Annotated in this window: 53 protein-coding genes, 3 tRNA genes and 1 pseudogene (1 of these 57 running past the window's edge); 46 read left to right on the forward strand and 11 right to left on the reverse strand. The window is 66.9% G+C overall.

Annotated elements, in window-relative coordinates; all coding sequences use genetic code 11:
- Positions 1-314, forward strand: the 3' portion of a protein-coding gene (locus OCL97_RS00275) for a DUF2087 domain-containing protein (RefSeq protein WP_377366589.1). Its footprint begins 220 nt before the window's first position; the window shows 314 of its 534 coding nt (coding positions 221-534); its start codon lies beyond the left edge, outside the window; its stop codon occupies positions 312-314.
- A gap of 46 nt (positions 315-360) precedes the next feature.
- Here OCL97_RS00275 and OCL97_RS00280 read toward each other — a convergent pair whose 3' ends face one another.
- From OCL97_RS00280 to parE, 4 genes and pseudogenes are all read right to left on the reverse strand, one after another.
- Positions 361-1,164 carry an enoyl-CoA hydratase/isomerase gene (locus OCL97_RS00280; RefSeq protein ID WP_377366591.1) on the reverse strand — a complete coding sequence of 268 codons (804 nt, stop codon included), beginning with the start codon at positions 1,162-1,164 and terminating at the stop codon, positions 361-363.
- Positions 1,165-1,246: 82 nt separating this feature from the next.
- Positions 1,247-2,302, reverse strand: a complete 1,056-nt coding sequence (locus OCL97_RS00285) for a GGDEF domain-containing protein (protein ID WP_377366593.1) — start codon at positions 2,300-2,302, stop codon at positions 1,247-1,249.
- A gap of 554 nt (positions 2,303-2,856) precedes the next feature.
- Positions 2,857-4,242: pseudogene (locus OCL97_RS00290) on the reverse strand (DEAD/DEAH box helicase); the annotation flags it as partial.
- Between the two features lie 156 nt (positions 4,243-4,398).
- Positions 4,399-6,444 carry a DNA topoisomerase IV subunit B gene (gene parE, locus OCL97_RS00295; RefSeq protein ID WP_377366598.1) on the reverse strand — a complete coding sequence of 682 codons (2,046 nt, stop codon included), beginning with the start codon at positions 6,442-6,444 and terminating at the stop codon, positions 4,399-4,401.
- 103 nt (positions 6,445-6,547) lie between these two features.
- Here parE and OCL97_RS00300 point away from each other — a divergent pair, with 103 nt between their 5' ends.
- Positions 6,548-7,531, forward strand: a complete 984-nt coding sequence (locus OCL97_RS00300) for a Gfo/Idh/MocA family protein (RefSeq protein ID WP_377366600.1) — start codon at positions 6,548-6,550, stop codon at positions 7,529-7,531.
- Here the strand turns inward: OCL97_RS00300 and OCL97_RS00305 are convergent.
- The 4 genes from OCL97_RS00305 to OCL97_RS00320 form a co-directional block, all read right to left on the reverse strand.
- Entirely contained in the window at positions 7,509-8,723 is a 1,215-nt protein-coding gene (locus OCL97_RS00305; RefSeq protein WP_377366603.1) for a phosphotransferase family protein, read from the reverse strand. The two genes, OCL97_RS00300 and OCL97_RS00305, sit on opposite strands and share 23 nt — an antisense overlap.
- Complete coding sequence (locus tag OCL97_RS00310) at positions 8,720-8,968, reverse strand: DUF3297 family protein (protein ID WP_377366605.1); 249 nt, start codon at positions 8,966-8,968, stop codon at positions 8,720-8,722. Before OCL97_RS00310 ends, OCL97_RS00305 begins: the two co-directional genes overlap by 4 nt.
- Positions 8,969-9,093: 125 nt before the next feature.
- Entirely contained in the window at positions 9,094-10,503 is a 1,410-nt protein-coding gene (gene glnA / locus OCL97_RS00315) for a type I glutamate--ammonia ligase (protein ID WP_293493138.1), read from the reverse strand.
- A gap of 39 nt (positions 10,504-10,542) precedes the next feature.
- Positions 10,543-10,881, reverse strand: coding sequence for a P-II family nitrogen regulator (locus OCL97_RS00320; protein ID WP_304780044.1), 339 nt, complete (start codon positions 10,879-10,881; stop codon positions 10,543-10,545).
- A 233-nt stretch (positions 10,882-11,114) separates the two neighbouring features.
- Here OCL97_RS00320 and OCL97_RS00325 point away from each other — a divergent pair, with 233 nt between their 5' ends.
- The 4 genes from OCL97_RS00325 (at position 11,115) to OCL97_RS00340 (ending at position 15,558) form a co-directional block, all read left to right on the forward strand.
- A complete protein-coding gene (locus tag OCL97_RS00325) occupies positions 11,115-12,650 on the forward strand; it encodes an acetyl-CoA acetyltransferase (protein ID WP_377366608.1) in 1,536 nt (511 codons plus the stop codon).
- 8 nt (positions 12,651-12,658) lie between these two features.
- Positions 12,659-13,228: a histidine phosphatase family protein gene (locus tag OCL97_RS00330; protein WP_377366610.1), complete on the forward strand. Its 570-nt coding sequence runs from the start codon at positions 12,659-12,661 to the stop codon at positions 13,226-13,228.
- A gap of 52 nt (positions 13,229-13,280) precedes the next feature.
- Entirely contained in the window at positions 13,281-14,699 is a 1,419-nt protein-coding gene (locus OCL97_RS00335; RefSeq protein ID WP_377366926.1) for an NAD(P)H-hydrate dehydratase, read from the forward strand.
- 244 nt (positions 14,700-14,943) lie between these two features.
- Entirely contained in the window at positions 14,944-15,558 is a 615-nt protein-coding gene (locus OCL97_RS00340; protein ID WP_377366612.1) for a LysE family translocator, read from the forward strand.
- 97 nt (positions 15,559-15,655) lie between these two features.
- Here the strand turns inward: OCL97_RS00340 and OCL97_RS00345 are convergent.
- Positions 15,656-15,740 (reverse strand) — tRNA-Leu (locus OCL97_RS00345).
- A gap of 119 nt (positions 15,741-15,859) precedes the next feature.
- Here OCL97_RS00345 and OCL97_RS00350 point away from each other — a divergent pair.
- The 7 genes from OCL97_RS00350 (at position 15,860) to OCL97_RS00380 (ending at position 23,614) form a co-directional block, all read left to right on the forward strand.
- Positions 15,860-16,444 (forward strand): class I SAM-dependent methyltransferase, encoded by a 585-nt coding sequence (locus tag OCL97_RS00350; protein ID WP_377366614.1) that lies wholly within the window; start codon positions 15,860-15,862, stop codon positions 16,442-16,444.
- Between the two features lie 154 nt (positions 16,445-16,598).
- On the forward strand, positions 16,599-17,957 hold the full coding sequence (gene tig, locus OCL97_RS00355) for a trigger factor (protein ID WP_377366928.1): 1,359 nt from the start codon (positions 16,599-16,601) through the stop codon (positions 17,955-17,957).
- Positions 17,958-18,133: 176 nt separating this feature from the next.
- Positions 18,134-20,062, forward strand: a complete 1,929-nt coding sequence (locus OCL97_RS00360) for a TonB-dependent receptor plug domain-containing protein (protein ID WP_377366616.1) — start codon at positions 18,134-18,136, stop codon at positions 20,060-20,062.
- 1 nt (position 20,063) lies between these two features.
- Positions 20,064-20,600 carry a YfiR family protein gene (locus tag OCL97_RS00365; RefSeq protein ID WP_377366618.1) on the forward strand — a complete coding sequence of 179 codons (537 nt, stop codon included), beginning with the start codon at positions 20,064-20,066 and terminating at the stop codon, positions 20,598-20,600.
- Between the two features lie 2 nt (positions 20,601-20,602).
- Positions 20,603-22,333, forward strand: a complete 1,731-nt coding sequence (locus tag OCL97_RS00370; protein WP_377366620.1) for an ATP-binding protein — start codon at positions 20,603-20,605, stop codon at positions 22,331-22,333.
- A 142-nt stretch (positions 22,334-22,475) separates the two neighbouring features.
- Complete coding sequence (locus tag OCL97_RS00375; protein ID WP_377366622.1) at positions 22,476-23,090, forward strand: ATP-dependent Clp protease proteolytic subunit; 615 nt, start codon at positions 22,476-22,478, stop codon at positions 23,088-23,090.
- Between the two features lie 5 nt (positions 23,091-23,095).
- Positions 23,096-23,614 (forward strand): Rossmann-fold NAD(P)-binding domain-containing protein, encoded by a 519-nt coding sequence (locus OCL97_RS00380; RefSeq protein WP_377366624.1) that lies wholly within the window; start codon positions 23,096-23,098, stop codon positions 23,612-23,614.
- On the opposite strand, the gene OCL97_RS00385 is transcribed toward OCL97_RS00380, so the two are convergent.
- Together OCL97_RS00385 and OCL97_RS00390 are read right to left on the reverse strand one after the other, a co-directional pair.
- Entirely contained in the window at positions 23,604-23,858 is a 255-nt protein-coding gene (locus OCL97_RS00385) for a hypothetical protein (RefSeq protein ID WP_377366626.1), read from the reverse strand. The genes OCL97_RS00380 and OCL97_RS00385 overlap by 11 nt on opposite strands.
- A gap of 9 nt (positions 23,859-23,867) precedes the next feature.
- Entirely contained in the window at positions 23,868-24,533 is a 666-nt protein-coding gene (locus OCL97_RS00390) for an HAD-IB family hydrolase (protein ID WP_377366628.1), read from the reverse strand.
- A gap of 334 nt (positions 24,534-24,867) precedes the next feature.
- Here OCL97_RS00390 and clpX point away from each other — a divergent pair, with 334 nt between their 5' ends.
- The 33 genes from clpX (at position 24,868) to OCL97_RS00555 (ending at position 56,697) form a co-directional block, all read left to right on the forward strand.
- Positions 24,868-26,130: an ATP-dependent Clp protease ATP-binding subunit ClpX gene (gene clpX, locus OCL97_RS00395; protein ID WP_304780075.1), complete on the forward strand. Its 1,263-nt coding sequence runs from the start codon at positions 24,868-24,870 to the stop codon at positions 26,128-26,130.
- 325 nt (positions 26,131-26,455) lie between these two features.
- Entirely contained in the window at positions 26,456-28,855 is a 2,400-nt protein-coding gene (gene lon, locus OCL97_RS00400) for an endopeptidase La (protein ID WP_377366630.1), read from the forward strand.
- Positions 28,856-29,013: 158 nt separating this feature from the next.
- The gene (locus OCL97_RS00405) at positions 29,014-29,286 is read left to right on the forward strand and encodes an HU family DNA-binding protein (protein ID WP_293493154.1); all 273 of its coding nucleotides are present in this window, start codon (positions 29,014-29,016) and stop codon (positions 29,284-29,286) included.
- A 168-nt stretch (positions 29,287-29,454) separates the two neighbouring features.
- Positions 29,455-29,531: transfer RNA gene (locus OCL97_RS00410), tRNA-Val, on the forward strand.
- A gap of 183 nt (positions 29,532-29,714) precedes the next feature.
- Positions 29,715-30,632: an aldo/keto reductase gene (locus tag OCL97_RS00415; protein WP_377366633.1), complete on the forward strand. Its 918-nt coding sequence runs from the start codon at positions 29,715-29,717 to the stop codon at positions 30,630-30,632.
- A gap of 77 nt (positions 30,633-30,709) precedes the next feature.
- Positions 30,710-32,635, forward strand: a complete 1,926-nt coding sequence (locus tag OCL97_RS00420; protein WP_377366635.1) for an NAD(P)-binding domain-containing protein — start codon at positions 30,710-30,712, stop codon at positions 32,633-32,635.
- Between the two features lie 49 nt (positions 32,636-32,684).
- Positions 32,685-33,254 carry an NADPH-dependent FMN reductase gene (locus tag OCL97_RS00425; RefSeq protein WP_377366637.1) on the forward strand — a complete coding sequence of 190 codons (570 nt, stop codon included), beginning with the start codon at positions 32,685-32,687 and terminating at the stop codon, positions 33,252-33,254.
- A 58-nt stretch (positions 33,255-33,312) separates the two neighbouring features.
- Positions 33,313-34,419 carry an SH3 domain-containing protein gene (locus tag OCL97_RS00430; RefSeq protein ID WP_377366639.1) on the forward strand — a complete coding sequence of 369 codons (1,107 nt, stop codon included), beginning with the start codon at positions 33,313-33,315 and terminating at the stop codon, positions 34,417-34,419.
- A gap of 75 nt (positions 34,420-34,494) precedes the next feature.
- A complete protein-coding gene (locus tag OCL97_RS00435; protein WP_304780101.1) occupies positions 34,495-34,677 on the forward strand; it encodes a YegP family protein in 183 nt (60 codons plus the stop codon).
- Positions 34,678-34,806: 129 nt separating this feature from the next.
- Positions 34,807-34,883 (forward strand) — tRNA-Asp (locus OCL97_RS00440).
- A gap of 203 nt (positions 34,884-35,086) precedes the next feature.
- A complete protein-coding gene (locus tag OCL97_RS00445; RefSeq protein ID WP_304780104.1) occupies positions 35,087-35,464 on the forward strand; it encodes an NADH-quinone oxidoreductase subunit A in 378 nt (125 codons plus the stop codon).
- Entirely contained in the window at positions 35,434-36,030 is a 597-nt protein-coding gene (locus OCL97_RS00450) for a NuoB/complex I 20 kDa subunit family protein (RefSeq protein WP_304780107.1), read from the forward strand. The genes OCL97_RS00445 and OCL97_RS00450 overlap by 31 nt, the downstream gene beginning before the upstream one ends.
- Entirely contained in the window at positions 36,027-36,665 is a 639-nt protein-coding gene (locus tag OCL97_RS00455) for an NADH-quinone oxidoreductase subunit C (protein ID WP_377366642.1), read from the forward strand. The genes OCL97_RS00450 and OCL97_RS00455 overlap by 4 nt, the downstream gene beginning before the upstream one ends.
- On the forward strand, positions 36,666-37,883 hold the full coding sequence (locus OCL97_RS00460; protein WP_304780113.1) for an NADH-quinone oxidoreductase subunit D: 1,218 nt from the start codon (positions 36,666-36,668) through the stop codon (positions 37,881-37,883).
- On the forward strand, positions 37,880-38,230 hold the full coding sequence (locus OCL97_RS00465) for a nuclear transport factor 2 family protein (RefSeq protein WP_377366644.1): 351 nt from the start codon (positions 37,880-37,882) through the stop codon (positions 38,228-38,230). Before OCL97_RS00460 ends, OCL97_RS00465 begins: the two co-directional genes overlap by 4 nt.
- Before the next feature lie 10 nt (positions 38,231-38,240).
- Positions 38,241-38,921, forward strand: a complete 681-nt coding sequence (gene nuoE / locus OCL97_RS00470) for an NADH-quinone oxidoreductase subunit NuoE (protein WP_377366646.1) — start codon at positions 38,241-38,243, stop codon at positions 38,919-38,921.
- Positions 38,918-39,127: a hypothetical protein gene (locus tag OCL97_RS00475; RefSeq protein WP_305704854.1), complete on the forward strand. Its 210-nt coding sequence runs from the start codon at positions 38,918-38,920 to the stop codon at positions 39,125-39,127. The genes nuoE and OCL97_RS00475 overlap by 4 nt, the downstream gene beginning before the upstream one ends.
- Positions 39,128-39,133: 6 nt before the next feature.
- The gene (gene nuoF / locus OCL97_RS00480; RefSeq protein ID WP_304780122.1) at positions 39,134-40,450 is read left to right on the forward strand and encodes an NADH-quinone oxidoreductase subunit NuoF; all 1,317 of its coding nucleotides are present in this window, start codon (positions 39,134-39,136) and stop codon (positions 40,448-40,450) included.
- 4 nt (positions 40,451-40,454) lie between these two features.
- Entirely contained in the window at positions 40,455-42,497 is a 2,043-nt protein-coding gene (gene nuoG, locus OCL97_RS00485) for an NADH-quinone oxidoreductase subunit NuoG (protein ID WP_377366649.1), read from the forward strand.
- A 3-nt stretch (positions 42,498-42,500) separates the two neighbouring features.
- Entirely contained in the window at positions 42,501-43,580 is a 1,080-nt protein-coding gene (gene nuoH, locus OCL97_RS00490) for an NADH-quinone oxidoreductase subunit NuoH (RefSeq protein WP_377366651.1), read from the forward strand.
- Positions 43,577-43,774 carry a hypothetical protein gene (locus OCL97_RS00495; RefSeq protein WP_304780131.1) on the forward strand — a complete coding sequence of 66 codons (198 nt, stop codon included), beginning with the start codon at positions 43,577-43,579 and terminating at the stop codon, positions 43,772-43,774. The genes nuoH and OCL97_RS00495 overlap by 4 nt, the downstream gene beginning before the upstream one ends.
- Positions 43,775-43,781: 7 nt before the next feature.
- A complete protein-coding gene (gene nuoI / locus OCL97_RS00500; protein WP_304780134.1) occupies positions 43,782-44,273 on the forward strand; it encodes an NADH-quinone oxidoreductase subunit NuoI in 492 nt (163 codons plus the stop codon).
- An 83-nt stretch (positions 44,274-44,356) separates the two neighbouring features.
- On the forward strand, positions 44,357-44,974 hold the full coding sequence (locus OCL97_RS00505; protein WP_304780137.1) for an NADH-quinone oxidoreductase subunit J: 618 nt from the start codon (positions 44,357-44,359) through the stop codon (positions 44,972-44,974).
- Positions 44,971-45,279 carry an NADH-quinone oxidoreductase subunit NuoK gene (nuoK, locus tag OCL97_RS00510; RefSeq protein WP_304780140.1) on the forward strand — a complete coding sequence of 103 codons (309 nt, stop codon included), beginning with the start codon at positions 44,971-44,973 and terminating at the stop codon, positions 45,277-45,279. The genes OCL97_RS00505 and nuoK overlap by 4 nt, the downstream gene beginning before the upstream one ends.
- A gap of 10 nt (positions 45,280-45,289) precedes the next feature.
- Positions 45,290-47,380, forward strand: a complete 2,091-nt coding sequence (nuoL, locus tag OCL97_RS00515; RefSeq protein WP_377366653.1) for an NADH-quinone oxidoreductase subunit L — start codon at positions 45,290-45,292, stop codon at positions 47,378-47,380.
- Positions 47,377-48,882: an NADH-quinone oxidoreductase subunit M gene (locus OCL97_RS00520; RefSeq protein WP_304780169.1), complete on the forward strand. Its 1,506-nt coding sequence runs from the start codon at positions 47,377-47,379 to the stop codon at positions 48,880-48,882. Before nuoL ends, OCL97_RS00520 begins: the two co-directional genes overlap by 4 nt.
- A gap of 10 nt (positions 48,883-48,892) precedes the next feature.
- Positions 48,893-50,323: an NADH-quinone oxidoreductase subunit NuoN gene (nuoN, locus tag OCL97_RS00525; protein ID WP_377366655.1), complete on the forward strand. Its 1,431-nt coding sequence runs from the start codon at positions 48,893-48,895 to the stop codon at positions 50,321-50,323.
- Entirely contained in the window at positions 50,324-51,061 is a 738-nt protein-coding gene (locus tag OCL97_RS00530) for a biotin--[acetyl-CoA-carboxylase] ligase (protein ID WP_377366657.1), read from the forward strand.
- A 1-nt stretch (position 51,062) separates the two neighbouring features.
- Positions 51,063-51,845 carry a type III pantothenate kinase gene (locus OCL97_RS00535; RefSeq protein ID WP_377366659.1) on the forward strand — a complete coding sequence of 261 codons (783 nt, stop codon included), beginning with the start codon at positions 51,063-51,065 and terminating at the stop codon, positions 51,843-51,845.
- Positions 51,845-53,533: a ribonuclease J gene (locus OCL97_RS00540; protein WP_377366661.1), complete on the forward strand. Its 1,689-nt coding sequence runs from the start codon at positions 51,845-51,847 to the stop codon at positions 53,531-53,533. The genes OCL97_RS00535 and OCL97_RS00540 overlap by 1 nt, the downstream gene beginning before the upstream one ends.
- A 120-nt stretch (positions 53,534-53,653) precedes the next feature.
- Positions 53,654-55,942 (forward strand): CaiB/BaiF CoA transferase family protein, encoded by a 2,289-nt coding sequence (locus OCL97_RS00545; protein ID WP_377366663.1) that lies wholly within the window; start codon positions 53,654-53,656, stop codon positions 55,940-55,942.
- Between the two features lie 69 nt (positions 55,943-56,011).
- On the forward strand, positions 56,012-56,437 hold the full coding sequence (mce, locus tag OCL97_RS00550; protein WP_377366665.1) for a methylmalonyl-CoA epimerase: 426 nt from the start codon (positions 56,012-56,014) through the stop codon (positions 56,435-56,437).
- The gene (locus tag OCL97_RS00555) at positions 56,434-56,697 is read left to right on the forward strand and encodes a DUF1467 family protein (protein WP_377366667.1); all 264 of its coding nucleotides are present in this window, start codon (positions 56,434-56,436) and stop codon (positions 56,695-56,697) included. The genes mce and OCL97_RS00555 overlap by 4 nt, the downstream gene beginning before the upstream one ends.
- The last annotated feature ends 233 nt before the right edge of the window (positions 56,698-56,930 follow it).

Genomic DNA, 56,930 nt, shown 5'->3' on the forward strand with positions numbered 1-56,930 from the left:
CCGTCGTGGAGCGGGTCGCGCGCTGCTTCGGTCCCGAGGGGCGCCTGACCCGCTGGCCCGCAAAACGCGGCGACCAGATCCTGGCCCTGTGGGTGCTGTGGTCCAAGCTGCCCGCTCGCGAGGAAGCCACCGAAAAGCAGATCAGCGATCAGCTCAAGACCCTGCACGACTTCGGCGACCACGCCCTGCTGCGGCGCGAACTGATCGAACTGGGTCTCTTCTCCCGCACCCCCGACTGCCGCGCCTACCGCCGCATCGAACAGGCCCCACCGGTGACGGCCGCGGCGCTGATCAGTCGGGTCCGGACCGCCTAGAGCATTTTCCGATAAGTGTGAAACGGTTATCGGATCGAAAAATGCTCTAGCGGCCGGTGAAGGCCGCCGGGCGCTTCTGAAGGAAGGCCAGAACCCCCTCGCGGGAGTCCTCGGTCCGGCCTGCGTGCTTCTGGGCGACGCGTTCGGCGTGGAGCTGATCGGACCACTCGGCGTCGAGGCTTTCCCAGACCAGCTTGCGGATGGAGCCGAGCGCCCAAGGGCCTGTGGCCAGGGCCGTGGCGAGCTCCATGGCCGTGGCCAGCAGGGCGTCATCGGGGACGCAGCGGTTGATCAGGCCCCAGTCGAGGGCGGTCTTGGCCGGCAGGCGCTCGCCCAGCAGGGCCATCTCCATGGCGCGCGCCTTGCCGATCAGGCGCGGCAGCAGGTAGGTCGAGCCTCCGTCCGGCACCAGGCCGATGCGGCGGAAGGCTTGCAGGAAGTAGGCGCTCTCCGCGGCCACGATGATGTCGCCCATCAGGGCCAGCGAGCAGCCCACCCCGGCGGCCACGCCGTTCACCGCTGTGACGATGGGGACCGGATAGTCCCGCAGGCCCTTCATGAAGGGGTTGTAGACGCTCTCCAGGGCCGCCCCGGCGTCGGGGCCCTCAGGATCGGGGGCAGGCGCCTGCGGGCCGCCACGCCCCGAAAGGTTGGCGCCGGAACAGAACCCGCGGCCCTCGCCGGTGAGCACCACGCAGCGGACTCCCGAACCCTCCTTGGCGAAGGCGTCGAAGACCTGCTGCAACTCGTCCATCAGGTCGAGGCCTGCGGCGTTCAGGGTTGCGGGATCGGCCATGGTGATCAGGCCGATGCCGTCCTGCACGGACGTCTTGAGCTTCGTATAGGCCATGGGTTCCTCCCGAGCGGCGTTGCGCGCGATCTAAGGGAGGATACCCTGGCGTCAGCCTAGGGGAAAAGCGCCGTCGGTGGGCCTAGGCGGCGGCGGCGATGGTCTCGGCCCGGCTGACCCGATTGCGGCCACTGCGCTTGGAGGCGTAGAGGGCCCGGTCCGCGCGCTCCATGAAGTTGTGGGCGCTCTCGTGGGGCATACGTTCGGCGAGGCCCGCCGAGACGGTGATGGTGCCCAGGTCCTCGTTGGTCGACCGGCGCTTCAGCATGCGCGAGGACACCTCTTCGCGAATCTCCTCCAGGGTCGCGATGGCGATGTCGCCGCCTTCGCGCGGGAAGATCAGAGCGAACTCCTCGCCGCCGTAGCGGGCGGCGAAGCGGGGCGGCGCCCCACGGCCGCCGATGACGCTGGCCACATAGCGGATGACCTGGTCGCCGGTCTGGTGACCCCAGGTGTCGTTGAAGTTCTTGAAATGGTCGATGTCGATGACGGCGAGCGCCAGGGTCTCACCCTTGGCGTCGGCCTCGGCGCAGGCGCGCTCCAACTCTTCATCGAAGGCCTTGCGATTGGCCAGGTTGGTCAGGCCGTCGGTGGTGGCGTCGCGGCGCACCTGCTCCAGGTGTTCGCGCAGCCGGGCGACCTCGGCGGTGGAGTCGCTGAGGCGCTTCTCCAGCGACTTGTTTTCCTTCTGGACGCGCTTGGTGGCGACGGCGAGGGTGTCGATCATCGACTTGACCTCGGTGGCGTCGTCGCGTTCGCTCAGGCTCTTGGACGCGGTGGCCAGGGTCTGCCCGTAGGCGACGCTGGACTTCTGGGCGGTCTCGATGGCCTGGGAGACGCTGGCCAATTCCTTGGTCAGGGCGTCTCCGGCGTCACGGATCTGCTCGTTGAGGCGGGCCTTGGGCAGGTACACCGCCGCCAGCTCGTCGCTCAGAGTGTCGGTGAAGGCCTCGCCGGTGGAGATGATGCGGGTGATTTCCCTGGCCAGGTCGCCGTCAGGGTCACCGACGCAGTGGGTCCAGAGCTCGAAATTGACCGCGGTCGGCCAGATCTGGTGCTGTTCCATCGCCGACAGCGCCTTGCGCGCCAGGATATAGGCGTCCGGTCCACGCAGCTTGACTTCGATCCCAGCGCTCATGGCGGTCATCCCCGATCTTCGGCCCGCGCACGCCCCCCCGGCGCTGCGTTCCAATCTTAGGGATGGACCATATCCGACATAGCCAAACGAGCGGTTAAAACGCCGCCGTTATTCGAAACTTGTGTCGGCTATTCGTCACTCGGCGGGCGGGTGGGCGCGACCTTCAGGAAGGCCGGCATGTCGTTTCCGAAGCCCACAACCCGGTCGCCGTCGTCACGCTCCTCGCGGCGCGGACGATCGCGATCCCGCTCGCGGGACGGCCTGGCCTCGGAGGAGGCCGAGGCGCGCGGGCGGTCTTCACGCTCGCGGCGGGGTCGCTCGGTGCGTTCCGGCGCGACTTCCGCGCGCGGGGCGCGGTCGGGGCGATCCGAACGGGCGGGCCGCTCACTGCGCTCGCCACGCGGTTCACCTTGCGGCCGGGCTTCGCGCTCGGGACGCGCTTCACGCTCGGGGCGGGGTTCGCGCTCAGTCCGGGCTTCGGCGGGTTGGGCCGCAGCCTCGACGGGCGCGGCCTCGGCCTCGGGATTGGCCCGGCCACGATTGCGGCCACGGGCGCGGGGCGCGCGCTCAGCCTTGGCCTCCTCGGCCACGGCCACGGCCACGGGGGCGGGCTTGGGCGTGCGCACCGCGTCCGGGTCGGCGACGAAGGGTTCGAGGGAGGCCACCTCACCGTGCGGCGCCCGGGGACGCTCCCGGTCACGATCACGGTCGCCACGGCCCGACGAGCGTTCGCCGCCCCGGCCGCGGTCCCGGCCGCCACTGCGGCTGTCGCTGCGCTTCTCGTCCTTGATGGAGGCGAAATCGACGCCCTCAAGCACGATCTCTTCCGGCGCCTTGCCGATCAGCTTCAGCACCTTGTCGATGTTCTTCGCATCGGCCGGCGTGACGATCATATAGGTCTTGCCGAGCTTGCCGGCCCGGCCGGTGCGGCCGATGCGGTGCACATAGTCATCGGCATGGTGCGGCACGTCGTAGTTGAAGACGTGGCTGACGTCCGGCACGTCCAGGCCGCGCGCGGCGACGTCGGAGGCGCAGAGCAGCTTCAGCTCACCCTTGCGGAAAGCTTCCAGGGTGCGCATGCGGGTCGCCTGGTCCAGGTCGCCATGGATCGGCGCGGCGTCGAAGCCGTGCGTCTTCAAGGACTTGGCGACGATATCGACCTCGGACTTGCGGTTGCAGAAGACGATGCCGTTGCGCACGTCGTCGGCGCCGATCAGCATGCGCAGAGCGGTGCGCTTGGCCTTGGCGTCGGCGGTCGGCAGGCGGACCACGTACTGGGTGATGGTGTCGGCGGTCGTCGCCGGGCGGGTCGCCTCGATCCGCACGGGATCATTGAGGAACTGCTTGGTCAGCCGGGTGATCTCCGGCGGCATGGTGGCCGAGAAGAACAGCGTCTGCTTCTTGGCCGGGGTCAGTTTGAAGATGCGCTCGATGTCGGGGATGAAGCCCATGTCGAGCATGCGGTCGGCTTCGTCGACCACCAGGATCTGCACCCCGGTCATCAACAGCTTGCCGCGTTCGAAATGGTCCAGCAGGCGGCCCGGCGTGGCGATCAGGACGTCGACGCCCCGGTCCAGCTTGGCTTCCTGGTCGCCGAACGAGACGCCGCCGATCAGCAGGGCCCAGGAGAGCTTCTGCTTCTGGCCCTTGGCGTATTTCTCGAAGGACAGCGAAACCTGGTCGGCAAGTTCGCGGGTGGGGGCGATGACCAGGGCGCGCGGCATGCGCGCCTTGGACCGGCCGGCGGCCAGTCGATCGATCATCGGAAGGGTGAAGGCGGCGGTCTTGCCCGTGCCGGTCTGGGCGATCCCCAGGACGTCGCGGCCTTGGAGGGCGACGGGGATGGCCTCGGCCTGGATCGGCGTGGCGGTGGTGTAGCCGGTGTCGGCCACGGCCTGGAGCGTAGCGGGCGATAGGCCCAGTTCAGAAAATTCGGTCATCAGTTGCAATGTGGGCGGGAACGCGCCCGAAAAGGAGGCATGCGAAACCCGGGCGGCGCGGACGGCGATCGTTGCGCGCGGCGGAAGATAGGGGCTACCGCCTTCAAGTCAACGCGTTCCGCGCCTTGTGGTTCAGCTAGGGCCGTTTCGTCCGCCTCAGGTCCAGTCCAGATCCGCGGCCGCGAACTCGGCGTTCTCCTGGATGAAGCGGAAGCGCAGCTCCGGCTTGCGGCCCATCAACGCCTCCACCAGGTCCTCCACGGCCTCCTCGGAGCGGGGCAAGGTGACCCGGGCCAGGATCCGCTTCTTGGGATCCATGGTGGTTTCCTTCAGCTGGGCCGGCATCATTTCGCCCAGGCCCTTGAACCGGCCGATCTCGGGCTTCTTGCCCTTGAACTCGGTGGCCATCAGTTCCTCGCGGTGGGCGTCGTCGCGGGCATAGATGGTCTTGCCGCCATGGCTCATCCGGTAGAGCGGGGGGAGGGCGAGGTACAGCCGGCCCGAGCGGATCATGTCGGGCATGGTGCGATAGAAGAAGGTGATCAGCAGGCTTGCGATGTGGGCGCCGTCAACGTCGGCGTCGGTCATGATGACCACGCGCTCATAGCGCAGGTCCTCTTCCTTGAACCGCGAGCCGGCCTGGACGCCGAGCGCCAGCATCAGGTCCGACAACTCCTTGTTGGCGCCCATCTTGTCCAGGGTGGCCGAGGCGACATTCAGGATCTTGCCGCGCAGTGGCAGGATGGCCTGGGTGCGGCGGTCGCGGGCCTGCTTGGCCGAGCCGCCGGCGCTGTCGCCCTCGACCAGGAAGATCTCGGCGCCGTCGATGGCGTTGGCCGAGCAGTCCGCCAGCTTGCCCGGAAGCCGCAGCTTGCGGGTGGCCGAGGCCCGCGCCACGTCCTTGTCGCGTCGGCGCTTCAGTCGTTCCTCAGCCCGCTCGACCACGAACTCAAGCAAGGCGCTGGCGGCCTTCGGCTGGGCGGTCAGCCAGTGGTCGAAGGGATCGCGCAGGGCGTTTTCCACCAGGCGCTGGGCGTCGCTGGAGGACAGGCGCTCCTTCGTCTGGCCCTGGAATTCCGGGTTGGCGACAAACACGCTGACCATGGCGCCGGCCTGGGAGACCACGTCATCGGCGGTGATGATCCCGCCGCGCTTCTCCCCGGTCAGTTCGGCATAGGCCTTCAGGCCACGGGTCAGGGCCGCGCGCAGGCCCGCCTCGTGGGTGCCGCCCTCCGGGGTCGGCACGGTGTTGCAGTAGGACTGCATGAAGCTGTCGGCCTCGCCGAACCCGGCCGGGGTCCAGGTCACCGCCCACTCGACCTTGCCGGCCTCGCCCTTGCGCTCATAGCGTCCGGCGAAGGGCTCGGGGGTGACGGTCTCGACGCCCTTGACCCGCTCAGCCAGGAAATCGGCCAGCCCGTTGGGGAAGCGGAACGTCGCCTCGGCGGGGGTCTGGTCCTGGATGCGCGACGGATCGCATTTCCAGCGAATCTCGACCCCGGCGAACAGATAGGCCTTGGACCGGGCCATGCGGTAGAGGCGCGCGGGCTTGAACGCCACGCCGTCGCCGAAGATCACCGGGTCCGGCGCGAAGCTGATGGAGGTGCCGTGTTTCTTGGTGGCGCCCAGCTTCTCGATGCCGCCGATCGCCTTGCCGCGGGTGAAGGCCTGGCGCCACTCGAACCCGTCCTTGAAGGCCGTGACCTCGACGCGCTCGGACAGGGCGTTGACCACCGAGATGCCGACGCCGTGCAGGCCGCCTGAGGTCTCATAGGCCTTGCCGGAGAATTTCCCGCCCGAGTGCAGGACGGTCATGATCACTTCCAGGGCCGACTTGCCCGGATGCTTGGGGTGCGGGTCCACGGGAATGCCGCGGCCGTCGTCCTTCACCGTCAGTGTGCCGTCGGCGTCGAGGATCACCTCGATGATCTTGGCGTGGCCGGCGACGGCCTCGTCCATGGAGTTGTCCAGCACCTCGGCGAACAGGTGGTGCAGGGCGCGCTCGTCGGTGCCGCCGATATACATGCCAGGGCGCTTGCGGACGGGCTCCAGGCCCTCGAGCACCTCGATGTCCTTGGCCGAATAGCCGCCGGTGATCGCCGGATCGGGGCGCGGCTCATGGCTCTCGGCCAACGGCGCGGCCGGGGCGGGGTTGAGTGCGTCGTCGAAGAGGGAAGCCTGGGGAACGGGCTTAGTGGACATGGTTCGGAAACTGGATCGATTCGATGGGGCCTCGGTATGAATCGCCCCACCGGCTAAAGCAATGGACGCGCCGCGTTGACGCACCAAGCCTGGGGACAAGCTGATGACGAGCCAACAGGCGCCTTTGCGCATCGGCGTCCTCGGGGCGGCCAAGATCGCGCCCAGCGCCATGATCCTGCCGGCCAAGGCGACGGGGGTCGCCACCGTGGTGGCCGTCGCCGCCCGAGATCCGGCCCGGGCGCGCGCCTTCGCCGAGTTGTACGGCGTTCCCGAGGTGTCGGAGACCTATGAGGACCTGATCGCCCGACCCGACATCGATGCGGTCTACAACGCCCTGACGCCCTCGCGGCACGCCGACCTCTCCATCGCCGCGCTCCAGGCGGGCAAGCATGTACTGTGCGAGAAGCCCCTTGCGATGAACGCCGGCGAGGCTCGCGCTATGGTCGCGGCGGCCGAGGCGAGCGGCCGGGTGCTGATGGAGGCCTTCCACTATCGCTACCACCCACTGTTCGCCCGGGTGCTGGAGATCATCGGCTCCGGCGAGCTGGGAGAGGTGCGCGACCTGGCCGCCCTGTTCCAGACCAACCTCGTCGATGACGGAACCGAGATCCGCTACGAGCGCGACCTTGGCGGCGGCTCGCTGATGGATATCGGAACCTACCCCCTGCACTGGGTGCGAACGGCGGCCTGGGCCGAGCCGACAGTGGTGCGGGCGAGCGGCGTCTTTGGTCGCGGCGGTGTTGATCATTCGACGCAAGCCGAACTCCTGTTTCCGGGCGGCGCCACCGCCAGGATCAGCGGCTCGATGGTGGAAGAGACGCCGATGGCCAGCCTTGAGGTCACAGGAACCTTGGGCTCCCTGAAGGCGTTCAATCCGCTGGCGCCCCAGATGGGCCACCTGTTGGAGGTGAGCATCGCTGGGGCAGAACCGCGCCGCGAGACCTTCAGCCGTGAGCCGACCTATGACTTCCAGCTCCGCGCCTTTGTCGACGCCGTGCGCGGCGGTCCTGCGCCCCTGACGTCCGGCAGGGACTCCATTGCCCAGATGGTGCTGCTCGACGCCGTCAGCGCGGCGAGTCGCCTCTAGGTTCGGCCCGCACAAGGGCCGCCGTCCGGCTCAGCCAGTCCACCGGATCGGCGGCGTGATAGGGGTGCTCAGCGGGTTCGATGTTGTCGAGGAAACCGCGATAGATCACCGCCTGCCGGGCCGCCGCAATGGGGGCCAGCAGGGTCAGCGCCCTGGCCGGGTCAGAACCGGGGACGGCCTCCCGCCAGTGGGCGAGCCACACCGCCCGCACGGCTTCGAGAGCCTCGGCCGGCACGCGGTCCAGGAAGGCCGAGCTGTCCAGCAGGGGATGACCCACCCCGCTGTCGCCCCAGTCCATCAACGCCAGATGCTCACCATCGCCCCGCAGGTTGCCGGGATGGAAGTCGCCGTGCACCAGGGTGTCGGGCAGGCCGCAGGCCGCCAGGTCGGCAAACCGCCGAGGCAGGTCGGCGATGAAGGCGGTGAGCGCCCCGCGGTTCTTGGTGGAGAGCTCCGGCGCCGTGCGCTCAAAGACTTCGGTGATGGCGGCGGTCAGGGCCGGGCCGCGCCAGTCGGGCAGGCCGCAAGCGAACAGCTCCGCCTCGCGGCCGATCCACTTGGCCTGGATGCCCACCAGCAGGTCCACCATGGCGAAGAGCTGATCCGTCTCGGCCTCGAACAGGTCCGCGCCCGGCAGTTCGGCCATCAGGAAGCGGCCATCGCCATGGCCGAGCAAGGTCGGGACCGCCTCGCCCGCCAGGGCTTCGATCAGCGGCGCCTCGTGGGCGAAGAAGGGCGGGATGGCCTTCAGCCAGACCGTCTGTCCCTGCACCGGGATGGCCCACAGACTGGACAGGTTCCAGGTCCGCACCTGGCGCGGCGGACCGGCGGGCGTCAGCCCCTTCTCGGCGAGGATGGTGTTGGCCCAGGCGAGGTCGGCCGAGGGTCCGCCGAGCTTGGCGTAGCTGTTGCGCAGGGGTTGGTCGTCCAACTCACCATCCCACGGCTCGGCGGCGGCGACCGGCTCGGAGACTTCGGCGAGATAGGTGACCTTCACCGACTTCGGATTGGGTGCGATCTCCAGCACCCGCAGGACGATCACCTCGACCCCGTGGGCCTCGCGCACGGCCGCGATCACCGGGGCGACGTCCTGCCACCACGGCGTGGGGACGGGCAGAGCGGGGAGGGCGCCGACCGGGGCGCCGTCCGGGGTGACGAGGACGACACGCGCGAAGCGGGGCGGGGGGCTCACGTCTCCGTGGTGTCGCGGAAATAGGGCTCCACCGGACCCTGCAGCTTGACCGTCATGGCGTTCCCCTTGCGGTCGACCGTGGCGCCGACCGACAGTCGCACCCAGCCCTCGCTGACGCAGTACTCGTCGACATTGGTCTTCTCGACGCCCTTGAAGCGCACGCCGACGCCGCGCTCGAGACAGGCGGCGTCGTAATAGGGGCTGTTGGGGCTGATCGCGAGGCGGTCGGGGGGCGTGTCGGACATGTCTGGGCCTTGAGGAACGGTTGGGCCTTGCGGCCCTTGGCCGGGTGATAGCCGCATCGCGCCCAAAGCAAAAGGGCCGGAGATCGCTCTCCGGCCCTTCGCTCAAGTCCAGCGCGGAGCGCTGACTAGCACTTGTAGTACATCTCGAACTCGACCGGGTGCGGGTGGAGGGCGAGGCGCATGACCTCTTCCATCTTCAGCTCGATATAGGCGTCGATGAACTCGTCGGTCATCACGCCGCCGGCCTTCAGGAAGCCGCGGTCCTTGTCGAGGTTTTCCAGGGCTTCCTTCAGGGAGCCGCAGACTTCCGGGACCTTCTTCTGCTCACGCGGCGGCAGGTCGTAGAGGTTCTTGTCCTGCGGCGCGCCCGGGTCGATCTGGTTCACGATGCCGTCGATGCCGGCCATCAGTAGGGCGGTGAAGGTCAGGTAGGGGTTGCCCATGGGGTCGGGGAAGCGGGCTTCCAGACGCTTGCCCTTGGGGCTGTCCACGTGCGGGATACGGATGGAGGCCGAGCGGTTGCGGGCCGAATAGGCCAGCTTCACCGGGGCTTCGTAGCCGGGGACCAGACGCTTGTAGCTGTTGGTGGTGGAGTTGGAGAAGGCGTTGATGGCCTTGGCGTGCTTGATGATGCCGCCGATGTACCACAGGCACATCTGCGACAGGCCGGCGTACTTGTCGCCGGCGAACAGCGGCTTGCCGTCGCCCCAGATCGACTGGTGCACGTGCATGCCCGAACCGTTGTCACCGAACATCGGCTTGGCCATGAAGGTGGCCGTCTTGCCGTAGGCCGCGGCCACGTTGTGGATGACGTACTTGTAGAGCTGCAGACGGTCGGCCATGACGATCATGGTGTCGAACTTCAGGCCGAGTTCGTGCTGGGCCGGGGCCACCTCGTGGTGGTGCTTTTCCGGCTTCATGCCGAGCTCGCCCATCACCGCCAGCATTTCGCCGCGCAGGTCCTGGGCCGAGTCGATCGGGTTGACGGGGAAGTAGCCGCCCTTCGGACCCGGACGGTGACCCATGTTGCCTTCGGCGTATTCCTTGGCCGAGTTGCCGGGGAGTTCGATGGAGTCATAGGAATAGCCGGTGTTGTTCGGCTGCACCGACCACTTCACGTCGTCGAAGATGAAGAACTCGGCTTCCGGACCGAAGAACACGGTGTCGCCGATGCCCGAGGCCTTCACGAAGTTCAGCGCCGCCTTGGCGATGGAGCGCGGGTCGCGGTCATAGGGGGTGCCGGTGTCGGGGTTCACGACATCGCAGAACAGGCACAGCGTGGTCTGCTGGTAGAAGGGGTCGATATAGGCGCTGTCCAGGTCCGGACGCAGCTTCATGTCGCTTTCGTTGATGGCCTTCCAGCCGGCGATCGACGAGCCGTCGAACATCGTGCCGTCGTTGAGGAAGTCATCGTCGATCAGGTCGATGTCGAAGGTGACGTGTTGCATCTTCCCGCGGATGTCGGTGAAGCGCACGTCGACGTACTTCACGTCCTTCTCTTTGATTTCGTTCAGAATGTCCTTGGCGGTCGCCATAGTCGTATCCCCTTGCAGATGTCTCGATAGGCTAAAGTCTTAGACGGCGGCGGCGCCGGTTTCCCCGGTGCGGATCCGCAGCACGTCGATGATGTCCGAAACGAAAATCTTGCCGTCGCCGATGCGGCCGGTGCGCGCCGCGCCGATGATCGCTTCCAGCACGCGTTCGAGTTGGTCGTCGGCGATGACCACCTCGATCTTGATCTTGGGCAGGAAGTCCACGACGTACTCGGCGCCGCGATAGAGCTCGGTCTGGCCCTTCTGGCGGCCGTAGCCCTTGGCTTCCAGCACGGTCATGCCCTGGACGCCGAGTTCCTGAAGGGCTTCCTTCACCTCGTCGAGCTTGAACGGCTTGATGATCGCTTCGATTTTCTTCATGGCCCGACTTGGTACTCAAACAGCGCCGCCCCAGCGGTTGCCGGCTACGAGCACGCTCCGGCGCGGGGCGACAAGGGGGCGCCCGCCGAGGTTTGCGCGGTGGCGGATGGGAATCCGCGAATGTCTATTTTCTCAGCAGAGGCTGCGCAAGAAATAACCACCGCCGGAATCGCCTTTGTCCGCCGGCTTCCGGCGCCTAGGATCGCGCGCAAGTTCGGGCGGAGGCGTGTGACATGGACGACAGGACCCCAGTTCTCATTGGCGCGGGCCAATTCACCTATCGTGGTGAGGCGGGCGCTTCGCCGTCCCCGACGCAGTTGCTGAAGATTGCGGCGGAACGCGCCGCGGCCGACGCCGGCCTGGGCGCGCAAGCCCTGGCGGCCATCGACGGCCTGGCGGTGGTGGGGTTCACGATCGACGCCCCCGGGGGCGGCCGGCTGGTGCCGCACTCCACCAATCCGCCCGCGACCCTGGCCGGGCGCATCGGGGCCAAGCCCGGCTGGGCGGTCTATTCTCACATGGGGGGCAACAGCCCTCAGCAGCTGATCAATGTGGCCTGCGAGCGGATCGCCCGCGGCGACAACGACCTGACCCTGGTGGTGGGCTGCGAGTTCCTGGGGTCGGCCACCAAGCGCCTGACCAAGGGCCTGGGGTTCGACGACTGGGACGACGCCGAAGAGCTGCCGGCCCCGGAACGCATCGGCGATCCGCGTCCGGGCTCGACGCCGTACGAGAACAGGCACGGCCTGGGCCGGCCCATCAATGTCTACCCGCTGTTCGAGAACGCCCTGCGGGGCCGCGACGGCCGCTCGATCCCCGACCACCAGAAGCAGATGGGAGACCTGTTCGCCCCCTTCACCGAGGTGGCCGCCAAAAACCCCGAAGCCTGGTTCCCGGTGGCGCGCTCCTCGGCGGAGCTGATCACGGTGACCGAGCGCAACCGGATGGTGGGCTTCCCCTACACCAAGTACCTCAACGCCATCATGGAGGTCGACCAGTCGGCTGGCGTCCTCGTGTGCAGCCTGAAGAAGGCGCGCGAACTCGGTGTTTCAGAAGACAAAATTGTCTACCTGCACGGATGCGCCGACGCCTATGACCTGTGGTTTCCCATCGACCGGCAGAACTACCACTCCAGTCCCGCCATGCGCCTGACGGGCCAGCGGGCGCTGTCGATGGCCGGCGTCAGCCTCGACGACATCGGCCACATCGACCTCTATTCCTGCTTCCCGGTCGCCGTGGAGATCGGCGCGGAGGAGCTGGGCCTGAAGCTGGACGACCCGCGCGGCCTGACCGTGACCGGCGGGCTGCCCTATATGGGCGGCCCCGGGAACAACTACGCCATGCACTCCATCGCCGTGATGATGCAGCGGCTGCGGGACAACCCCGGCGACTGGGGCCTGGTGACCGCCAACGGCTGGTTCCTCACCAAGCAGTCCACCGGGGTCTATTCCACAAACCCGCCCACCAAGCGCTTCGAACGCCAGGACCCGAAGGTGATCCAGGATCAGATCGACGCCCTGGCCCATCCGACTGTCATCGAACAGCCGCAAGGCGCCGCCACTATTGAGACGTACACGGTGGTTCACGGCCGGGAGGGCTACATGATGGGCATCGTGGTCGGCCGCGATTCCGAGGGCCGCCGCTTCGTCGCGGTGACCCCCAGCGACGAGGCCACCCTGCGCGACCTCGAATCGCGCGAAGGGGTGGGGCGTACAGGAACGGTCAGTCAGACCGAAGACGGCCAGAAGAACATCTTCATTCCAGACTGAGATTTCCCATGTCGCGACTTTACCTGATCCGCCACGGCAAGCCCGCCGCCGTCTGGGGCGAGGCCGACGACGATCCGGGCCTGGACGACGCCGGCCGGGCCCAGGCGGAGGCCGCCCGCGACCTGCTGCTGGCCCTGCCTGAGGCTGAGCGTCCCACGAAAGTGGTCAGCTCGCCCCTGCGCCGCTGCCGGGAAACCGCCATGCCGACCGCGGAGGCCCTGGGCGTCGAGATCGAGATCGACCCCTTCGTGGGCGAGATCCCCACGCCGAAGGGCCTGACCGCCGAGCAGCGGCCGCCGTGGCTGCGCGAGGTCTTCCAGGGGCTCTGGAAGGACGTGAAGGGCGACCTGGATTACGATGCCTGGCGGCAGGACGTCGCCGGCTCGCTCAATGCGCGGGCAGGCACGGCCGTCTTCAGCCATTATGTGGCGATCAACGCGGTGATGTCACAGCTTGCGGGCGATGAGCGCGTTCTGGTCTTCCGGCCCGACCACGCCTCGATCAGCGTGCTTGAGACCGACGGCGAGACCCTGCGCCTGGTGGAGCAGGGGCGAGAAGCCACCACCGGCGTCCTTTAGAGTTAGAGTCCCAGGAGTGAGCGCCGTGCGGCCGATCCTCACCGTAGCTGAGATGGCGGCCGCCGACGCCGCGGCGATCGCGGCCGGGACCCCCGGCGAGGCGCTGATGGCCCGCGCCGGCCTGGCCGTGGCCGACGCCATCTGCCAGCGCCATGCGCCGCGACCCACCGTCGTCCTGTGCGGCCCGGGCAACAATGGCGGTGACGGATATGTCGTCGCCCGCATCCTGGCCGAGCGCGGCTGGGACGTCTGGGTCGAGCGCCTGGCCCCGCCGGCCAGCGCCGACGCCAAGGCCGCAGCGGCGCAATGGAGCGGCGATACCTGCGAAATCGGCGAGTCGACCCGCGAGGCGGACCTCTACGTCGACGCCCTGTTCGGCGCCGGCCTCAGCAAGCCGCTCGATGGGGAGGCGGCGCGCATGGCCCGACTGTGCGAGCGCATCCCCGATCGCGTCATCGCCATCGACCTGCCCAGCGGCCTAGCCGGGGATACGGGCCAAGTGGTTGGCGACGTCGCCTTCTGCGCGGCCCTGACCGTCACCTTCCACGCTAAGAAGCCGGCCCATGTACTGGAGCCGGGCAGCAGCCGCTGCGGTGACATCGTCGTGGCCGACATCGGGCTGGTGACCGAGGGCGCGATCCTGCTGGAGAACACCCCGGAACTCTGGCTGTCGCGCTTCCCCTGGCCAGACGCCGGCGCGCACAAGCATGCGCGCGGCCGGCTGGTGGTGGTGAGCGGCGAGGCCTGGAACACTGGCGCAGCCCGCCTCGCGGCGCGCGCGGGCCTGCGCATGGGGGCGGGGCTGGTGACCCTGCTGTCGCCCACCGAGGCGCTCTCGGTCAACGCCACCCACCTGGAAGCCGTCATGCTGCGTGGGTTCGACACCGAGGTGGAGCTGGAGCAGCTGGCCGCCGATGTGGACGCCGCCATCATCGGCCCCGCGGCAGGGGTGAACGAGACGACCCTGCTCAATGTCCTGGCGCTCGCGCGCACCGGAGCGGCCCTGGTGATCGACGCCGACGCCATCACCGTGTTTCGCGACGACCCCGAGGAGCTGTTCTCGGTGCTGGACGTCGATGACGTCCTGACCCCCCATCCCGGGGAGTTCGAGCGGCTGTTCCCGGGGTTCCTGAAGGAGGCGCCCGAACGTATCGCCGCGGCCCGCCGCGCGGCCAAGAAGGCCGACGCCATCGTGCTGCTCAAGGGCCCCGACACCGTCATCGCGGCCCCGGACGGTCGCACGGCGGTCAACACCAACGGGTCACCCTGGCTGGCCACCGCCGGCTCCGGCGATGTGCTGGCGGGCTTCATCGGCGCCCTGATCGCTCAGGGCATGGAAAGCTTCGAGGCGGCCTGCGCGGCGGCCTGGATCCACGCCGACGCCGCCGACCTGCACGGCCCGGGCCTGATCTCCGAGGACCTGCCGGGCCTGACGCCTGCCGTCCTGCGCCGTCTTTACGACCTGCGTTAGCCCCCCGTGGTCAAGCTTGTTGGCCCGTGCTACGAGGCCGGCGTTCTCTAGGAAACCCTGCACGTGACCCGCTCCTGCGCAGCCCTCGCTATTCACGCCCAGGCCTTCATGGCCTGCCGCGTAGCTGCGCCCGAGGGGAGTGCGATCTAGGTTCGACTGATCCAAACCCCTCCCGACGCGGCGAGGGGTTTTGCAGGTTTCGAGCGCCCCTCGTCCGTCTTCTGGCTCCTCCGAAGGAAAGCCGATGACGTCCCTGACACCCCACCTGTTGCTGGCGCTGGCCCTGTTCGCCTTCGTCAATTCGATCACCCCTGGCCCCAACAACACCATGCTGATGGCCTCAGGGGCCAATTTCGGCTTCCGGGCGACCCTGCCTCACCTCAGCGGCGTGGCGATCGGCTTTGGGGTGATGGTGCTGGCGGTGGGGCTGGGCCTCGGCGGCCTGTTCTTGGCCTTCCCCTGGCTGCACGACGTGCTGGCCGTGGCCGGCGGCCTCTATATGATCTGGCTGGCGTGGAAGATCGCCACCTCCAAGGGCATGGCGGGCGGCCAGGCCAGCGGCCGGCCCCAGACCTTCTGGCAGGCCGCCGCCTTCCAGTGGGTCAACCCCAAGGCCTGGGCCATGGCCATCGGCGCCATCACGGCCTACGCTCCGGCGGAGAACTACAATCTCAATGTCCTGCTGGTGGCCCTGGTGTTCATGGCGGTCAACGGACCCTGCGTCACCATCTGGACCAGCTTCGGCGTCGGCCTGCGCCGGTTCCTGGACCGTCCGGCGGTGCTCAAGGCCTTCAACGTGACCATGGCGTTGCTCCTGCTGGCGTCCCTGATCCCCCTGACCATGGAGGTTGCAGGCTAGAGTGCGGAGCCGCGCCTCAGGGCGCGATGGGCCGGGCGGTCGTCGCCGTCATCTTGTCGATGGCCTTCGGGCCAGTGGGGGAATCTCGCTGGAAGGTTGGTGCGGCTAGAGGGACTCGAACCCCCACGCCTTGCGGCGTCTGGACCTAAACCAGGTGCGTCTACCAATTCCGCCATAGCCGCCAACACGGCCCGTCTATAGCTGGGCGGACGAAATGGGCAAGCCGACGCGCGCCATGCCGAAGAGCTTGACCTGACCCCCGCCGCCGCAGAGCCTGGTGGCCACACGCGGGGAGAGGGCCTTGTCCACAGGCTACTACGACGACAATGCTGAGCGGTTCTTCGCCGACACCGCCTTCGTTGACCTCTCGGAGGGGCGAAGCCGCTTTGTCGCGGCCCTCCCGCCAGGCGGCCGGATTCTGGACGCCGGCTGCGGCTCGGGCCGGGACGCCCTGGCCTTCCATGAGCTGGGTTTCGAGGTCACCGCCTTCGACGGCTCCACCGCCATGGTGACGCGGGCCTCAGCCTTGACGGGCCTGGCCGTTCTACACCTCAGCTTCGCCGAGGTGGCGTGGCGTGAGGCCTTCGACGGCATCTGGGCGAACGCCTCGCTGTTGCATGTTCCCCGTCGTGATCTGCCGGACATCATGCGCAGGCTCCGGGCAGCCCTGGTTCCAGGCGGTGTCTGGGAGCTGTCCTTCAAGCTCGGCAGCGGGGAACGCCATACGCCCGGGCGGTTGTTCACCGACCTCGATGAACCAGCCGCCCGAGCCCTGATCCACGAGGTCGGGGGCCTGGAAACTCTCGCCATCACCGTAAGCTATGACGTGAGGCCCGGGCGCGAGACCGAGGGCTGGACCAACGTCCTGGTCCGCCGCGTGGGGTGAGGGCGCGCCGCCCTCTTTGGGCTTGGAGTGCGCGCCGTGAAATGACATAAGGTCGCCCGCTCGCCGCCAACCCTGGCGGCGCTTACCTATTCAGCCGAGGCGGACCTGAAAGGCGCATGACACCGCGCTGTGTCCGGAAAATCCAAGAATGTCGATGCAGATCGTTGAGAAGTCTGGTGAAGGCCTGAGCAAGGTCTTTAGCGTCACCGTCCCCATGTCGGACCTGGTCGAGCGCCTGGACGCCAAGATCGCCGAGATCACCCCCACCCTGAACATCAAGGGCTTCCGCCCCGGCAAGGTGCCGCAGGCTCACGTCCGCAAGCTCTATGGCAAGTCCATCATGAGCGAAGTCGTGGAGCAGACCCTCAACGAGACCACCCAGAAGGTGCTCGAAGAGAACAAGCTGCGCCCCGCCGGCGATCCTGACCTGACGCCGAACGGCGACATGGCCCAGGTCATCGATGGCAAGGCCGACCTCGCCTACGACATCGCCATCGAGGTGATGCCCGAGTTCGAGCCCACCGACCTCACCAAGATCTCGCTGAAGCGCCCGGTCTACGAGCCTACCGACGCCGAGGTGGACGAAGCCGTCGACGAACTGGCCAAGCAGAACCGCACCTATGAGACCCGCACCGGCAAGACCGTGAAGGCCAAGGACGGCGACATGGTCGTCATCGACTTCATCGGCCGCGCCGACGGCGTCGCCTTCGAAGGCGGCACGGGCGTGGACACCGAGCTGGTGCTGGGTTCGGGCAGCTTCATTCCCGGTTTCGAAGATCAGCTGGTCGGCGCCAAGCCGGACGACAAGGTCATGGTCAAGGTGACCTTCCCGGCCGAGTATCAGGCCCCGAACCTCGCCGGCAAGGACGCCGAATTCGAGACCACGGTGAAGGAAGTGAAGGCTCCGGTGGAGTCCAAGGCCGATGACGGCCTGGCCGAGCGCCTGGGCGTCGAGAGCCTGGAAAAGCTCCGGGAGCTGCTGAAGACCAACCTGGAAAGCCAATACTCGGGCGCTTCACGCTTCAAGCTGAAGCGCGCCCTGCTGGACGTGCTGGACGAGAAGCACGAGTTCCCCCTGCCGCCCAAGATGGTGGAGGCCGAGTTCGCCCAGATCTGGGGTCAGGTTCAGTCCGACAAGGAACGCGGCACGCTGCCGCCGGAAGACCTGGAAAAGACCGAAGACATCCTGCAGACCGAATACCGCAAGATCGCCGAGCGCCGCGTGCGCCTGGGTCTGGTCCTGGCCGAGATCGGCCGGGTCAACAACGTCCAGATCACCGATCAGGAACTGGCTGAGGCCATGCGCGCCGAAGCCATGCGCTACGGCCCGCAAGCCCAGCAGATCTTCGACTTCTTCCGCCAGAATCCCGCCGCCCAGGCCCAGCTCCGGGCCCCGATCTTCGAGGACAAGGTCGTCGACCTGATCATCGAACAGGCCAAGGTGAAGGATGAGAAGGTGTCCAAGGACGACCTGCTCAAGGAAGACGACATGCCGGCCGGCTACGGTGCCTAGAGGCGCCCGACAGACGAGATCAAGGGCGCCCACCGGGCGCCCTTTTTCGTTGCGGAACCATTTTCGCATCCTTCGCGTTTCGGGTGATTGCGGAGCTTTCTGACGTGGTCAGGAGGCTTGTCGGCCCGGGGCGCTGCCCGTGAGCCGCTTGGTTGAGAGTTGGGCGGGGGCTCCGAATGGCATTCTTTCTTCGGATCGCAGGCCGAGCCCTGGCGCCGTGCGCCACCGCAGTCTTGCTGGCCGCACAGCCCGCCTGGGCCGACGCCGACGCAGCGGGCTCCCTTGCCGACCTCTCCCGCCTGTCGCTGGAAGAGCTCGCCAATCTGGAGATTACTTCGGTCTCCAAACGCCCCGAGGCCCTGAGCGGCGCTCCGGCCGCCGTCTATGTGATCAGCAATGACGAAATCCGGCTCTCGGGCGCCGACAGTCTGCCCGAGGCCCTCCGCCTCGCACCCAATCTGCAGGTCGCGCGGATGAACGCCTCTGGCTACGGAATTTCGGCGCGCGGGTTCAATCACTCCACGGGCACCTCGAACAAGCTGCAGGTGCTGATCGACGGCCGCAGCATCTACACCCCGCTCTACTCCGGCGTATTCTGGGACGCCCAGGGGGTGATGCTTGACGATGTCGAGCGTATCGAGGTGATCAGCGGGCCGGGGGGAGCGCTTTGGGGCGCCAACGCCGTCAACGGCGTCATCAATGTCATCACCCGCAAGGCCGCCGACACCCAGGGCGGCCTTGCGCACCTGACGACGGGCTCCGACGATATCGCCGCCAACCTCCGCTACGGCGGGCGCTTCGGTGAGACCGGCGCCTTCCGCATCTACGGCATGGCTGCCAACTACGGCGAGAGCCGGACCACGTCCGGCGCCGGTGGCCGCGATTCCTGGGACCGGGCCCAGGCCGGATTCAAGATCGATTGGGGCGGGGAGGGCGACGCCTTCACCCTGCAGGGTGACCTCTATGATGGGTCCAGCGAACCCGTACCCGGTGCGCGGGCCGAGGGGGTCATCGGTGGCGGAAACCTGCTTGGCAGCTGGACTCACCGGCCGCAGGACGGCGGGGTTGTGGAGGCCACCGCCCACTATGCCCGTGACCACCGCACGATCACCTCCGGAATCAAGGACAGCCTGGAGGTCTACAATCTGGATCTGCAGTACGTCCTAGCCGCCCGGGGCCGCCATACCATGGTGGTGGGGGGCGGCTATCGGCAGAACCAGGACAATTTCCGCGGGGCGTTCCGCACCTCGTTCCTCGCCCCCGCCAGCCGCACCTCCCGGCTGGGCAACATCTTCGTCCAGGACGAGATCGCCCTGCGCGATGACTTGATCCTGACCCTTGGCCTGAAGCTGGAACACAACAGCTATACGGGCCTGGAATACCTGCCCAACGCCCGGCTGGCCTGGCGGCCGACCGATCACGCCCTGATCTGGGGCGCTGTTTCCCGGGGCGTGCGCACCCCCTCACGGTTCGACCGCGACCTGATCAATCCCGGCCTGATCGCCGGCGGCCCCGCCTTCGTGTCGGAGGAACTGATCGCCTACGAGGCTGGCTACCGAGGCCAACCCTCACCCAACCTCTCGGTGTCGGTGTCGGCCTACTACAATGTCTACGACGATCTGCGGACCGTGGAGTCGTTCACCCCGGCGGTGTTCCCGCTGGAGATCAGGAACGGAATGCGCGGCGAGACCTATGGCGTCGAGGCCTGGGCTTCCTGGCAGGTGCGCGCAGGCTGGCGGCTGACCGCCGGCGCCAACGCCCTGCGCAAGGACCTGTCGCTTGATCTTGGCGGTCGCGACATCTTCGGCGTCAATTTCGCCGGGAACGACCCGAGCTATCAGCTCTCCCTGCGGTCGCATATGAGCCTGACCCCAACCCTCGATCTCGATATCGATCTGCGCAGCATCGACGACCTGACGAGCCCGGCGGTCGCCGCCTACACCGAGCTGGGCGCCAGGCTGGCCTGGCGGGTCACCGACCAGGTGGAGCTGGCGGTGATCGGGGACAATCTGCTCAACGACCAGCACCTGGAGTTCGTCAACGGCTCGGTGCCGCGGCGGGAGATTCCGCGCAGCGTGCGCGCCAGCCTGCGCTGGGGTTTCTGACATGAAGGCCGCGGCTCGGCTGCTGATCGCGGCCGTGCTCTGTCTTGCGCCGATCGCCACCGCCCGCGCCGCCGACAGTCTCGAGGCGCCGGTCAAGGCGACCTATCTCTACAAGTTCGTGCCCTTCGTGGAGTGGCCCGCGGCGGCCTTCACCTCCCCCACGCAGTCGGTGGTGCTCTGCGTTCTCGTGGGGGATCCTTTCGGCGCGGTGCTGGACCAGGCCGTGCGCGGCCAGAAGGTTGGCGCGCGGCCCATCAGTGTCCGCCGCTTGGCCCGGACGGAAAAGGCCACCGGCTGTCACGTGCTCTATCTGTCGGCCCCGCGCGCGCCGGCGGCGGTTGACGCCCTGCAGAGCGCTCACGGCGCGCCAGTGCTCACCGTCACCGACCAGGCGAACGGCGCGGGCGGTATCGTCAACTTTGTTCTGCGCGAGAACCGAGTCCGGTTCACCATTGATCCCCGCGCCGCGGCCCACAACGGTCTGACCATCAGCTCCAAGCTGCTCAGCCTGGCGCTTAACGCTCGGGGCGGGGGCTAGGCATGGCTCTCCTGGACAAGCTGCCGATCCGCTGGAGCCTGATTCCCGCCATCGCGGCCATCGGCGCCATCCTCCTGGTGCTCAGCGGCCTGGGCATCGCGATCTATGACGAACAGAACTACCGCGCCCAGAAGATCCGGGAGGCCACGGCTCAGGGCGAAATCCTGGCGGCCACGGTCACCGCGGCCCTGGCCTTCGACGACCGTCCGGCGGCGCAGGAATATGTCGAGGCGCTGCGGGTCAATCCTCAGGTGGTCTCGGCCGGCGTCTACAACGACGCGGGCGTCCTGGTGGCCGGGTACGCCCGCGATTCCGGCGGCCAGGCCGACGCCAGCGTGAAGCTCCAGCCTCCCGCCTTCGTCGGTCGGCACCTGGTTGTCGTGACGCCGGTGTCAGAGGCCGGCCAGCACCTCGGCCTGGTGGCGCTGCGCATCGACACCGATCCGATCACCCGGCGGCTCTCGCGTTATGTCGGCCTGGGCCTGCTGCTGTTCATGGCCCTGCTCGTCGTCGGTGTCCTCGCCGCCGCCCACGCCGTGCTGACCCGCACCAACAGCGACCTGGCCGACGCCAACCGCAACCTGCAGGAAGAGATGCACGAGCGCGAGCGCGCCGAGACCGCCCTGCGCCAGAGCCAACGCATGGAGGCCATGGGGCAGCTCACCGGCGGCGTCGCCCACGACTTCAACAACATCCTCATGATCGCCTGCAGCGGCCTTGATCTGATGGAGCGCACCGACAAGCCGGAGCGCCGCAAGATGCTGATTGACGGCATGCGCCAGGCGGTGGACCGGGGCGCCAGCCTGACCCGCCAACTCCTGGCCTTCTCGCGCCGGACCTCGCTGCGACCCGAGGTTATCGACCTCAACGCCCAGCTTGAGGGGATGCGCCTGCTGCTGGACCGCTCCCTGGGGGAGGATATCTCCGTGGTGGTGGACCTGCCCGCCGATCTCTGGCGGGTGCAGGTCGATCCCTCCGAATTCGAGCTGGCCATCCTGAACCTGGCCGTGAACGCTCGAGACGCCATGCCGGGCGGAGGCACGATCACTATCAGCGGGCACAATCGCTCGGCGGGGGCCGATGAAGCGGTCCCGGTCGATCATGTCGTCCTGGGCATCACCGACACAGGGGCCGGCATGGCGCCGGAGACTCTTTCGCGCGTATTCGAACCCTTCTTCACCACCAAGGCGGTAGGCAAGGGGACGGGGCTGGGCCTCAGCCAGGTCTACGGTTTCAGCCGCGCGTCGGGCGGCGACGTGCGGATCGAGAGCACGGTCGGGCTCGGCTCGACGATCTTCCTGCTGCTGCCGCGGACGGAGGACCCATTGCCGGTCTCCGCGCCCGACCTGTCGCCGGTCTCCCGCGCGCCGGGCGGACAGGGCGATCTGCTGCTGGTGGAGGACGACGACGGGGTCGCCAATCTGGTCTGCGGCATGCTCGTGGAGCTCGGGTACAACGTCTCCCGCGTCGACTGCGCGGCGGCCGCCATCACGGCGCTGGAGGCCAATCCGGGCTTCGACATCGTATTCTCCGACCTCGTGATGCCCGGGGAAATGGACGGCATAGCGCTCGCCCGGGTGATCGGCCGGCGCTGGCCCAGTCTCCCGGTGTTGCTGACGACGGGCTTCAGCCCCGGCGTCGCCGCGGCGGCCGAGGAAGGGCTGACCCTGCTCACCAAGCCCTATGGGATCGGCGCCCTGGCCGCCGCCTTGGACTCCGCGAGACCCGGCTGAGGGCCCCCGAAAGCAATTTCGCCAACTCTTAAGAGCTATCGGGGCTATTGGTCACCTTGCGCCGGCCCCACCGGCACGCGATATCCACCGGGTACACGGCTCGCGTTCGAGAGTCGTTCACATCGAGAAGGGCTGCCTCCCAATGTTTGATCCGCCGACGACCGCCCTGAACCTTGTCCCGATGGTGGTCGAGCAGACCAGCCGCGGCGAGCGTGCTTTCGATATCTTCTCCCGCCTCCTGAAGGAGCGGGTCATCTTCCTGAACGGTCCCGTCGAGGACGGGATGTCGGCGCTGATCTGCGCCCAGCTGCTGTATCTTGAGGCCGAAAACCCCAAGAAAGAGATCCAGATGTACATCAACTCGCCCGGCGGCGTGGTGACGTCGGGTCTCGCGATCTACGACACCATGCAATACATCAAGAGCCCGGTGGTCACCCTCTGCATGGGCATGGCGGCCTCGATGGGCTCGTTCCTGCTGATGGCTGGTGAGGCCGGTCAGCGGATCTCGCTGCCCAACGCCCGCATCATGGTTCACCAGCCCTCGGGCGGTTATTCCGGCAAGGCCTCGGACATCGAGCGTCACGCCGAGGACATCATCAAAACCAAGCGCCGCTTGAACGAGATCTACGCCAAGCACACCGGACGCTCCTATGAAGAGGTCGAGGAAAAGCTCGACCGCGACACGTTCATGACCGCCGAAGAAGCCAAGGAGTGGGGTCTGATCGACCTCGTCCAGGCCAACCGCTCCGAGGACTAGCCGCCTTGGGTGCGCACACCCTGGTGGTGGGCGGGACCGGGATGCTTTCGGGACTATGCGAGGCGCTCGCCGGCGACGGCGGGCGCCTTTCGCTTTTGTCGCGACGGGCGTCTGGCCCGGACGGATTCGCCTGCGACTACCATGACCGGGTTTCGTTCGCCGCCGCGCTCGGAGCGGCGATCGCCCGCTCCGGCCCGATCGACCTGGCGGTGGCCTGGTTCCACACCCTGAAGATCGAGGCCCCGCGCCTGCTGGCCGAGCAGGTCCAGGGGCGTCTGTTCCAGGTTCTGGGCAGCGCCGCGGCCGACCCCGCCCATCCCTGGCGACTCGAGACGGCGCGGAAGGTCGTCGAAGACCTGCCGGGCTGCGAACTCCGGCAGGTGGTGCTGGGCTTCATGCTCGAGCCGGACGGCTCCCGCTGGCTTACCAATGATGAGATTTCAGGCGGCGTGCTCGAAGCGGTGCGCGCCGACCGCTCCCTGACCATCATCGGCCAGACGCAGCCCTGGTCGGCTAAGCCGTGAGCCGTGCCTCCGCCGCCACTATCAGGTCGTCGCCGCCCTGCGTCACGTCGAAGCGGTCGAAATCCTTATCGTCGGCGGCGCGAACGTCGCCGAACAGGCCCTTGGGGTCCTCGTGGAAATGCAAAAAGGCGCGGGACTTCCGGTAGAAGACGCCACGCTTCTTCTCCGTCAGGCCGGGCAGGGCGCGGACGCGGGCCAGCAGGGGCTCGAGCTGATCCAGCGCGATCTCACCGGCATGTTTCACAGTCGGGCCTCAGGGACGTTCCTTGAAGACACGATAGCCGCGGTGATCGGCGATCTTCAACATCTCGCGGTCGCCGCTGGTGTCGCCATAGGCGGCCTTCAGAGTGAAGTCGGGGCCAAACATCGCGCGCAGGCGGCGCACCTTCTCCGGCCCGCGGCAATTGGGGCCGAGGAACCCGCCGGTCACCCGGTCTTCGGCGTCGAAGGCCAGTTCCGTGGCGATCAGAGCGTCGGCCCCGAGGCCTCGGGCGAAGGGGGCCACGATGATGTCGGGGGAGGCGCTGACGATCACCAGCTTGGCGTGGCGCTGCCGCCAGCGCCGCCAGGTCTGCAGGGCGTCGGGGCGCAGCAGGCTGGGGGCCGCGACCTCGGCGAAGGCGCGGGCCTGGGCTTCCAGCTCGTCGCGAGTGACGTCCTTGAGAAATTCCCGCACCGCGGCCGCCTTGATGCGTCCACGATTGCGATGCGCCAGATACGAGATCGCGGCCGGGACCAGCCGGGTCATTCCCGCGATATAGCGGCCCTGATCGACGCGCCATTTGAGGAATTCGGTGAAACTGTCACGCACGGTGATCGTGCCGTCGAAGTCGAAGGCCACGACGCCCGCGTCTTCGATCTGGTCATCCAGCATCTCGTTCGACGGAGCGCCGCCGCCACGCAAGGATCGTTTCGCCATGGCTCCCCCTCGCGCCGTCTCCGTCGCGTGTCTACCGGGAACAATCGGCGGGCGCAGCACGCACCTTGGGGGGAGGCGTTTCGCGACGCCCGGAGCCGAAGGCTTGTCCCGAACTGGCGCACACCCATCTAGAGATTCGGACGAGCCCGCCATCGGGCGCCCCGTCCGCCAAATATCGCGATGTCCCCCAAAGGCTTGTGATCCTTGGTCGGATCGAGGAATGTCAAGGATTAGACAACCTGCGGCGCGTATCCTGCATCGATGGCGTCAGGAACGCCTCCGGGGACGGACGTCCCGGCCAGTCGGCCGCGCGTCGAGAGAGTGAGAAACGACCATGACCAAGGCCGCCAGCGGAGACTCAAAGAGCACGCTCTACTGCTCATTCTGCGGCAAGAGTCAGCATGAGGTCCGCAAGCTTATCGCGGGCCCTACCGTGTTCATCTGCGATGAGTGCGTAGAACTGTGCATGGATATCATTCGCGAGGAGCACAAGATCTCCTTCGTGAAGTCCAAGGACGGTGTGCCGACTCCGAAGGAGATCCGCGAAGTCCTCGACGATTACGTGATCGGCCAAGATCACGCCAAGAAGGTGCTCGCGGTCGCGGTCCACAATCACTACAAGCGCCTGAACCACGCTTCGAAGAATAACGACGTCGAACTGGGCAAGGCCAACATCCTGCTCATCGGTCCGACCGGCACCGGCAAGACCCTGCTGGCGCAGACGCTCGCCCGAATCATCGACGTGCCCTTCACCGTCGCCGACGCCACGACGCTCACCGAAGCGGGCTACGTCGGCGAGGACGTCGAGAATATCATCCTGAAGCTGCTCCAGGCCGCCGACTACAATGTCGAGCGGGCGCAGCGCGGCATCGTCTACATCGACGAAGTCGACAAGATCAGCCGCAAGTCGGACAACCCCTCCATCACCCGCGACGTTTCGGGTGAAGGCGTGCAGCAGGCCCTGCTGAAGATCATGGAAGGCACCGTCGCCTCCGTGCCGCCGCAGGGCGGGCGCAAGCATCCCCAGCAGGAGTTCCTGCAGGTCGACACCACCAACATCCTGTTCATCTGCGGCGGCGCCTTCGCCGGCCTGGAAAAGATCATCTCGGCCCGCGGCCAGGGCACCTCGATCGGCTTCGGCGCCAAGGTCTCCGATCCCGACGACCGCCGCACCGGCCAGATCTTCCGCCAGGTGGAGCCGGACGACCTGCTGCGCTTTGGCCTGATCCCGGAATTCGTCGGTCGTCTGCCGGTCATCGCGACCCTGGACGACCTGGACGAGCCGGCCCTGGTGAAGATCCTCACCGAGCCGAAGAACGCCTTCGTGAAGCAGTACCAGCGTCTGTTCGACATGGAGAATGTCGGCCTGACCTTCACCGACGACGCGCTGAACGCGGTGGCCCGCAAGGCTATCATCCGCAAGACCGGCGCGCGCGGCCTGCGCTCCATCCTGGAAGGCATCCTGCTCGAGACCATGTACGAGCTGCCGACCTATGACGGCGTCGAGGAAGTGGTGGTCAACGCTGAGGTCGTCGAAGGCCGGGCCCAGCCCCTGGTCATCTACGCCGAGCGTCGGGACAAGGGCGGCGCGGCCTAACCGCCGAGTTTCCAATGCGAACACCAGCGACCGCGGCGCCTCGCCGCGGTTGTTGTCGTTTGAGATCATCGCTCATGCCGAGGCTCTTGCACCTGTTGCGGGGGCGCACCATTTCCTGTGTCTCGCGCGTCACCAATTCCAGACGCATTGTCGCGGACGATCTGGCTCAGCTTGTAGAGGGGGCCAAAGCGTCCACATAAATGACCGACAATTCGCCCAGGCTGGGCGGACGGGCCGACCGACTCAGGCACATCGTCTGGGGGAAACCGGTCGGAATATGGGAAGGGCCCTGCTTTTGAAGGGGGCCTACCAGGAGTAGATGCATATGTCTGAGATCAAGACTCTGCCCATTCTTCCGCTGCGGGACATCGTTGTCTTCCCGCACCAGCCAGTGCCGCTGTTCGTCGGCCGCGAGAAGTCGGTCCGCGCGCTCGAAGAGGCCATGAAGGCCCCCGGCAAGCAGATCCTGCTGGCGACCCAGAAGGACAAGGACGACGATGATCCGTCGCCCGACGCGATCTACGACGTCGGCGTCGTGGCCTCCGTGCTCCAACTGCTGAAGCTGCCCGACGGCACCGTGAAGGTCCTGGTGGAGGGCAAGGCCCGCGCCGGCATCTCGAAATTCACCGACCAGGCCGAGTTCTACGAAGCCGAGGTCGCCTTCATCACCGAAGACGGCGCGGCCTCGACCGAAGCCGAGGCGCTGTCGCGCGCCGTGGTCGAGCAGTTCGAGAACTATGTGAAGCTCAACAAGAAGGTGCCGCCGGAGGCCCTGGCCTCCATGCCGCAGGTCGACTCGCCCGGCGAGCTGGCCGACCGCATCGCCAGCCACCTGTCGGTGAAGATCGCCGAGAAGCAGAACCTGCTGGAGATCTTCAATGTCGTGAAGCGCCTGGAGAAGGTCTACGCCCTGATGGAGGGCGAGATCAGCGTCATGCAGACGGAAAAGAAAATCCGTAACCGCGTGAAGCGCCAGATGGAGAAGACCCAGCGCGAGTACTACCTCAACGAACAGATGAAGGCGATCCAGCGCGAGCTGGGCGAGCAGGACGACAGCCGCGACGAGCTGATCGAACTCGAGAAGCGCATCAAGAAGACCAAGCTCTCCAAGGAGGCCCGCACCAAGGCTGACAGCGAGCTGAAGAAGCTGCGCAACATGAGCCCGATGTCGGCGGAATCCACCGTCGTGCGGAACTATCTCGACTGGCTGCTGTCCATTCCGTGGGGCAAGGCCAAGACAAAGCCGATCGACCTGGTGAAGGCCGAGGCCGTCCTCGAGCATGACCACTACGGCCTGGAGAAGGTCAAGGAACGCATCCTGGAATACCTGGCCGTCCAGGCTCGGACCGGCTCCCTGAAGGGTCCGATCCTCTGCCTGGTGGGCCCCCCCGGCGTGGGCAAGACCTCGCTGGGCAAGTCCATCGCCGAGGCGACCGGCCGCGAGTTCGTGCGCGTGTCCCTGGGGGGGGTGCGTGACGAGGCCGAGATCCGCGGTCACCGCCGCACCTACATCGGTTCGATGCCCGGCAAGGTCATCCAGTCGATGAAGAAGGCCAAGTCGACCAACGCCTTCTTCCTGTTGGACGAGATCGACAAGATGGGCTCCGACTATCGCGGCGACCCGTCCTCGGCCCTGTTGGAGGTGCTGGACCCGGCGCAGAATTCGACCTTCGCCGACCACTATCTCGAGGTCGACTACGACCTGTCGCCGGTGATGTTCGTCACCACGGCCAACAGCCTCAACATGCCCCAGCCCCTGCTGGACCGCATGGAGATCATCCGCATCCCCGGCTACACCGAGGATGAGAAGCTGGAGATCGCCAAGCGGCACCTGCTGCCCAAGCTGACCAAGGACCACGGCCTGACCGCGGTGGAGTTCGTCGTCCCCGACGACACCATTCGCGACCTCATCCGCTACTACACCCGGGAAGCCGGCGTGCGGTCGCTGGAGCGCGAACTGGGCAACCTGGCCCGCAAGACGGTTCGGGACCTGGGCCGCGAAAAGCTGCTGGCCATCACCGTTGATGAAGAGCGGCTGGCCAAGTACGCCGGGGTCAAGAAGTACCGCTACGGCGAGACCGACGCGGAGGATCAGGTCGGGATCATCACCGGCCTGGCCTATACCGAATTTGGCGGCGACATCCTGACCATCGAGGCGGTCAAGATGCCCGGCAAGGGCCGCATGTCCATCACGGGCAACCTGAAGGACGTGATGAAGGAATCCATCTCGGCGGCGAACTCCTACGTCCGCAGCCGGGCGGTGCACTTCGGGATCGAACCGCCGGTCTTCGAGAAGACCGACGTCCATATCCACGTGCCGGACGGGGCCACCCCCAAGGACGGACCGTCGGCCGGCGCGGCCATGGCCACGGCCATCGTCTCGGTGCTGACCGGCATCCCGATCCGCAAGGACATCGCCATGACCGGCGAAGTCACCTTGCGCGGCCGGGTGACGGCCATCGGCGGCCTCAAGGAAAAGCTGCTCGCGGCCCTGCGTTCCGGGGTCAAGACCGTGCTGATCCCTGAGGAGAACATGAAGGACCTGGCCGATGTCCCCGACAGCGTGAAGAACGGGCTGGAGATCATCCCGGTCTCCAACATCGACGAGGTGCTGGCCCGGGCCCTGACCGAGCCGCTTACTCCGATCGAGTGGACGGAACCGGCGACGCCCGCCATTCCGGTCGTCACCGACGACAGCGACCCGGAAGCTGTTCTGACGCACTGAATACCGGATTAACTGCAAATAATCAGGCGGCGCGGGGTATTCCCGCGCCGCCTTCGTTTGACGCCTGCCGCGAGACCGCCATAATCGCGTCACGCGAAGCAGCCTCGCGAACACCGCGGGGGGTCCGCGGACCTATAACGGGCTGGGAGAAACACCAAATGACCAAGGCCGAACTCGTCACGGCGATCGCCGAAAAGGCGGGCCTCAACAAGGCGCAGGCGAAAGACGCGCTGGAAGCCTTTATCGACTCCGTCACCGCTTCCCTGAAGAGCGGCGAAGAAGTCCGGCTCGTCGGTTTCGGCAGCTTCGTGCCGGTCAACCGCGCGGCGGGTACGGCCCGCAATCCGCGCACCGGCGAAACCGTGCAGCGGCCGGCCTCCAAGACCGCGCGCTTCCGGGTCGGCGAAGGCCTGAAGAGCTCGCTGAACTAAGCGCGGCTCAGACTCTAGAGTTATTCCGAAGGGGCGGTCGCCGGGGAGGTGGCCGCCCTTTTGATATGGGGGTTTCTGCGCGCCGGGGAGGGCGCTAAGAACCGGCCTTCAAGGACGCGGCAGGGTTAAGTGGAAGCCGGTTAACCCGCCGACGCTCCAAGTCTTCAAGGGCGGCTAGCTCAGCTGGTCAGAGCACCTGGTTTACACCCAGGGGGTCGGGGGTTCGAACCCCTCGCCGCCCACCATCCTGCTTCGCGCTGTCGCGCTTCGCAGGACAAGTCCTCCCCTAGAGTTCGAAGCAGGGCGTTCCCGGATGAGACCAAGGCCGCGGCCTCTGAGCGGTATCTGAGACAGGGTTCCGGCCATGCCTTCGCGAACAAGCGGCTCTGATAGAGGACAGCTCTCCTTTCGCAGGCTATTGACCCTCGATGCTCTACCGCCCCCTTGGCAAGACCAGCCTGACCGTTTCGGAGATCGGCCTTGGCTGTGCGAGTTGGTGGGGCCAGATGGCGTTCGATGAGCGTCAGGCCATCGCCCTGGTCCATGCCGCCCTTGAGCGGGGTGTGACCTTCTTCGACACCGGCGCGAGCTATTCCAACGGGAACGCCGAACCCAGGCTGGGCCGGGCCCTGCGCGGGCGCGATCTCTCGGGCCTGGTGATCGCCACCAAGGCCGGCACGCGCCACGACGGCCGCCGTATCGTGCGCGACATGTCTCCGGGCGCCATCGAGGCCAGCGTGATGCAGAGTCTGGCCAACCTGGGGCTGGAACGCCTGCCCCTGCTGCAACTGCACGGTCCCGCCATCGTCGACCTGACCGCTCAGCTGCTGAGCACCCTGGAGCGGCTGAAGACGCGAGGCCTTGTCCAGGCCCTCGGGGTGAACAGTTTTGATCCCGCGGTCATCGACCACGTCGCGGGCCTGCCCCAGTTCGACGTCGTGATGGTGGACTACAATGTCCTGCGGCCGGAACGTGGCCCGCTCATCGCGCGGGCGGCGGCGGCGGGGAAGGGGGTGCTGGCGGGCATGCCTCTGGCCATGGGCCACACTGGCGGCCAGGTCCTGAAGCTAAGGGCGCCGCGGGACATCTGGTACGCCCTGCGTGCGCTGAAGAACCACCGCGCCGAAGTGCTGGCCGGCCGGCGTTTCGCCTTCCTGCACCAACAGGCGGGTGTCAGCGGTGCGCAGGCCGCCCTTGCCTATGTCCTGGCCAATCGCGATGTCGCCTGCGCGGTCATGGGCACGACCCGCATGGCCCATCTGCTGGAGAACCTCGACGCGTCTGGCCGCGCGCTGGCGCCCGAGCTGGCGGCCGCGATCGCCGAGGCGCAAAGCGCCGGGACGTGACGTCGGGGCGCCCTTTCGCCGAACGCCAAGAGGCGTAGTCTGCCTGCAAGAACAACGACAAATCAGGGCAGGACACGATGGCGAAGCTCGATCTGAGTGCGCTCGACCAGGCGCTGGAGGCGGCGCACCAGCCGGCTCTGGCCGCCGCCCTGGTCCAGATGACCGGCGATCTGCACTGGCTGCGCAGGGAGTGGGCGCCCACCTACACCCCACTGTCGCGCGGCGAGACCGGTGTGCCCGAGGCCGAGCAGGCCAAGTTCCGAAGCCAGGCCAAGGCCGCCATTCTCGACTGGGTGGCCAAGGGCTCACCGGCGCCTATCACCCCCGACCCCGCCGCTCTACGCCGGATGATGAGCTTTGTGGCCGGGGCCGACATCCCCGAGAACTATGCCGATTTCCTGAATGACGAGCTGGCCATCGGCGGCCAGTCCAGCAAGGATCCGCAGTGGGACACGCCCCTCCTGAAGGAGGCCGCGCGGCGCATGCATGTGCTGGTTATCGGCGCCGGCATGTCGGGCCTGCTGACCGGCATCCGCCTGACCCAGGCCGGGGTCGATTTCGAGATCGTCGACAAGAACGCCGATGTCGGCGGCACCTGGCTGGAGAACACCTATCCGGGCTGCCGGGTCGACAGCTCCAACCACATCTACTCGTATTCCTTCGAGCCCAACCACAACTGGCCTCAGCACTTCTCAACCCAGCCGGTGCTGCTGGATTACTTCCGGGGCGTCGCCAACCGCTACGATTTGCGCAAGAAGATCCGCTTCGAGACCAGCGTCGAGGAGATGGTCTGGGACGAGGCCCGCGCGGTCTGGAAGGTGACCCTGAAGACCGCCACGGGGACCGAGCAGGTGATCGCCAACGCCGTGATCACCGCCGTGGGTCAGCTGAACCGCCCGCGCCTGCCCGAGGTGAAGGGCCGCGAGCGCTTCAAGGGGGCGGCCTTCCACTCCGCCCAGTGGCGCCATGACGTCGATCTGACAGGCAAGCGGGTGGCGGTGATCGGCACCGGCGCCAGCGCCTTCCAGTTCGTGCCGGAGATCGCGGGCAAGGTGGCCAGCCTGACCATCTTCCAGCGCACCCCGCCCTGGGGTTTCCCCACCGCCCACTATCATGAGGATGTGCCGGCCGGGATGAACTGGCTGCTGGAGCACATTCCCAACTACGACAAGTGGTACCGCTTCTTCCTGTTCTGGATGGTCACTGACGGCTTGCTGGACGGGGTGCGGGCCGACCCGGCCTGGCAAGGCGACGAGACCGCCGTCAGCGCGGCCAACGCCATGTTCCGGGCCATGGTGGCCGAAGCCCTGCGGATGCAGGCCGGCGACCGCCCCGACCTGGCCGAGAAGGTGATCCCCACCTATCCGATCGGCGGCAAGCGGGCGCTGCTGGACAACGGTGTCTGGATCGCCGCGCTCAAGCGCCCGAATGTGGAGCTGGTGACCGACGCCATCACTGAGATCACCGACACCGGCATCCTCACCGCCGATGGCTCGGCGCGGGACTTCGACGTGATCATCTACGGCACCGGCTTCCACGCCAGCCGCTTCCTCTATCCGATGAAGATCAAGGGGCGCGGCGGGGCCGACCTGCACGATACCTGGGACGGGGACGCCCGCGCCTATCTGGGCATGACCACCCCGGGTTTCCCCAACCTGTTCATGATCTATGGGCCCAACACCAATATCGTCGTCAACGGCTCCATCATCTTCTTCTCCGAGTGCAGCGTCCGCTACATCCTGGGCTGCCTGGAGCTGCTGGCCGAGACAGGAGCGCGAGCGATGGAGCCCAAGCCCGAGGTGCACGACGCCTTCAACATCAAGGTGGACGAGGGCAATAAGCTGATGGCCTGGGGCGCGCCGCAGGTGACCAGCTGGTACAAGAACGAGAAGGGCCGGGTCAGCCAGAACTGGCCCTTTGCCTTGGTAGACTATTGGCGCGCCACCCTGGCGCCAGATCCGCAGGACTTCGTGCTCTCCAAGGAACGCGAGATGGCGGGGTAGGGGGTTGCGGGCCTATACGGGGACGACGTGTTCGTTCCCGTGAGGTCCCATGCCGCTCAAGCTCCACACCATCATCTGCAGCACTCGCCCGACCCGGCTGGGCCCGAAGATCGCCGAATGGTTCGACGCGATCGCCCAAGGCCATGAGAGTTTCGACGCCGAACTGGTGGACCTAGCCAGCTTCAACCTGCCCGTCTTCGATGAGCCGAAGCATCCGCGCCTGCGCGACTATTCGCACGACCACACCAAGGCCTGGAGCGCGAGCGTCGAGGCGGCCGACGCCTTTGTCTTCGTGACGCCGGAGTACAATTACGGCCCGCCGCCGGCCTTCACCAATGCGGTGAACTACCTCGTGCACGAGTGGGCCTATAAGCCCGCCGCCTTCGTCAGCTACGGCGGCGCGTCGGGCGGCCTGCGCGCGGTGCAGATGGAGAAGCTGCTGCTCACCAGCGTGAAGGTCATGCCCATCCCCGAGGCCGTGGCCCTGCCGATGTTCAGCCAGCACCTGTCCGAAGCGGGCTTCAAGCCGCCGGAGCTGCAGGACAAGGCCGCCGGCGCCATGCTCACCGAACTGGCCCGCTGGGCCGCCGCGCTGAAGACCCTGCGCTCCCCAAGCTAGACCATTGCCAGGCGTCCTTCGGCGTTGTTCAACTATGTGTTGAGCCAGGGAGGGCGTCATGACTCAGGGTGTGGTGACGGTGCAGGGCTTGCGGCTGCGGGATGGGCCGGACGGCACGGTCGTTCCGCCCAGCCTGGACAAGGGCCTCGGTGTCGAAATGTTCGAGTCCAAGGCGGGCTGGACGCGGATCACCACCCTGAAGGCGCCGATCCGCAGCGGCTGGGTGTCGAGCCAGTTCCTCAGCCCGGCGGTCGCGGTCGCAACCCCGGCCCCGCCCGCGCTCGCGCCGCCGCCCATGCCCGATGACCCAGATCATCCGGTGACCGTCTCGGGGGGCAAGGCGATCACCCCGGACGGACGGGCCTTCGCCTCGGTCTACAAGGGCGGCTTCTACACCACGGGCCGAACCTCACTGGCCGGGTGGCTGGCGGGCAACCCGCCCCCGGCCGCCCTGAAGCCGTCGGCCGTGCGGGTGGTGCGCGCCATCTCGGCCAATGAGGGTCTGCTGGAGGCCGTCAACTCCTACGACAATAGCTACATGTCGATCGGCCTCTTCCAGTGGACCTGCGGTCCAGCCGGGGATGCGGGCGAACTTCCGGCCTTGCTGGCGGCCTTGAAGCGGACTTGGCCCGCCGCCTTCCAGGACTGCTTCGGCCGCTACGGTCTGGATGTGCAGACCGCCAGCGCCACGGCCACCACAGGCTATCTGGTGCTGAACGGCGTGATTCTGAACACCGCCGCGCGGAAGCTGCAACTGCGCGGCGCGGTTTGGGCCTACCGGTTCTGGCGCGCGGGGCACCACCACGACATGCGGGCCTGCCAGCTCAGCTTCGCCGCTGGGCGCTTGGCGAAGTTCCTGGACGCCAAGGCGGCCGGCGTGGCGGTCCGGCGCTGGTTCACCTCCGAGCAGGGGGTGGCCCTGGTGCTGGATGAGCACGTCAATCGCCCGGGACACGTGCCCGGCACCCTGGCCGCCGCCATCACCAAGATCGGCGCCACCGGTCCAACCAACTGGAAGACCGCCGACGAGGCGCGGCTGATCACCGCCTATGTCCTGGCCCGCAAGGCCACGAACATGACTCATCCGATTCTCCGGGCCGAGCGCATCGCAGACGCCGTCAATCAGGGGACACTGTCGGACGATCGTGGCTCGTTCGTGATCTGACGCCGTCTGGCGGCTGTGACGACTTGGCTCTAGCCTCCTGAGTCGAACAGGCGATTCAACAAGCGGAGCGACCCCATGGCGTACAAGTTCGAGATCTCGAAGGACAAGGCTGGCGAATTCCGGGTGAAATTCAAGGCGCCCAACGGCGAGGTCATGTTCTCTACCGAGGGCTACTCTTCGAAGGCCTCGGCGAAGAACGCCATCGAATCCATGAAGAAGAACGGCCCTGACGCCGAAACCGACGACACCACCGACTGATCCCAGCCCCGCCGTTGGGCGTCGGAGGGGATTATTCACAGGGTGAAGTGCGACTAATCGAACTCGCCCGTTGACACGATTCCGGTCGGGACCTATCAGACGCCCCTCGCGGGCCCACACGGCCCACATGCGGATGTAGCTCAGTTGGTTAGAGCGCCGGCCTGTCACGCCGGAGGTCGCGGGTTCGAGTCCCGTCATTCGCGCCACTTCTTCCCGACATCGATGATCTGCCGGCAGGCCGCTATGTTGCGCGTCTTCGCGCGACGCATCGGTGCGTCTGTTGGGCGCACCTGAGAGGCATTCGCATCTCGAACATCGGTCTTTTTCGCGGGTGCGGCGCCAGCGTCATTGAGCCGTTTGAATCGGTTCCATTCGTGGTCTAGAAGGGCGCGACTCCTTCGAGGATTCCATGAACGCGTTCCTTCTTCAGTACCTCCCCATCGTGATCTTCCTAGGGATCGCGGCGGTTCTGGGGGTCGTCTTCATCCTCGCCTCGGCGGTTCTCGCCCCCAAGGCGCCGGACCCCGAAAAGCTCTCGTCCTACGAGTGCGGCTTCAACGCCTTCGACGATGCGCGCATGAAGTTCGACGTCAGGTTCTACCTGGTCTCGATCCTGTTCATCATCTTCGACCTCGAGGTGGCCTTCCTGTTCCCCTGGGCGGTCTCGCTCATGAACCTGCCGCAGGACGTGGCCCAGTTCTCCTTCTGGTCGATGATGTCCTTCCTGGGCGTGCTGACCGTCGGCTTCATCTACGAATGGAAGAAGGGCGCCCTGGAATGGGAGTGATCGTTCCCGCGGGTTCCGCCCCCGCGCTCTCGGCCGGTCGCTCGACCGTCGAGGGCTACAACCCCAAGCTCCACGACCCCTTCTTCGACGGCGTCTCCAGTGAGCTCGCCGACAAGGGCTTCATCACCGCCGCCGCCGACGACCTGATCACCTGGGCGCGCACCGGTTCGCTGATGTGGATGACCTTCGGCCTGGCCTGCTGCGCCGTCGAGATGATGCACGCCTCGATGCCGCGCTACGACCTGGAGCGCTACGGCTTCGCGCCGCGCGCCAGCCCGCGGCAGTCCGACGTGATGATCGTCGCTGGCACCCTCTGCAACAAGATGGCTCCCGCCCTGCGCAAGGTCTACGACCAGATGCCGGAGCCGCGCTACGTCATCTCCATGGGCTCGTGCGCCAACGGCGGCGGCTACTACTATTTCAGCTACTCCGTGGTGCGCGGCTGCGACCGGATCGTGCCGGTGGACATCTACGTCCCCGGCTGCCCGCCGACGGCTGAGGCCCTGGTCTATGGTGTGCTGCAGCTGCAGAAGAAGATCCGCCGCACCGGGACCATCGAGCGATGAGCTGGCCGGTGGAGATCTCCACGCTTGAAAGCCTGGGCCAGCAACTGGTCGCCGACAGCGCCGGCGCCGTGGCCGGCTATTCGTTGGCTTTCGGGGAATTGACCCTGACGGCTCCGGTCGGCCGCGTCGTCCAGGCCCTGACCCTGATGCGCGACAAGTTCGGCTTCGCCCAGCTGATCGACCTCTGCGGTGTCGACTACCCGGAGCGCCCGCAGCGTTTCGACGTGGTCTATCACCTGCTGTCGCTTACGAAGAACCAGCGCCTGCGCCTGAAGGTGCAGACCGACGAGGACACCGCTGTTCCCACGGTCACCGGGGTCTACCCCTGCGCCGACTGGTATGAGCGCGAGGCCTTCGACATGTATGGGATCTTCTTCGAGGGGCATCCCGACCTGCGCCGCATCCTCACCGACTACGGTTTCCACGGGCATCCGCTGCGCAAGGACTTCCCGATGACCGGCTATGTCGAGCTGCGCTACGACGACGAACTGAAGCGCGTGGTCTATGAGCCCGTGAAGTCCGTCGAGTTCCGCAACTGGGACTTCCTCTCACCGTGGGAAGGCGCCGACTATGTCCTGCCCGGTGATGAGAAGTCGCCCGGGACCGGTGGCCCGCATCCGGGAGCTCCGAAGTAGATGGCCGACGACGCATCCCTGACCACGCTCTCGGAAAACGAGATTCCGGTCCGCAAATTCAACATCAACTTCGGCCCGCAGCACCCCGCGGCCCACGGCGTTCTGCGCCTGGTCCTGGAGCTGGACGGCGAGGTCGTGGAGCGGGTCGACCCGCACATCGGCCTGCTGCATCGCGGCACCGAGAAGCTGATGGAGTACCGCACCTACCTCCAGAATATCCCGTACTTCGACCGCCTCGACTACGTGGCGCCGATGAACCAGGAACACGCCTTCTGCCTGGCCATTGAGAAGCTCCTGGACCTTGAGGTTCCGATTCGCGGCCAGCTGATCCGGGTGATGTATTCCGAGATTGGCCGCGTCCTGAACCACCTGCTGAACGTCACGACCCAGGCCATGGACGTCGGCGCGCTCACTCCGCCTCTCTGGGGCTTCGAGGAGCGCGAGAAGCTGATGGTCTTCTATGAGCGGGCCTGCGGCGCGCGGCTGCACGCCAACTACTTCCGCCCCGGCGGCGTCCACCAGGATCTGCCCGAGGCGCTGATCAACGACATCGACGACTGGGCCGCGGCCTTCGCCCGTCCGGTCAACGACATCGACAAGCTGATCACCGGCAATCGCATATTCAAGCAGCGCAACGTCGATATCGGCGTGGTGACGCGCCAGGAGGCCATCGACTGGGGCTTCTCCGGCGTCATGGTGCGCGGCTCCGGCATCGCCTGGGACCTGCGCCGCAGCCAGCCCTACGAGTGCTACGACGAGATGGACTTCGAGATTCCGCTCGGGCTGAACGGTGACTGCTATGACCGCTATCTCTGCCGCATGCAGGAGATGCGTGAATCCACCAAGATCATCCGCCAGTGCGTTGATCGCCTTCGCAAAACCCCCGGCCCGGTCCTGACCGAGGACAACAAGGTCTCGCCGCCGCGTCGGGGTGAGATGAAGCGCTCGATGGAAGCGCTGATCCACCACTTCAAGCTCTATACCGAGGGCTTCCGTACTCCGGAAGGCGAGGTCTACGCGGCCGTCGAGGCGCCCAAGGGCGAGTTCGGCGTCTTCCTGGTGAGCGACGGCGGCAACAAGCCCTATCGCTGCAAGATCCGCGCGCCGGGCTATCCGCACCTGGCGGCCATGGACTGGATGGCCAAGGGCCACATGCTGGCCGACGTCTCAGCGATCATCGGGTCGCTGGACATCGTGTTCGGGGAGGTGGACCGGTGAGCGCGCCCGCCTGCATTTCGACCTTCGACGTCGTGGACGGCCAATTCGAAGCCTATAACAGCCAGAACCTCTCGGCCTTCTGCGCCTACTACGCCGACAATGCGGTGCTGGCCGATTTCAATGGCGCGATCACCGCCGACGGGATCGACGCCATCCGCACACGGCATGAGAAGCTGTTCTCCGACTTCCCGCAGAACAAGGCCGAGTTGCTGGCCCGGGTGGTCATCGGCTCGCGCGTCATCGACCACGAACGGGTCGCCCGCACGCCCGGCGGCGACACCTTCGAGGTCGCGGCCATCTACACCATCTCGGACGCCAAGATCGTCCGGGTCGACTTCGTGAAGTGAGGCTCTGATCGTGAGCGTTCGACGCCTTTCCGCAGATCAACCCGCCAGCTTCGCCTTCTCGGCCGAGACGATGAAGCAGGTTCAGTGGTGGATCTCCAAATACCCGGACGGCCGCCAGCAGTCGGCGGTGATCCCGGTCCTGTGGCTGGTGCAGAAGCAGGAGGGCTGGGTGTCGGAGCCCGCCATCCGCGCCGTCGCCGAGCTGCTGAAGATGGCCACCATCCGGGTCTACGAGGTCGCCACCTTCTATACGATGTTCATGCTGGAGCCGGTGGGAACGATGGCCCTGGTGCAGGTGTGCGGCACCACGGCCTGTCAGTCGCGCGGCTCCGAGGCCCTGCTTGAGGTCTGCCGCAAGCGCTTTGGCCCAGACAGCCACCGCTCGGCGGACGGCAAGTTTTACTGGCAGGAAGTCGAGTGCCTTGGCGCCTGCTCCAACGCGCCCATGGCGGCCATCAACGACCGCTATTACGAGGACCTCACCGTCGAGGGCTTCGAAAAGCTTCTGGACGCCTTCGCCGCCGGCCAGACGCCGCCGGCCGGCTCCGAGATCGGCCGTCAGGGCAGCGCCGTCCTGGGCGGCAACAGCACGCTGAACGACCCCAAGCTCTATGACGGGTCGGCCGCCAAGCCGATCAAGTCGCTGCCGAACGCCGCCCCCAAGGGTAAGGCCAAGGCGCCTGTCGCATGACAGAGGCCGAGGTCGCCAAGCGCCGGTTCACGGTCATGGTCGCGGTCTCCGCGGCCAGCGTCTTCGTGGCCATCGCGGCGATCGTCTGCGCCTTTCGGTTCAGCCAATCCTGGCTGCTGGTCGTCTTTGGGGTCGCGCTGCTGATCGGGTTCGGCGCGCAAATCTGGTTCATCGCGGGCTCGCCGCCCGCGAAAAAGGGAGTGTAGGGGGTCTTGGTCGGCATCCTGGAAGACAAGGACCGCATCTTCACCAACATCTACGGGCTCCAAGACTGGGGCCTGGAAGGTGCGAAGGCGCGCGGCTGCTGGAACGCGACCCGCGAGATGCTGGGTCAGAGCCACGAATGGGTCTGCGAGCAGATCCGTGAGTCCGGCCTGCGGGGCCGGGGAGGCGGGGGCTTTGTCACCGGCTTCAAGTGGACCCTGATGCCGCAGCAGCTCAGCGAGCGGCCCCACTATCTGGTGGTCAACGCCGATGAGTCCGAGCCCGGCGCCTGCAAGGACCGCGAGATCATCCGCAATGATCCGCACCTACTGATCGAAGGCTGCATGATCGCCAGCTACGCGATCCGCGCCCACACTGCCTACATCTATATCCGAGGCGAATACGTCGCCGAACGCGAGCGTTTGGAAGCCGCCATCAAGCAGGCCTATGCGGCCAAGCTGATCGGCAAGGACAACGTCAACGGCTGGGACTTCGACCTCCACGTCACCCATGGGGGCGGCGCCTATATCTGCGGCGACGAGACCGCGCTGATGGAGAGCCTGGAGGGCAAGAAGGGCCAGCCGCGCCTGAAGCCGCCGTTCCCGGCCGGCGCCGGCATCTATGGCTGCCCCACCACCATCAACAACGTCGAGTCCATCGCTGTCGTCGGCACGATCCTGCGCCGTGGCGCCGGCTGGTTCTCGAGCTTCGGCCGACCCAAGAACGCCGGCACCAAGCTGATGGCGGCCTCGGGTCACGTGAACAAGCCGAGCGTGGTCGAAGAGGCCATGTCCATCCCCATGCGCCAGCTGATCGAGGATCACTTCGGCGGCGTACGCGGCGGTTGGGGCAAGCTCAAGGCGGTGATCCCGGGCGGGGTCTCCATGCCGATGATCACCCGTGAACAGGCCGAGACCGTCCTGATGGACTTCGACGACCTGCCCCGCGTGCAGTCGCGCCTGGGCACGGCCACCATGATCCTCTTCGACGAGGACACCGATCTGGTCCGCGTGATCGCCCGGGTCTCGCGCTTCTTCAAGCATGAGAGCTGCGGCCAGTGCACGCCGTGCCGCGAAGGCACCGGCTGGATGTGGCGGGTGATGGAACGCATGGTCACCGGCGAGGCCGAGATGCGCGAGATCGACATGCTGCTCGACGTCGCCTCCCAGGTCGAGGGCCACACCATCTGCGGCCTCGGCGACGCCGCGGCCTGGCCGATCCAGGGGCTGTTCCGCAACTTCCGCCACGAGGTGGAGGATCGGATCACCAGCTATCGCGCGGGCAAGCCGCATGTTCAGGGCGCCGCCCTGGTGGCGGCGGAGTAGTCGTATGCCTAAAGCCAAGGTCAACGGCGTCGAGGTCGAGTTCGAGCCCGGCATGACGGTTCTGCAGGTGGCGGAACTGGCCGGGGAAGAGATCCCGCGTTTCTGCTATCACGAGCGCCTGAGCATCGCCGGCAACTGCCGCATGTGCCTGGTGGAGGTGAAGCCCGGCCCGCCCAAGCCGCAGGCGTCCTGCGCCCTGCCGGCCTCCGACGGCCAGGAAATCATCACCAACTCGCCGATGGTCAAGAAGGCCCGCGAAGGGGTGATGGAGTTCCTGCTCATCAACCACCCGCTGGATTGCCCGATCTGCGACCAGGGCGGCGAGTGCGATCTGCAGGACCAGGCCATGGGCTATGGCCGCGACGACAGCCGTTATGGCGAGAACAAGCGCGCGGTCGAAGAGAAGTTCATGGGGCCGTTGATCAAGACGGTCATGACCCGCTGCATCCAGTGCACCCGCTGCGTCCGCTTCATCACCGAAGTGGCCGGCGTGCCGGACATCGGTCTCATCTCCCGCGGCGAAGACGTTGAAATCACGACCTATCTCGACAAGGCCGTGGCCAGCGAACTGTCGGCCAACGTCATCGACCTCTGCCCGGTCGGCGCCCTGACCTCCAAGCCCTACGCCTTCAACGCGCGCCCCTGGGAGCTGAAGAAGACCGAGAGCGTCGACGTGATGGACGCCCTCGGCTGCTCGATCCGCGTCGACAGCCGGGGCCCCGCGGTCCTGCGCGTCCTGCCGCGCCTGAACGAGGACATCAACGAGGAGTGGATCAGCGACAAGACCCGCTACGCTGTGGACGGTCTGTCCCGCCAGCGCCTCGACAAGCCCTATGTCCGTGAAGCCGGCAAGTTGCGTCCGGCCACCTGGGCCGAGGCGCTGAGCCTAGTGGCCTCCAAGCTGAAGGCCGCCAGCCCCGACCGCATCGGCGTCATCGCCGGCGACCTGCAGGACGCGGAGTCCATGAAGGCCGCCAAGGACCTGTTCGGCTCCCTGGGCGTCACCAGCCTGGACTGTCGTCAGGACGGAATGGCCCTGGGCGCAGGGACCCGCGAGACTTGGCTGTTCAACTCCACCATCGCCGGCGTCGAAAACGCCGACATGATCCTCTTCGTGGGGACCAATCCCCGCACCGAGGCGCCCGTCCTCAACACCCGGTTCCGCAAGCGCTGGGTCGCCGGCGCCCTGGAAGTCGGCGTCATCGGCGAACAGGCCGACCTGACCTTTGGCTACGAATACCTCGGCGCGGGCGCCGCCAGCCTGTCGGGGCTGGCCAAGTCCAAGTCCGACTTCGTCAAGCGCCTGAAGGACGCCAAGAACCCGGCCATCATCATCGGAGCCGGAGCCCTGGGCCGGGCCGACGGCGGAGCCATCGCCAAGGCGGCGGCCGATGTGGCCAAGGCCTTTGGCATGACCTGGAACGTGCTGCACACCGCCGCCAGCCGTGTCGGCGGCCTGGACCTCGGCTTCATCCCGGGCGAGGGCGGCAAGACCGCCGCCGAGATGGCGTCCAAAGGCGCCCTCGACGTGCTGTTCCTGATGGGCGCCGACGAGATCGACGTCACCGCCAGCGACGCCTTCACCATCTATATGGGCACGCACGGCGACGCCGGCGCGCACAAGGCCGACGTGATCCTGCCCGGCGCGGCCTACACCGAGAAGGACGGCCTCTATGTGAACACCGAGGGCCGGGTCCAGCTGGGCCAGCGCGCGGTGTTCCCGAAGGGGGAGGGGCGTGAAGACTGGTCCATCCTGCGGGCGCTGTCGGACCGCCTGGGCGCGACCCTGCCCTACGACACCCTGGCCCAGTTGCGCGCCAAGCTGTTCGCCGACCACCCGACCTTCGGGCGGATCGACTACGCCCCGGGCGCGGCGGCCTCGGCCATTGACCTTTCGGGGATCGCGGCGGCCGGGACGGCTACCGACGCGCCGCTCGTCAGCGGGGTGCGCGCCTTCCACCTGACCAACCCCATCGCCCGCGCCAGCGTGACGATGGCCGAGTGCGCGGCCGTGGCGGCCGACGCCTCCAAGATCGCGGCGGAGTAGGGGATGGATCCGACCATCAATTTCTGGGCCACCGAGCTCGGCTGGACCCTGATCACGGTCGGCAAGATCATGCTGATCGTGCTGCCCCTGCTGGTCTGCCTGGCCTTCTTCATGTTGGCCGACCGCAAGATCTGGGCGGGTGTCCAGATGCGCAAGGGTCCCAACGTGGTGGGTCCCTTCGGCCTGCTGCAGTCCTTCGCCGACCTGATCAAGTTCGTGCTCAAGGAACTGGTCATCCCGGACGGCGCCGACAAGACGGTGTTCCTGTTGGCCCCGGTGCTGACCTTCCTGCTGTCCCTGGTGGGCTGGGCGGTGATCCCGTTCGCGCCGGGCTGGGTGCTGTCCAACATCAATGTCGGCGTGCTGTACCTGTTCGCCATCAGCTCGCTGGGCGTCTACGGCATCATCATGGGCGGCTGGGCCTCCAACTCGAAGTACCCCTTCCTGGGCGCCCTTCGCTCCGCCGCGCAGATGGTCTCCTATGAGGTCTCCATCGGCCTGGTGATCATCACGGTGATCCTGCTGAGCGGCAGCATGAACCTGACCACAATCGTCGAGAAACAGGCCGGCGGGTTCTGGAACTGGAACTTCCTTGGCGGCGGCCTGCACAACTGGCCCATCGCGATCGTCATGTTCGGCATGGCGGTGATCTTCTTCATCTCGGCCCTGGCCGAAACCAACCGCCCCCCCTTCGACCTGCCCGAGGCCGAGTCCGAGCTCGTGGCTGGTTACCAGGTGGAATATTCCTCCAGCCCGTTCCTGCTCTTCATGATCGGCGAGCTGGTGAACATCGTGCTGATGTGCTCGCTGATCACGGTGCTGTTCTTCGGCGGGTGGCAGGCGCCCATCGACTTCGCCTTTGTCCACCAGTGGGGAGACATGGCGCAGGGCTTCTACGGCCTGATGTGGTTCTTCCTGAAGACCTGCTTCTTCTTCTTCCTGATCGCCATGGCCAAGGCCATCGTGCCTCGCTACCGCTACGACCAGCTCATGCGCCTGGGCTGGAAGGTCTTCTTGCCCACCGCCGGTGTCGCTGTGGTCCTGGTGGCGGCCTGGCGCGTCTTCGGGCCCACCGCGGCATGAGGATCCTGGTCGTCATCTCCAGCATGATGCTCTGCGCCGCCTGCGCCAGCGGCGTCACGCCTGATGGCGGCGTGGCGAGCTATGACGCCCTCAAGAAGGCGCGCGATGTGTGCCTGGCCAAGGGCGGCGACCTGCAGCTGGCGAAGGAAGGTGATCCCCAGTCCATCACCGCCTACGTCTGCAAACGAAAGTGACCGCGATATGATGCAGCGTATTACCCAGGCCGTGAAAGGCGCGGCCCTGATGGACTTCGTCGGCGCCTTCGGCATGGCCATGAAGTACATGGTCCGCCCCAAGGCCACAGTGCTTTATCCGCACGAACGCGGGCCGCAGTCGCCCCGCTTCCGGGGCGAGCATGCCCTGCGTCGCTATCCGAGCGGCGAAGAGCGCTGCATCGCCTGCAAGCTGTGCGAGGCCATCTGCCCGGCCCAGGCGATCACCATTGAGGCCGAGCCTCGTGAGGACGGCAGCCGCCGCACGACCCGCTACGACATCGACATGGTCAAGTGCATCTATTGCGGCCTGTGCCAGGAGGCCTGCCCGGTCGACGCCATCGTCGAAGGCCCGAACATCGAGTTCGCCGTGGAGACCCGCGAAGAGCTCTACTACGACAAGGAACGCCTGCTCGATAACGGGGATCGTTGGGAGCGGCAGATCGCGAAGAATCTGGAACTGGACGCGCCCTACCGGTAAGACCCGGGCGCGATTCCGAAAGCTAATCACCGCGTCGCCGTCAGGCGCCGGTCACTGAAATTGAGGGGCTGAGAAGAGCCGTCATGGCCGTTCACGCGATCGCATTCTATCTGCTGGCGACGGTGACCCTGGTCGCCGGTGTCTGCGTGGTTTCGGCCCGCAGCCCGGTGCACTCGGTGTTGTTCCTCATCCTGGCCTTCTTCTCCGCCGCGGGCCTGTTCGTGATGCTGGGGGCCGAGTTCCTCGCCATGCTCCTGGTGGTCGTCTATGTCGGCGCGGTCGCGGTGCTGTTCCTCTTCGTCGTCATGATGCTGGATGTCGACTTTGCCTCGCTGCGGCAGGGCTTCGCCCGCTACATGCCCCTTGGCGCGGGTGTCGCCGGCATCCTGGCCTTCGAGATGATCCTGGTCTCCACCGCCGTCTCGACGGGCGGTGCGGCGCGGCTCAACGACACGCCGCAGGCCTCGGACGCGGATATCTCCAACGCCGAGACCATCGGGCGGGTGCTCTACACCGACTACATCTACTTCTTCCAGGCGGCGGGTCTGGTGCTGCTGGTGGCCATGATCGGCGCCATCGTATTGACCCTGCGCCATAAGCCCGGCGTGCGCCGGCAGGTGATCGCCGACCAGGTGGCGCGCGGGCCGAAGACCGGCATGCGGGTCATTTCCATCAAACCCGGCGCGGGGATCGACGAATGAGCATCGGGCTCGCCCACTACCTGGCGGTCGCCGCGATCCTGTTCACCATCGGGGTGTTCGGGATCTTCGTGAACCGCAAGAACATCATCGTCATCCTGATGTCGATCGAGCTCATCCTGCTCGCGGTGAACATCAACCTGGTGGCCTTCTCGGTCTATCTGCACAACGTGACGGGGCAGATCTTCGCCATGTTCGTGCTGACCGTCGCCGCGGCCGAGGCCGCGGTCGGCCTGGCCATCCTGGTGACCTTCTTCCGCAACCGCGGCGACATCGCCGTGGACGACGTTTCCGTGATGAAGGGTTGAGGACCCGAACATGACTCCTCAGCTTCTTGTCACCATCGGCGTCTTCGCGCCCTTGATCGCCGCCTTGATCGCCGGCCTGTCGGGCCGCCGCATCGGCAACCTGGCCTCGCAGGCCATCACCACGGGCGCGCTGTTCCTCTCCTGCGCCATCGCCTGGACCGCCTTCCATGGGGTGATCTGGGGCGACTGGCCGGCCAAGTTCACTGTCCACCTGCTGCCCTTCATCAATATCGGCGACTTCCAGTCAAACTGGTCGATCCGCATCGACACCCTGTCGGCCGTCATGCTCGTGGTGGTGACCAGCGTCTCCTCGCTCGTCCACCTCTACTCCTGGGGTTACATGGCCGAGGACCCGTCCAAGCCGCGGTTCTTCGCCTATCTGTCGCTGTTTACCTTCGCCATGCTGGCGCTGGTCACCGCCGCTGACTTCATGCAGCTGTTCTTCGGCTGGGAAGGGGTGGGCCTGGCGTCCTACCTGCTGATCGGCTTCTGGTTCCACAAGCCGACGGCCAACGCAGCCTCCATCAAGGCCTTCGTGGTCAACCGCGTGGGGGACTTCGGTTTCGCGCTCGGCATCATGACCGTCTTCTGGATGTTCGGCACGATCCAGTTCGCCGAGATTTTCCCGCGGGTGACCGAGTTCGCCACCACGGGCTGGTTCTTCGCCGGCCACTGGTTCCATGCTGTGGACCTCGCCTGCGCCCTGCTGTTCGTGGGCGCCATGGGCAAGTCGGCGCAGTTCTTCCTGCACACCTGGCTGCCGGACGCCATGGAGGGCCCGACCCCGGTCTCGGCCCTGATCCACGCCGCCACCATGGTGACGGCCGGCGTCTACATGGTCTGCCTGCTGTCGCCGATGTTCGAATACGCCCCGGTGACCAAGCAGATCGTCACCCTGGTGGGCGCCATCACCGCCCTGTTTGCAGCTACGGTTGGCCTGGCCCAGAACGACATCAAGCGGGTCATCGCCTATTCGACCTGTTCGCAGCTCGGCTACATGTTCTTCGCCGCCGGCGTGGGCGCCTATCAGGCCGCCATGTTCCACCTCTTCACCCACGCCTTCTTCAAGGCGCTGCTGTTCCTGGGCGCGGGCTCGGTGATCCACGGCATGCACCACGAGCAGGACATGCGGAAGATGGGCGGCCTGTGGAAGTACCTGCCGGTGACCTACGCGGTCATGACCATCGGCACCCTGGCGATCACCGGCTTCGGCATCCCCGGGACCGACATTGGCCTCGCGGGCTTCTTCTCCAAGGACACCATCATCGAGGCGGCCTACGCCGCGGGCGAGCACAATCCGGTGGCTTTCTTCGCCTTCCTGGTCAGCCTAAGCGCGGCGGGCCTGACGGCCTTCTATTCCTGGCGTCTGTCCTTCATGACTTTCCACGGCAAGGCCAAGTGGGCGCATGATGATCACGCCCACGCCGACCACGCCCATGGCGCCGACGACCACGCCAGCCCCGCCCAGATCGAGACCCACAGCGAGCCGCTCCCGGACGACCACCATGACGCCCATGGCCATCATGGGGCCCACAGGCCCCACGAGAGCCCGCTGGTGATGCTGGTCCCGCTGGCGCTCCTGGCGGTCGGAGCGGTGTTCGCCGGCTACGCCTTCGTCGAAGCCTTCGTGGGCGAGGACCGCAACGCCTTCTGGCGCGGCGCCATTTTCAACGCCCCCGCCAACCAGGTGCTCGAGCACGCCCACCACTCGCCGACCTGGCTACACTGGGCGCCGCTGGTGGTCTCGGCCATCGGCTTCGCGGCAGCCTGGTTCTACTACATCGCCAACGAAGGCATGGGCGCGCGGATCGCCGCCAAGAAGGGGCCGTTGTGGAGCTTCCTCTACAATAAATGGTACTTCGACGAGATCTATGAGGCGACCTTCGTGCGGGCCACCCGGCTGCTGGGCGACCTGTTCTGGAAGGTCGGCGACCAGAAGATCATCGATGGTCTTGGCCCCGACGGTGTCTCGGCGGTGTCCTACGACGTCGGGCGCCGGGCGGGTCTGCTGCAGACCGGCTACGTCTATCACTACGCCTTCGTCATGCTGTTGGGCGTGCTGGGTCTGCTGACCTTCGCCGTCTTCCAGTGGCAGGCCTGAGGGGGAGTGAGATCATGACTGGCCTGCTTTCCCTGATCACCTACGCGCCGCTGCTCGGCGTGGCCGCCATCCTGGTGCTGCGCTTCTTCGCCAAGAGCGAGGACGAGAAGACCGTTAGCGCCGGCAAGTGGATCGCCTTCGTCACCACCCTGGCGACGCTCGCCCTCTCCATCGTGCTGGTGGCGGAGTTCGATCCCGCCAATCCGGGCTTCCAGTTCGTCGAGGACGCCAACTGGTTCGCCGGGATTCACTACCGCATGGGCGTGGACGGGATTTCGATCCTGTTCGTCCTGCTGACCGCCTTCCTGATGCCCATCTGTATCGCGGCCTCGTGGAAGTCGATCGAGACCCGCGTGCTGGAATACATGATCGCCTTCCTGGTCCTGGAGACCCTGGTGATCGGCGTGTTCTGCGCCCTGGACCTGGTGCTGTTCTACGCCTTCTTCGAGTTCGGCCTGGTGCCGATGTTCCTGATCATCGGCATCTGGGGCGGCAAGCGCCGGGTCTATGCAGCCTACAAGTTCTTTCTCTACACCCTGCTGGGTTCGGTCCTGATGCTGGCGGCGATCCTCGGCATGATCGGCATCGCCGGGACCTCCTCGATCCCCGAACTGATGGTCTACAAGTTCGATCCGGGCCTGCAGATATGGCTGTGGCTGGCCTTCTTCGCCTCCTTCGCGGTGAAGATGCCCATGTGGCCGGTCCACACCTGGCTGCCTGACGCCCACGTCGAGGCGCCCACGGCGGGCTCGGTGATCCTGGCCGGCATCCTGCTGAAGATGGGCGGCTACGGTCTCCTGCGCTTCAGTCTGCCGATGTTCCCCCAAGCCTCGGAGTACTTCACGCCCCTGGTCTTCGCGCTGAGCGTCATCGCGATCATCTACACCTCGCTGGTGGCCTTCCGTCAGACCGACATCAAGAAGCTGATCGCCTATTCGTCGGTGGCCCACATGGGCTTCGTGACCATGGGCATCTTCTCCGGCAACGACATCGGCGTGCAGGGCGCGATCTTCCAGATGCTGAGCCACGGCGTGATCGCCAGCGCGCTCTTCCTCTGCGTCGGCGTGGTCTATGACCGCATGCACACCCGCGAGATCGCCTTCTACGGCGGGCTGGTGAACCGCATGCCCTGGTACGCGGCGGTGTTCATGCTCTTCACCATGGGGAATGTCGGTCTGCCGGGCACCTCGGGCTTCGTGGGCGAAATCCTCACCATGACCGGGGCCTACGGCGTCTCCACCTGGACGGCGATCTTCGCCGCCAGCGGCGTCATCTTCTCGGCGGTCTATGCGCTCAGCCTCTATCGCCGGGTGATCTTCGGGGAACTTACCAACCCGGCCCTGGCCGAGATCAGCGACCTCGACTGGCGCGAGGTGGCCATCTTCGCGCCGCTGATCGCCTCGACCCTCTATCTCGGTATCTATCCGGCCGCCGTCTTCGACCTGACCCAGGCGTCGGTCGACAACCTTGTCGCGCTCTACAGCGCGGCCATCGGCGCCTAGGGGCCTCTCCATGACCTTCTCCGCCGATATCGCCCTTGCTGGTCCGCAACTGACCCTCGCTATCGCGGCCCTGGTGCTGCTGGTGTTCGGGGCCTTCGCGCCGCGCGCCACCACGGTGATGACCCTGGGCTCGGTCGCCGCCCTGGCGATCGCCGCCTACTACGCGGCCTTCGGGACGCAGGGGCGCGGCTTTGCGGGCGGCCTGGTGGCTGACGACGCCTCGGCCTTCAGCCAGGTGGCGATCTTCATCGCCAGCGCCATAGCCATCCCCCTGGGCCAGAAGTGGTTCGCCCAGCGCAACATCCGCAACTTCGAGTTCCCGGTCCTCATCCTGCTGGCCGCGCTCGGCATGGCCATGATGGTCTCGGCCGGCGACCTGATCTCGCTCTATATCGGCGTCGAACTGCAGTCCCTGGCGCTCTACGTGCTGGCCGCCATGCACCGCGACGACGCCAAGGCGTCGGAGGCGGGGCTGAAGTACTTCGTGTTGGGCGCCTTATCGTCGGGCCTGCTGCTCTACGGCGCCTCGCTGATCTACGGCTTCGCCGGCTCCACGAAGTTCGACGAGATCGCCGTCGCGGTTCAGGCCGGGGCCGGGACGGGCGTGCTGTTTGGCCTGGTCTTCCTGATCTGCGGCTTGGCCTTTAAGGTCTCCGCCGCCCCGTTCCACATGTGGACCCCCGACGTCTATGAAGGCGCGCCCACGCCCGTCGTGGCCTTCTTCGCCGGGGCGCCCAAGCTGGCCGCCATGGTGCTGTTCGCCCGCGCGCTGAGCGAGGGCTTCTCCGGCGCCTCGGCCCAGTGGGGCCAGGTGCTGGTGATCATCGCCCTGCTGTCCATCGGCGTCGGCGCCTTCGCCGGTCTCGCCCAGAACAACCTCAAGCGCCTCTGGGCCTATTCCTCCATCGCCAATGTCGGTTACGCGGTCCTGGGCCTGGCCTCGGGCACGGCCGAGGGCGTGCAGGCCATGCTGGTTTTCATGGTCCTCTACATGGTCGACGTGACCGGGTTCTTCGCTTGCCTGGCGGCCCTCTCGCGGGCCGGCAAGCCGATGGAGACCATCCAGGACATGGCCGGTCTGATGAAGGAACGCCCCGGCATCGCCCTGGCCATGACCGCGTTCTCGCTGTCGGCCCTGGGTCTGCCGCCGTTCTCCGGCTTCTGGGCCAAGTTCTATGTCTTCAAGGCGGCCATCAATTCCGGTCTCGGCGTCGCCGCCGTCATCGGCCTCGTGGGCAGCGTCGTGGCGGCCTACTACTATCTGCGCCTGATCAAGGTGATGTGGTTCGACGGCGGCGTGGGCGGGACCGACACCCCGCCCCTCGAGGCCAAGACCATCGCCATCGCCGCGGCCCTGTTCTCCTTCCCGCTGGTTCTCGGCGCCCTGATCTTCATCGACCCGCTGGCCAAGGCCGCCGCGGCCGCCTTCGGCCTGGCCTAGGTGACGATCCCGCCGGTCGAGTCCTACGACGAGATCGATTCCACCAACGCCGAGGCGCGTCGTCGCGCCGAGGCCGGTGAAACCGGGCCCGTCTGGATCACGGCCTTGACCCAGACCGCCGGACGGGGCCGCCGGGGCCGCGACTGGCAGACCAAGGTCGGCAATCTCGCCGCCACCCTTCTGTTCACCACCGACAAGCCGGCGGGTGAGGCGGCCCAGATCTCCTTCGTCGCCGCCCTGGCCGCCGCCGATCTCGCCGAGACCTGCCTGGGCCCCGGCGCGGCCACAGTGAAGTGGCCCAACGACCTGCTGGTGCACGGCCGCAAGGCCGTCGGGATCCTGGTGGAGTCGGGTCCGCTGCCGGATGGCCGCATCTGGCTGGCGGTCGGCATCGGGGTCAATCTCGCCCACGCTCCGCAGGATGTGGAGCGCCCGGCCGCGGCCTTCGCCGAATTCATGCAGGGTCCGCCGCCATCACCGCGCGCGGCCCTCGACGTCCTGGCCCAGGCCTTCGAGCGCTGGCGCGTGGCGTGGGAGCAGGACGGCTTCGCCCCCATCGCCAAGGGCTGGACCGACCGCGCCCACGGCCTTGGACAACCCTGTGAAGCCCGTCTTCCCAACCAGACCCATCGCGGCGTCGCCGAAGGGCTGGATGCGGATGGAGCGCTGCGCCTGCGGCTGGACGACGGTGCGGTTCTGCGCATAACCGCCGGCGATGTTTTCTTCGGGGAGGCCTGAGATGCTGCTCGCCATCGAACAGGGCAACACCAACACGCTCTTCGCCGTGCACGATGGGACCAGCTGGATCGCCCAATGGCGGGCGGCCACTGATTCCAGCCGCACGGCCGACGAATACGCCGTCTGGCTGTCGCAGCTTCTCAACATGGCCGGGCTGCAGTTTGGCGTGCTGGACGCATGCATCATCTCCAGCGTGGTGCCGCAGTCGATCTTCAACCTGCGCAATCTCTCGCGCCGTTACTTCCACGTGGAGCCGCTGGTGATCGGCGAGAACGCCGACCTGGGCATCCCGATCCGCATCGACAAACCCTCCGAGGCCGGCGCCGACCGCCTTGTGAACGCAATCGGGGCGCATATCGTTTATCCGGGGACGCTGATCGTCATCGACTCCGGCACCGCCACCACCTTCGATGTGATCGCCGCGGATGGCGGATTCGAGGGCGGCGTGATCGCGCCAGGCATCAATCTGTCGATGGAAGCCTTGCACAGTGCGGCGGCGAAACTGCCCCGCGTCGCCATTCAGAAGCCCCAGCGAGTTCTGGGCAAGGACACAGTCGGAGCCATGCAGTCAGGCGTTTTCTGGGGCTATGTCGCCCTCATCGAGGGGCTCATCGCCCGTCTCAAGGCCGAGTGGGGCGAACCCATGACCGTCGTGGCCACCGGCGGCGTCGCCAGCCTGTTCCATGGCGCGACCCAGGCCATTGACCATTTCGATCCGGACCTGACCATTCGCGGCATGCTGGAAATCTCACGGCGCAACCCGCGCCCGACGGCGGTGACTTGATGGCCCAGATCAAGGCGAAAGCCGACGACGAACTCGTCTTCCTGCCGCTCGGCGGCTCGAACGAGATCGGCATGAACTTCAATCTCTACGGCTACGGCCCACCGCACGCGCGAAAGTGGATCGTGGTGGACCTGGGCATCACCTTCGGGGATCAGACCACGCCCGGCGTCGAGATCATCCTGCCCGATCCGACCTTCCTGGAGGCGCACAAGAAGGACATCCTGGGGATCGTCCTGACCCACGCCCATGAGGACCATATCGGCGCGGTGGCCCGTCTGTGGCCGCGCCTGGGCGGGCCGCTCTACGCCACCCCCTTCACCGCCTTCCTGCTGCGCGAGAAGCTGCGGGAAAATCCCGCCGCCGCCGACGCGGTGATCACCGAGGTGCCCCTGGGTGGGAAGGTGACCCTGGGTCCCTTCGAGATCGACCTGATCACCCTGACCCACTCGATCCCCGAGCCCAACGGCCTGGCGATCCGCACCCCGCTCGGCACCATCCTGCACACCGGCGACTGGAAGATCGATCCGGACCCCGTCCTGGGCAGCGTCACCGACGAAGACGCCATCCGCAAGCTTGGGGACGAAGGCATCCTCGCCATGGTCTGCGACTCGACCAATGTCTTCGTCGACGGCACGGCCGGCTCCGAGGCTGATGTCCGCGACGCCCTGGGGGACCTGATCAAGGGCCTGCATCACAAGGTGGCCGTGGCCTGTTTCGCTTCCAACGTGGCCCGGATGGATTCGGTGATCCGCGCCGCTGAGGCCGCCGGTCGTCGGGTCTGCCTCGTGGGCCGCTCCATGCACCGCATGTCGGCGGCGGCCAAGTCGGTCGGCATGATGGCCGACCTCAAGCCTTTCATCGCCGACAATGAGGCCCGGGATTTCCCCGAGGACCGCATCCTCTATCTCTGCACCGGCAGCCAGGGCGAGGCCCGGGCCGCCCTGTTCCGTATCGCCGACGGCTCCCACCCCTTCGTGAAGCTGGGGCAGGGGGACGCCTGCATCTTCTCGTCCCGCGTCATCCCTGGGAACGAGGTGCCGATCCGCGCCCTGCAGAACCGGCTCGCCGACCGCGGCGTGCGCCTCTACACCGAGCGCGACCACCCGGGCATCCACGTCTCGGGCCATCCGTGCCGCGATGAGCTCGCCCAGATGTACGCCTGGGCGCGGCCGGAGATCGCCGTCCCCACCCACGGCGAGCGCCGCCACCTGCTGGAACACGCCGCCTTCGCCAAGGATCTGCAGGTGCCGCAGACCGTCTCGCCCCGCAACGGTGACATGGTCCGCCTGGCGCCTGGCCGCGCCGAGATCATCGACGAGGTCCAGGCCGGCCGAATCTATGTCGACGGCGGCATGCTGACGCCGGAGAACGGCGACGCCCTGCGCGAACGCCGCCACGCCGCCTTCAACGGCATGCTGGCGGTCTCCGTCGCCCTCGACCCGCGGGGCAAGATCGTCTCCGGGCCGCAGGTCCGGGCGCTCGGTCTTCCCGCCGAGGAAGACTACCCCATGGAAGACATGATGGACGACCTGGCCGACGAGGCCGAGCGCGCCCTGGACCGTCTGAAGGGTGGTGAGCGGGACGACGATGAGGCCATCGAGAAGGCTATCTCGCGGGCGGTGAAGAAGGCCAGCCAGCGGGTCTGGGGGCGACGTCCCGTCGTCGAGACCACCGTGCTGCGAATCTAACTTCCCGACCGCTCGGACTTGTTTCGAGCCTTGGCTATGGTTTGATGTCCCCGGCTCGCCGCCCGCGAGCCCTGCGAGGGCGCGCGCCATGACGCACCCCGCACCAGGGAGGGCGTCTCAATGTCCGCATTCGCCGGCGTGCGCATCGTCGACTTCACGCAAGGGCTGGCCGGGCCCATGGCCGCCATGATGCTGGGGGACTTCGAGGCCGACATCATCAAGGTCGAGCCGCCGCAGGGCGACCGGATGAGGGATCATCCCGGCTACCTGGCCTGGAACCGCAACAAGCGCTTGCTGACCCTCGATCTCGCCACCGAGGCTGGGATAGGCGCGGCCCGTGACCTGATCGCCCGCGCCGACGTCGCCCTGTTCGACCACCATCCAGGCCAGCTCGAGGCCCTCGGCCTGGACGCCCGGACGATCACCGCGGCCCATCCCCACCTGATCCATGCCTGGATGCCGCCCTATGGGACGACCGGGTCCTGGAGCCAGCTGCCGTCGCACCACAGCCTGTTGACTGCGCTGAGCGGCGTCGCCTTCCGGCAGGGCGCCTATTCCGACCAGCCGATCCATCTGATCCTGCCGCTCTGCCACTATGGTCAGGCTGTGATGGGCGCCGCCGCCATCAGCGCGGCCCTGCTGGAGCGCCACCGCAGCGGTAAGGGCCAGGCGGTGACCGTCAGCGGCTTGCACGGCGTCTCCGAGGTGACCGGCCCGGTCCGGGTTCTTTCCGACCCACCATTGCCGCGTGGCGCGCCCTTGGGAGCCTCGCCCAGCTACCGGCTCTACGAGTGCGGCGATGGCCAGTGGTTCTTCCTGGCGACCCTGTTTGTGGCCTTCTATCACCGCGCCATCCAGGCCCTGGGGCTTGGCGATCACTGGGAGACCTTCGCCTCGGACCCACTGCTGGCCCGCGAGGCCCTGAAGGCGGTGTTCAAGACCCGCCCCCGCGCCGAGTGGCTGGAGCTGCTGCAGGCCAACGGGGTCCCCTGCGCGCCGGTTGGTCCCCGCGAGCCCTGGTTCGCCGGCGAGGCCGTGGCCGCCGCCGAGGCCCGCGTGACGCTGGACCATCCCGAGCTCGGCCCCGTCCACATGCCCAATGTGCCCTCGCGCCTCTCGGTCACCCCCGGCTCGGTACGCCACCTGGCCAAGCCCCTCAACGGCCACGCCTGGCCCGAGCGGCCCCACCCGCAGCCCACCGGCGCCAATGACCGGCCGCAGCCGCTGTCGGGGATCAAGGTGCTGGACCTGGGCACGGTGATCGCCGGCGCCCATGCCGGCGGGGTGCTGGCCAATCTCGGCGCCGACGTGATCAAGATCGAGCCGATCGAAGGCGACCCCTTCCGCAGCAATGGCGGTGGCTTCATGGCCTATAGCCGGGGCAAGCGGGGCCTGGGCATCGACCTCAAGCAGCCCGCCGCCCGCGAGATGTTCTTCGACCTGGTGCGCGGCGCCGACGTCATTCTCGACAACTATCGCTTCGGCGTGCGCGAGCGCCTGGGCATCCACTATGCGGCGCTCAAGGCCATCAATCCGCGCATCGTCTCCTGCTCGATCAACGCCTATGGCGACAAGGGCGCTCGCGCCGTCCTGCCGGGGTTCGACCCGCTGTTGCAGGCCGAGGGCGGGATGATGGCGGCCCAGGGCGGGGAGGGGGAGCCGGTGCTCCACACCATTCCGGTCAATGACGTGGCCACCGCCGCCGTGGTCGCCTTCTCCATCATCGCGGCCCTCAATGCCCGGGAGACAACCGGGGAGGGGCAGGAGGTGGTCACCAGCCTGATGGCCCAGAGCCTGACCTTCCAGCTTGGCGAAGTCACCACCTATGAAGACCGCCCGCCCAACGACGTCGGCGCCGAGGACTGTCTCGGGCTCCGGGCCCTGCATCGATACTACCAGTGCGCCGACGGCTGGATCGCCCTGGTCTGCGAGACAAGGGAGGAGGCAGACAGCGTGTGCGGGGTTCTGCGCATCCCCCTGCCGGCCAACGCCCTCACCGCGCCGCGGGACGGTCATCTGGCCCGCGCCCTGGAACTGGCCTTGGCCACCCGCATGCGCGACGGCGTCCTGGCCGAACTGCTGGCTCAGGGCGTGCCCTGCGCGCCGGTGCTGCGCGGCTACGAGGCCTTCGAGAGCGAATGGCTGTGGGAGAATGACTTCTTCGAGGTCTGGCGGCACCCGCGCCTGGGGGACATGCTCGGCGTGCGCGCCTATGCCGACTTCGCCCGCGGCGCCAGCGGCTTCCAGCGCCCCACGCCCGACCTCGGGCAGCACAGCGGCGAACTGCTGGAGGAGATGGGCTATTCGCACGCCCACATCGCCGAGCTGTTGGCCGCCGGCGCCATCTTCGGCCCCGCCGCGAACCTGGCCCACCTGCGGGACGGCGGCACGGCGCTGTTCACGCAGTAGGCGTGAAGACGCTCCCCTAACCCCGCGGAAGTCGTCTATACCGCCCTCGCAAAGCGCGAGGCGGACGGCATGATCGGCAGACTGAACCATGTGGGGGTCGCCACCCCCTCCATCGACGAGGCCGTGAAGGTCTACCGCGACCTGCTGGGCGCCACCTCCATCGGCGAGAAGTTCGCCCTGCCCGAGCAGGGCGTCTGGGTCTGTTTCGTCGACACTCCCAACAGCCAGATCGAGCTGATCGAGCCCTATGGCGAGGCCTCGCCGATCCACGGCTTCCTGGCCAAGAACCCCTCCGGCGGCCAGCACCACATCTGCTTTGAGGTGCCCGACATCCTCGTGGCCCGCGACGACATGCGCGCCAAGGGCGCCACCGTCCTGGGAACCGGCGAGCCTCGCATGGGCGCCCACGGGGTGCCGGTGATCTTCATCCATCCCAGGAACATGGGCGGCGTCCTGGTCGAACTCATGGAAACCCCCAAGGGAGCTCACGGATGACCTGGTTCACTGGCATCGCCATCTACTTCACCATCTGGTGGGTGGTGCTGTTCGCCGTCCTGCCCCTCGGGACGACCAGCCACGCCGAGGCCGGGATCAACAAGGGCGACGGCGGCGATCCGGCTGCGCCCGTGGATCCGAAGATCAAGAAGAAGTTCATCACCACCACCTGGATCTCGGCGATCGTCTTCGTGCTCCTGTGGCTGCTGCTGCGGTTCAACGTCATTCCGCTGCCCAGCCTCCCCTCCGGCCTGGGCTGATTGCCCAGAGCCTCAGCGCCGCACGGCCTGCTCGCTTAAAGATTGGGCGAAACCTATGTCGTGGCGCAGGCCGCACGTAACGCCTTCGCCGGGCGGCGTAACCCAGGTTACCAAGAGTCACATCGCGGGCAGCCGAAGGCCGCTCGTGGCGTTTTCCCCGACGACGAGAAGGCCGCCCGCCTCCCTGGGCGGCCTTCTTTTCATCCAGCTTCGTTGCCAAGGTCCAAGCGCAG

This window comes from Phenylobacterium ferrooxidans (assembly GCF_042714595.1).
GTDB lineage: Bacteria > Pseudomonadota > Alphaproteobacteria > Caulobacterales > Caulobacteraceae > Phenylobacterium > Phenylobacterium ferrooxidans.

Coding starts and splice junctions, on each gene's coding strand:
- OCL97_RS00280 (WP_377366591.1), bottom strand. CDS start 1,164: ATGGCCTATACGAAGCTCAAGACGTCCGTGCAGGACGGCATCGGCCTG.
- OCL97_RS00285 (WP_377366593.1), bottom strand. CDS start 2,302: ATGAGCGCTGGGATCGAAGTCAAGCTGCGTGGACCGGACGCCTATATC.
- parE (WP_377366598.1), bottom strand. CDS start 6,444: ATGTCCACTAAGCCCGTTCCCCAGGCTTCCCTCTTCGACGACGCACTC.
- OCL97_RS00300 (WP_377366600.1), top strand. CDS start 6,548: ATGACGAGCCAACAGGCGCCTTTGCGCATCGGCGTCCTCGGGGCGGCC.
- OCL97_RS00310 (WP_377366605.1), bottom strand. CDS start 8,968: ATGTCCGACACGCCCCCCGACCGCCTCGCGATCAGCCCCAACAGCCCC.
- glnA (WP_293493138.1), bottom strand. CDS start 10,503: ATGGCGACCGCCAAGGACATTCTGAACGAAATCAAAGAGAAGGACGTG.
- OCL97_RS00320 (WP_304780044.1), bottom strand. CDS start 10,881: ATGAAGAAAATCGAAGCGATCATCAAGCCGTTCAAGCTCGACGAGGTG.
- OCL97_RS00325 (WP_377366608.1), top strand. CDS start 11,115: ATGGACGACAGGACCCCAGTTCTCATTGGCGCGGGCCAATTCACCTAT.
- OCL97_RS00330 (WP_377366610.1), top strand. CDS start 12,659: ATGTCGCGACTTTACCTGATCCGCCACGGCAAGCCCGCCGCCGTCTGG.
- OCL97_RS00335 (WP_377366926.1), top strand. CDS start 13,281: ATGGCGGCCGCCGACGCCGCGGCGATCGCGGCCGGGACCCCCGGCGAG.
- OCL97_RS00340 (WP_377366612.1), top strand. CDS start 14,944: ATGACGTCCCTGACACCCCACCTGTTGCTGGCGCTGGCCCTGTTCGCC.
- tig (WP_377366928.1), top strand. CDS start 16,599: ATGCAGATCGTTGAGAAGTCTGGTGAAGGCCTGAGCAAGGTCTTTAGC.
- OCL97_RS00360 (WP_377366616.1), top strand. CDS start 18,134: ATGGCATTCTTTCTTCGGATCGCAGGCCGAGCCCTGGCGCCGTGCGCC.
- OCL97_RS00365 (WP_377366618.1), top strand. CDS start 20,064: ATGAAGGCCGCGGCTCGGCTGCTGATCGCGGCCGTGCTCTGTCTTGCG.
- OCL97_RS00370 (WP_377366620.1), top strand. CDS start 20,603: ATGGCTCTCCTGGACAAGCTGCCGATCCGCTGGAGCCTGATTCCCGCC.
- OCL97_RS00375 (WP_377366622.1), top strand. CDS start 22,476: ATGTTTGATCCGCCGACGACCGCCCTGAACCTTGTCCCGATGGTGGTC.
- OCL97_RS00390 (WP_377366628.1), bottom strand. CDS start 24,533: ATGGCGAAACGATCCTTGCGTGGCGGCGGCGCTCCGTCGAACGAGATG.
- clpX (WP_304780075.1), top strand. CDS start 24,868: ATGACCAAGGCCGCCAGCGGAGACTCAAAGAGCACGCTCTACTGCTCA.
- lon (WP_377366630.1), top strand. CDS start 26,456: ATGTCTGAGATCAAGACTCTGCCCATTCTTCCGCTGCGGGACATCGTT.
- OCL97_RS00405 (WP_293493154.1), top strand. CDS start 29,014: ATGACCAAGGCCGAACTCGTCACGGCGATCGCCGAAAAGGCGGGCCTC.
- OCL97_RS00415 (WP_377366633.1), top strand. CDS start 29,715: ATGCTCTACCGCCCCCTTGGCAAGACCAGCCTGACCGTTTCGGAGATC.
- OCL97_RS00420 (WP_377366635.1), top strand. CDS start 30,710: ATGGCGAAGCTCGATCTGAGTGCGCTCGACCAGGCGCTGGAGGCGGCG.
- OCL97_RS00425 (WP_377366637.1), top strand. CDS start 32,685: ATGCCGCTCAAGCTCCACACCATCATCTGCAGCACTCGCCCGACCCGG.
- OCL97_RS00430 (WP_377366639.1), top strand. CDS start 33,313: ATGACTCAGGGTGTGGTGACGGTGCAGGGCTTGCGGCTGCGGGATGGG.
- OCL97_RS00435 (WP_304780101.1), top strand. CDS start 34,495: ATGGCGTACAAGTTCGAGATCTCGAAGGACAAGGCTGGCGAATTCCGG.
- OCL97_RS00445 (WP_304780104.1), top strand. CDS start 35,087: ATGAACGCGTTCCTTCTTCAGTACCTCCCCATCGTGATCTTCCTAGGG.
- OCL97_RS00450 (WP_304780107.1), top strand. CDS start 35,434: ATGGAAGAAGGGCGCCCTGGAATGGGAGTGATCGTTCCCGCGGGTTCC.
- OCL97_RS00455 (WP_377366642.1), top strand. CDS start 36,027: ATGAGCTGGCCGGTGGAGATCTCCACGCTTGAAAGCCTGGGCCAGCAA.
- OCL97_RS00460 (WP_304780113.1), top strand. CDS start 36,666: ATGGCCGACGACGCATCCCTGACCACGCTCTCGGAAAACGAGATTCCG.
- OCL97_RS00475 (WP_305704854.1), top strand. CDS start 38,918: ATGACAGAGGCCGAGGTCGCCAAGCGCCGGTTCACGGTCATGGTCGCG.
- nuoG (WP_377366649.1), top strand. CDS start 40,455: ATGCCTAAAGCCAAGGTCAACGGCGTCGAGGTCGAGTTCGAGCCCGGC.
- nuoH (WP_377366651.1), top strand. CDS start 42,501: ATGGATCCGACCATCAATTTCTGGGCCACCGAGCTCGGCTGGACCCTG.
- OCL97_RS00495 (WP_304780131.1), top strand. CDS start 43,577: ATGAGGATCCTGGTCGTCATCTCCAGCATGATGCTCTGCGCCGCCTGC.
- nuoI (WP_304780134.1), top strand. CDS start 43,782: ATGATGCAGCGTATTACCCAGGCCGTGAAAGGCGCGGCCCTGATGGAC.
- OCL97_RS00505 (WP_304780137.1), top strand. CDS start 44,357: ATGGCCGTTCACGCGATCGCATTCTATCTGCTGGCGACGGTGACCCTG.
- nuoK (WP_304780140.1), top strand. CDS start 44,971: ATGAGCATCGGGCTCGCCCACTACCTGGCGGTCGCCGCGATCCTGTTC.
- nuoL (WP_377366653.1), top strand. CDS start 45,290: ATGACTCCTCAGCTTCTTGTCACCATCGGCGTCTTCGCGCCCTTGATC.
- nuoN (WP_377366655.1), top strand. CDS start 48,893: ATGACCTTCTCCGCCGATATCGCCCTTGCTGGTCCGCAACTGACCCTC.
- OCL97_RS00535 (WP_377366659.1), top strand. CDS start 51,063: ATGCTGCTCGCCATCGAACAGGGCAACACCAACACGCTCTTCGCCGTG.
- OCL97_RS00540 (WP_377366661.1), top strand. CDS start 51,845: ATGGCCCAGATCAAGGCGAAAGCCGACGACGAACTCGTCTTCCTGCCG.
- OCL97_RS00545 (WP_377366663.1), top strand. CDS start 53,654: ATGTCCGCATTCGCCGGCGTGCGCATCGTCGACTTCACGCAAGGGCTG.
- mce (WP_377366665.1), top strand. CDS start 56,012: ATGATCGGCAGACTGAACCATGTGGGGGTCGCCACCCCCTCCATCGAC.
- OCL97_RS00555 (WP_377366667.1), top strand. CDS start 56,434: ATGACCTGGTTCACTGGCATCGCCATCTACTTCACCATCTGGTGGGTG.